Source organism: Methylomonas sp. LW13, from assembly GCF_016865255.1.
Taxonomy (GTDB): domain Bacteria; phylum Pseudomonadota; class Gammaproteobacteria; order Methylococcales; family Methylomonadaceae; genus Methylomonas.
Map to the genome: position 1 here is coordinate 4840981 of NZ_CP033381.1, position 57671 is coordinate 4898651.

General features: G+C 49.7%; 59 protein-coding genes (2 of these 59 only partly in view). 10 read left to right on the forward strand and 49 right to left on the reverse strand.

Going from position 1 to position 57671, the window contains the following annotated elements; genetic code table 11:
• The 4 genes from JL719_RS22030 to JL719_RS22045 all read right to left on the reverse strand — a co-directional run.
• On the reverse strand, nt 1-320 hold the 5' portion of the coding sequence (locus tag JL719_RS22030; protein WP_033159182.1) for a ComEA family DNA-binding protein. It extends 7 nt beyond the left edge of the window; only the first 320 of its 327 coding nucleotides appear in the window; it begins with the start codon at nt 318-320; its stop codon lies off the left edge, out of view.
• A gap of 127 nt (nt 321-447) precedes the next feature.
• Complete coding sequence (gene cmoB, locus JL719_RS22035) at nt 448-1419, reverse strand: tRNA 5-methoxyuridine(34)/uridine 5-oxyacetic acid(34) synthase CmoB (protein ID WP_033159183.1); 972 nt, start codon at nt 1417-1419, stop codon at nt 448-450.
• Complete coding sequence (cmoA, locus tag JL719_RS22040; protein WP_033159230.1) at nt 1416-2147, reverse strand: carboxy-S-adenosyl-L-methionine synthase CmoA; 732 nt, start codon at nt 2145-2147, stop codon at nt 1416-1418. The genes cmoB and cmoA overlap by 4 nt, the downstream gene beginning before the upstream one ends.
• 63 nt (nt 2148-2210) lie before the next feature.
• Entirely contained in the window at nt 2211-2858 is a 648-nt protein-coding gene (locus JL719_RS22045; RefSeq protein ID WP_225892924.1) for an MlaC/ttg2D family ABC transporter substrate-binding protein, read from the reverse strand.
• A gap of 139 nt (nt 2859-2997) precedes the next feature.
• Between JL719_RS22045 and hemB the strand changes: the two genes are divergently transcribed.
• The 8 genes from hemB to JL719_RS22085 all read left to right on the forward strand — a co-directional run bounded on the left by hemB (nt 2998) and on the right by JL719_RS22085 (nt 11883).
• Complete coding sequence (gene hemB / locus JL719_RS22050) at nt 2998-4014, forward strand: porphobilinogen synthase (protein WP_033159184.1); 1017 nt, start codon at nt 2998-3000, stop codon at nt 4012-4014.
• 22 nt (nt 4015-4036) lie between these two features.
• The gene (locus JL719_RS22055) at nt 4037-4612 is read left to right on the forward strand and encodes a hypothetical protein (protein ID WP_033159185.1); all 576 of its coding nucleotides are present in this window, start codon (nt 4037-4039) and stop codon (nt 4610-4612) included.
• Nucleotides 4599-5447 carry a shikimate dehydrogenase gene (aroE, locus tag JL719_RS22060; RefSeq protein WP_033159186.1) on the forward strand — a complete coding sequence of 283 codons (849 nt, stop codon included), beginning with the start codon at nt 4599-4601 and terminating at the stop codon, nt 5445-5447. Before JL719_RS22055 ends, aroE begins: the two co-directional genes overlap by 14 nt.
• Nucleotides 5448-5520: 73 nt before the next feature.
• Entirely contained in the window at nt 5521-6801 is a 1281-nt protein-coding gene (locus JL719_RS22065; RefSeq protein WP_033159187.1) for an HDOD domain-containing protein, read from the forward strand.
• A 4-nt stretch (nt 6802-6805) separates the two neighbouring features.
• Nucleotides 6806-8095 carry an HDOD domain-containing protein gene (locus JL719_RS22070; RefSeq protein ID WP_033159188.1) on the forward strand — a complete coding sequence of 430 codons (1290 nt, stop codon included), beginning with the start codon at nt 6806-6808 and terminating at the stop codon, nt 8093-8095.
• A gap of 1 nt (nt 8096) precedes the next feature.
• Nucleotides 8097-9461, forward strand: a complete 1365-nt coding sequence (locus tag JL719_RS22075; RefSeq protein WP_033159189.1) for an HDOD domain-containing protein — start codon at nt 8097-8099, stop codon at nt 9459-9461.
• 34 nt (nt 9462-9495) lie between these two features.
• Nucleotides 9496-11535 carry an oligopeptidase A gene (gene prlC, locus JL719_RS22080; RefSeq protein ID WP_033159190.1) on the forward strand — a complete coding sequence of 680 codons (2040 nt, stop codon included), beginning with the start codon at nt 9496-9498 and terminating at the stop codon, nt 11533-11535.
• Between the two features lie 60 nt (nt 11536-11595).
• A complete protein-coding gene (locus tag JL719_RS22085; protein ID WP_033159191.1) occupies nt 11596-11883 on the forward strand; it encodes a hypothetical protein in 288 nt (95 codons plus the stop codon).
• Between the two features lie 58 nt (nt 11884-11941).
• Here the strand turns inward: JL719_RS22085 and tssJ are convergent, their stop codons facing one another.
• From tssJ to JL719_RS22150, 13 genes are all read right to left on the reverse strand, one after another.
• Nucleotides 11942-12448: a type VI secretion system lipoprotein TssJ gene (gene tssJ / locus JL719_RS22090; RefSeq protein ID WP_033159192.1), complete on the reverse strand. Its 507-nt coding sequence runs from the start codon at nt 12446-12448 to the stop codon at nt 11942-11944.
• Nucleotides 12449-12767: 319 nt separating this feature from the next.
• Nucleotides 12768-13319: a DUF8309 domain-containing protein gene (locus JL719_RS22095; protein WP_033159194.1), complete on the reverse strand. Its 552-nt coding sequence runs from the start codon at nt 13317-13319 to the stop codon at nt 12768-12770.
• Nucleotides 13320-13476: 157 nt separating this feature from the next.
• Nucleotides 13477-13914, reverse strand: a complete 438-nt coding sequence (locus tag JL719_RS22100; protein WP_129871446.1) for a hypothetical protein — start codon at nt 13912-13914, stop codon at nt 13477-13479.
• A gap of 427 nt (nt 13915-14341) precedes the next feature.
• A complete protein-coding gene (locus JL719_RS22105; RefSeq protein WP_133120680.1) occupies nt 14342-14749 on the reverse strand; it encodes a hypothetical protein in 408 nt (135 codons plus the stop codon).
• Nucleotides 14750-14911: 162 nt separating this feature from the next.
• Complete coding sequence (locus tag JL719_RS22110; protein ID WP_051670480.1) at nt 14912-15433, reverse strand: SMI1/KNR4 family protein; 522 nt, start codon at nt 15431-15433, stop codon at nt 14912-14914.
• Nucleotides 15434-15495: 62 nt separating this feature from the next.
• Complete coding sequence (locus JL719_RS22115) at nt 15496-15966, reverse strand: SMI1/KNR4 family protein (protein ID WP_033159197.1); 471 nt, start codon at nt 15964-15966, stop codon at nt 15496-15498.
• 21 nt (nt 15967-15987) lie between these two features.
• Nucleotides 15988-16467, reverse strand: coding sequence for an Imm26 family immunity protein (locus JL719_RS22120; protein WP_033159198.1), 480 nt, complete (start codon nt 16465-16467; stop codon nt 15988-15990).
• 233 nt (nt 16468-16700) lie between these two features.
• Entirely contained in the window at nt 16701-17015 is a 315-nt protein-coding gene (locus JL719_RS22125) for a DUF7716 domain-containing protein (RefSeq protein ID WP_033159199.1), read from the reverse strand.
• Between the two features lie 45 nt (nt 17016-17060).
• On the reverse strand, nt 17061-17249 hold the full coding sequence (locus JL719_RS24205; RefSeq protein WP_225892925.1) for an RHS domain-containing protein: 189 nt from the start codon (nt 17247-17249) through the stop codon (nt 17061-17063).
• Nucleotides 17250-17519: 270 nt separating this feature from the next.
• A complete protein-coding gene (locus JL719_RS22135) occupies nt 17520-18035 on the reverse strand; it encodes an SMI1/KNR4 family protein (protein ID WP_084153519.1) in 516 nt (171 codons plus the stop codon).
• 320 nt (nt 18036-18355) lie between these two features.
• Nucleotides 18356-19057, reverse strand: a complete 702-nt coding sequence (locus JL719_RS22140; protein ID WP_129871447.1) for a leucine-rich repeat domain-containing protein — start codon at nt 19055-19057, stop codon at nt 18356-18358.
• Nucleotides 19058-19069: 12 nt separating this feature from the next.
• Nucleotides 19070-19411: a hypothetical protein gene (locus JL719_RS22145; protein ID WP_133120676.1), complete on the reverse strand. Its 342-nt coding sequence runs from the start codon at nt 19409-19411 to the stop codon at nt 19070-19072.
• A 46-nt stretch (nt 19412-19457) separates the two neighbouring features.
• A complete protein-coding gene (locus JL719_RS22150) occupies nt 19458-19937 on the reverse strand; it encodes an Imm26 family immunity protein (RefSeq protein WP_033159201.1) in 480 nt (159 codons plus the stop codon).
• A 301-nt stretch (nt 19938-20238) separates the two neighbouring features.
• Between JL719_RS22150 and JL719_RS22155 the strand changes: the two genes are divergently transcribed.
• Nucleotides 20239-20862: a hypothetical protein gene (locus JL719_RS22155; RefSeq protein ID WP_033159202.1), complete on the forward strand. Its 624-nt coding sequence runs from the start codon at nt 20239-20241 to the stop codon at nt 20860-20862.
• A gap of 252 nt (nt 20863-21114) precedes the next feature.
• On the opposite strand, the gene JL719_RS22160 is transcribed toward JL719_RS22155, so the two are convergent.
• The 7 genes from JL719_RS22160 to JL719_RS24210 form a co-directional block, all read right to left on the reverse strand.
• Nucleotides 21115-21642: a hypothetical protein gene (locus JL719_RS22160; RefSeq protein ID WP_033159203.1), complete on the reverse strand. Its 528-nt coding sequence runs from the start codon at nt 21640-21642 to the stop codon at nt 21115-21117.
• Between the two features lie 350 nt (nt 21643-21992).
• Entirely contained in the window at nt 21993-22409 is a 417-nt protein-coding gene (locus tag JL719_RS22165) for an NTF2 fold immunity protein (protein WP_033159204.1), read from the reverse strand.
• Between the two features lie 116 nt (nt 22410-22525).
• Nucleotides 22526-22954 carry a hypothetical protein gene (locus JL719_RS22170; RefSeq protein ID WP_033159205.1) on the reverse strand — a complete coding sequence of 143 codons (429 nt, stop codon included), beginning with the start codon at nt 22952-22954 and terminating at the stop codon, nt 22526-22528.
• 15 nt (nt 22955-22969) lie between these two features.
• On the reverse strand, nt 22970-23206 hold the full coding sequence (locus JL719_RS22175; RefSeq protein WP_308441646.1) for an RHS domain-containing protein: 237 nt from the start codon (nt 23204-23206) through the stop codon (nt 22970-22972).
• Nucleotides 23164-23832 (reverse strand): hypothetical protein, encoded by a 669-nt coding sequence (locus JL719_RS22180; RefSeq protein ID WP_033159206.1) that lies wholly within the window; start codon nt 23830-23832, stop codon nt 23164-23166. Before JL719_RS22180 ends, JL719_RS22175 begins: the two co-directional genes overlap by 43 nt.
• A gap of 242 nt (nt 23833-24074) precedes the next feature.
• Nucleotides 24075-24626 carry a DUF8309 domain-containing protein gene (locus tag JL719_RS22185; protein ID WP_033159207.1) on the reverse strand — a complete coding sequence of 184 codons (552 nt, stop codon included), beginning with the start codon at nt 24624-24626 and terminating at the stop codon, nt 24075-24077.
• Nucleotides 24627-24667: 41 nt separating this feature from the next.
• On the reverse strand, nt 24668-25567 hold the full coding sequence (locus JL719_RS24210; RefSeq protein WP_101053088.1) for an RHS repeat-associated core domain-containing protein: 900 nt from the start codon (nt 25565-25567) through the stop codon (nt 24668-24670).
• On the opposite strand from JL719_RS24210, the gene JL719_RS24215 reads away from it, so the two are divergent.
• Complete coding sequence (locus JL719_RS24215; RefSeq protein ID WP_033159208.1) at nt 25466-25708, forward strand: hypothetical protein; 243 nt, start codon at nt 25466-25468, stop codon at nt 25706-25708. The two genes, JL719_RS24210 and JL719_RS24215, sit on opposite strands and share 102 nt — an antisense overlap.
• 32 nt (nt 25709-25740) lie before the next feature.
• Here the strand turns inward: JL719_RS24215 and JL719_RS22195 are convergent, their stop codons facing one another.
• From JL719_RS22195 to tagH, 25 genes are all read right to left on the reverse strand, one after another.
• Nucleotides 25741-26214, reverse strand: a complete 474-nt coding sequence (locus JL719_RS22195) for an SMI1/KNR4 family protein (protein WP_203531401.1) — start codon at nt 26212-26214, stop codon at nt 25741-25743.
• Between the two features lie 19 nt (nt 26215-26233).
• On the reverse strand, nt 26234-30649 hold the full coding sequence (locus JL719_RS22200) for an RHS repeat-associated core domain-containing protein (protein WP_084153528.1): 4416 nt from the start codon (nt 30647-30649) through the stop codon (nt 26234-26236).
• 151 nt (nt 30650-30800) lie between these two features.
• On the reverse strand, nt 30801-32753 hold the full coding sequence (locus JL719_RS22205) for a type VI secretion system Vgr family protein (protein WP_033159209.1): 1953 nt from the start codon (nt 32751-32753) through the stop codon (nt 30801-30803).
• 46 nt (nt 32754-32799) lie between these two features.
• Complete coding sequence (locus JL719_RS22210; protein WP_033159210.1) at nt 32800-33093, reverse strand: PAAR domain-containing contractile injection system baseplate protein; 294 nt, start codon at nt 33091-33093, stop codon at nt 32800-32802.
• 10 nt (nt 33094-33103) lie between these two features.
• Nucleotides 33104-33685, reverse strand: a complete 582-nt coding sequence (locus JL719_RS22215) for a DUF6931 family protein (RefSeq protein WP_225892927.1) — start codon at nt 33683-33685, stop codon at nt 33104-33106.
• Nucleotides 33686-33767: 82 nt separating this feature from the next.
• Nucleotides 33768-34076: a hypothetical protein gene (locus JL719_RS22220; protein WP_033159212.1), complete on the reverse strand. Its 309-nt coding sequence runs from the start codon at nt 34074-34076 to the stop codon at nt 33768-33770.
• A complete protein-coding gene (locus JL719_RS22225) occupies nt 34073-34210 on the reverse strand; it encodes a hypothetical protein (RefSeq protein ID WP_165385995.1) in 138 nt (45 codons plus the stop codon). Before JL719_RS22225 ends, JL719_RS22220 begins: the two co-directional genes overlap by 4 nt.
• Before the next feature lie 261 nt (nt 34211-34471).
• Entirely contained in the window at nt 34472-34714 is a 243-nt protein-coding gene (locus JL719_RS22230; protein ID WP_033159238.1) for a hypothetical protein, read from the reverse strand.
• Nucleotides 34715-34914: 200 nt separating this feature from the next.
• Complete coding sequence (locus JL719_RS22235) at nt 34915-35616, reverse strand: Tle-like phospholipase domain-containing protein (protein WP_033159213.1); 702 nt, start codon at nt 35614-35616, stop codon at nt 34915-34917.
• Nucleotides 35617-35793: 177 nt separating this feature from the next.
• Nucleotides 35794-36021, reverse strand: a complete 228-nt coding sequence (locus JL719_RS22240; RefSeq protein ID WP_051670487.1) for a hypothetical protein — start codon at nt 36019-36021, stop codon at nt 35794-35796.
• Between the two features lie 163 nt (nt 36022-36184).
• Nucleotides 36185-37147, reverse strand: coding sequence for a CFI-box extended C-terminal domain-containing protein (locus tag JL719_RS22245; RefSeq protein WP_051670489.1), 963 nt, complete (start codon nt 37145-37147; stop codon nt 36185-36187).
• 50 nt (nt 37148-37197) lie between these two features.
• A complete protein-coding gene (gene tssH / locus JL719_RS22250; RefSeq protein ID WP_033159215.1) occupies nt 37198-39891 on the reverse strand; it encodes a type VI secretion system ATPase TssH in 2694 nt (897 codons plus the stop codon).
• Nucleotides 39892-39924: 33 nt separating this feature from the next.
• Entirely contained in the window at nt 39925-40980 is a 1056-nt protein-coding gene (tssG, locus tag JL719_RS22255; RefSeq protein ID WP_033159216.1) for a type VI secretion system baseplate subunit TssG, read from the reverse strand.
• A complete protein-coding gene (tssF, locus tag JL719_RS22260; protein ID WP_033159217.1) occupies nt 40962-42848 on the reverse strand; it encodes a type VI secretion system baseplate subunit TssF in 1887 nt (628 codons plus the stop codon). Before tssF ends, tssG begins: the two co-directional genes overlap by 19 nt.
• 2 nt (nt 42849-42850) lie before the next feature.
• The gene (gene tssE, locus JL719_RS22265) at nt 42851-43354 is read right to left on the reverse strand and encodes a type VI secretion system baseplate subunit TssE (protein WP_033159218.1); all 504 of its coding nucleotides are present in this window, start codon (nt 43352-43354) and stop codon (nt 42851-42853) included.
• Nucleotides 43354-44160, reverse strand: coding sequence for a type VI secretion system accessory protein TagJ (locus tag JL719_RS22270; protein ID WP_033159219.1), 807 nt, complete (start codon nt 44158-44160; stop codon nt 43354-43356). The genes tssE and JL719_RS22270 overlap by 1 nt, the downstream gene beginning before the upstream one ends.
• Before the next feature lie 60 nt (nt 44161-44220).
• Nucleotides 44221-44703: an Hcp family type VI secretion system effector gene (locus JL719_RS22275; protein WP_033159220.1), complete on the reverse strand. Its 483-nt coding sequence runs from the start codon at nt 44701-44703 to the stop codon at nt 44221-44223.
• A gap of 166 nt (nt 44704-44869) precedes the next feature.
• A complete protein-coding gene (gene tssC / locus JL719_RS22280) occupies nt 44870-46357 on the reverse strand; it encodes a type VI secretion system contractile sheath large subunit (RefSeq protein ID WP_026603012.1) in 1488 nt (495 codons plus the stop codon).
• A gap of 3 nt (nt 46358-46360) precedes the next feature.
• Nucleotides 46361-46891: a type VI secretion system contractile sheath small subunit gene (gene tssB, locus JL719_RS22285; RefSeq protein ID WP_033159221.1), complete on the reverse strand. Its 531-nt coding sequence runs from the start codon at nt 46889-46891 to the stop codon at nt 46361-46363.
• A gap of 45 nt (nt 46892-46936) precedes the next feature.
• Nucleotides 46937-47968 (reverse strand): type VI secretion system protein TssA, encoded by a 1032-nt coding sequence (gene tssA / locus JL719_RS22290; RefSeq protein WP_033159222.1) that lies wholly within the window; start codon nt 47966-47968, stop codon nt 46937-46939.
• A 720-nt stretch (nt 47969-48688) separates the two neighbouring features.
• Complete coding sequence (tagF, locus tag JL719_RS22295; RefSeq protein WP_084153530.1) at nt 48689-50236, reverse strand: type VI secretion system-associated protein TagF; 1548 nt, start codon at nt 50234-50236, stop codon at nt 48689-48691.
• A complete protein-coding gene (gene tssM, locus JL719_RS22300; RefSeq protein WP_225892928.1) occupies nt 50233-53745 on the reverse strand; it encodes a type VI secretion system membrane subunit TssM in 3513 nt (1170 codons plus the stop codon). The genes tagF and tssM overlap by 4 nt, the downstream gene beginning before the upstream one ends.
• Nucleotides 53746-53790: 45 nt before the next feature.
• The gene (gene icmH / locus JL719_RS22305) at nt 53791-55101 is read right to left on the reverse strand and encodes a type IVB secretion system protein IcmH/DotU (protein WP_033159224.1); all 1311 of its coding nucleotides are present in this window, start codon (nt 55099-55101) and stop codon (nt 53791-53793) included.
• 4 nt (nt 55102-55105) lie between these two features.
• Complete coding sequence (tssK, locus tag JL719_RS22310) at nt 55106-56446, reverse strand: type VI secretion system baseplate subunit TssK (RefSeq protein WP_033159225.1); 1341 nt, start codon at nt 56444-56446, stop codon at nt 55106-55108.
• A gap of 79 nt (nt 56447-56525) precedes the next feature.
• Nucleotides 56526-57671 carry the 3' portion of a type VI secretion system-associated FHA domain protein TagH gene (gene tagH, locus JL719_RS22315; protein ID WP_033159242.1) on the reverse strand. It continues 222 nt past the right edge of the window, so only the last 1146 of its 1368 coding nucleotides appear in the window; its start codon lies off the right edge, out of view; its stop codon occupies nt 56526-56528.

The following is a 57671-nucleotide window of genomic DNA, read 5'->3' on the forward strand; positions in this document are numbered from 1 at the left end:
GATTTTTTAGGTTCTTGGGGCTTTTCCGGTTTCTCTGGCTTAGCAATTTTTTCAGCAGCAGCGGGAGCAGAATCCCCAAACAGAATATTCTTCTCATTCTGTTGGACGGTTTTCTCTCCAATTCCAGACACATTTTCCAGATCTTTCAATGTCTTAAAATCGCCATGCTCCTTACGGTATTGAACCACCGCCTCGGCCTTCTTCGGACCTATCCCGGTCAAAGCTTTGGAAATGGTTTCGGCATCGGCTTGGTTGATATTGATTGGCTCAGCAAATACGGCAAAAGAATACAGCATAAAAAGTACAAATAACTTTTTCATGGATTTTCTCCGATTGGATTTTAGGGCTGCCTGGACTAATCAGCACACACTAATCGGCTGACTTTTCAAGCTAGCCAATCTTAGCCTGTTCTTTAAATTTTACAATTCAAAAACAAAAATCCACTGATTAATCGGCGCTAGCCACAATCACAGCCCGAACCGGCGCCGGCAAGCCTTCACAAGTTAAATCCGGAGAATGCGGATCCAAAAATTCCGCCAAAGAATGAAACCGCATCCATTCGGTACTGCGCTGCTCCTCGACAGAAGTTTTGGAAACATCCGCTAGGCGAATATTTTTAAACCCGCAGCGGCGCATCCATAACATCAAAGCTGCGCAGCTCGGTAAAAACCACACATTGCGCATTTGCGCATAACGCCCCTCAGGCACCAAGACATGCTGCGCGTCCCCTTCAACAACCAGAGTCTCCAAAATCAATTCACCGCCAGCCCGCAAACAGCCCCTTAATTCCAGCAAATGATCGATGGGTGAGCGGCGGTGATACAACACCCCCATCGAAAACACCGTATCGAATAGCCCCATGTTGGGCGGCACATCTTCTATCCCCAGCGGCAACAGATAAATCGGCGCCTCACCGTGCAGCTTTCGGATAGCCTGGAACTGCATTACGCTGAGCAATGTCGGATCAATGCCAACCACCAATCGCGCTCCCGCACCGAGCATGCGCCAACAATGATAGCCGTTGCCGCAACCAACATCCAAAACCAAGCGATTTCGTAGCGGTGCGATCTGGTCTTTCACCCTGTCCCATTTCCAATCCGAACGCCATTCGGTATCGATGTCAATGTCGAAGATCCGATAAGGTCCTTTTCGCCAAGGATGCAACTGCATCAACTGTTCGCGCAAACCGGCCCGCATCTCATCGGAAATATCCTCTGCCTGACCTACTCTGACACTCTCCAACAAATCGACACTCGACGGCATCAAATCCGGCAAATCCTCTACCACCTGTTGCCAGCGCTTCAGATCGCCATGCGACGAATCCGCAAAAGCCGCCGCCAATTGCTCAGGCAAACGGTTTACCCAAACTTCGTCGCCGGCCGCCGCCAATGCTTGATAAAGACCTTGGTATAGCTTCATTTCAATGCAATCATCGAAGCGAAGTTGAAATACTGAAACCAAACTTCCGCGCTGGCGAAACCCGCCAACTTCAAGCGCTGTTGATGCGCGATAAAGGTTTCCGGAATCAGCACATTCTCCAAAGCGCTGCGCTTTTGGCTGATTTCCAGTTCGCTATAGCCTTGGGCTTTTTTAAATAAATGATGCATATCAATCTGCAAAGCCTGCTGTCTAACATCATCGAACGCCAGCTTTTCGGACAAAATCAAAATCCCGCCCGGTAACAAACCTTGATAGATCGTGGTCAAAAAAGCCTGCCGATCAGCCAGCGGAATAAACTGCAGCGTAAAATTCAGCACCACTACAGAGGCATTACTAATCGCAATATCGCGAACATCGGCACATAAAATTTCTATCTCGGCCCCACCGGATGCAACGGCCAGATTTTGCCGGCATTGCTCGACCATTGCAGCCGAACAATCCACGGCAACGATTCGGCAATTGTTAGTCGTGATTTGCTGATGCATAGCCAAGGTCGCCGCCCCCAACGAGCAGCCCAAGTCGTAGCAAACGCTATCTTGCTTGGCAAAACGCGCCGCCAATAGACCGATAGCCGAGATAATCGTGCTGTACCCGGGCACTGAGCGCTGGATCATGTCGGGAAAGACTTTGACGACAGTTTCGTCGAAAGCAAATGCGTTGATTTCGCCTAGCGGACTGGCGTACAGAGAGTCTTTAGCGGATTGCATACTGATGGTCATTCCCGGCTGCCCCTAAACGGCACACCCGGGAACACTAAGAGAGGGAAAAGCTTATGAATTATTTTTGCTGTTTAATGCTTCGGTATTGCGTTTAGCCAATTGGTTGATGACCTCTTGCAACGAACCGGTGCGCTCCACTTCGTTTTTGAAGCTAGTACGATAGTTGGTCACCAAACTGACGCCTTCGATCATGATGTCGTAAGCTTTCCATTGGCCTTTGACGTTCAGCATCCGATAGTTAACAGCGATAGGCTGCAAACCGGGTTGCAGCACTTCGGTTTTAATCAGGACTTTTCTTTCGTCTTCTTCCGGGGTGATCGGCAAAAACCGTACAGACCAGTCTTTAAACTCAAAGAAGGCTCGAGAGTAGGTTCTGATCAACAACACTTGAAACTCCTTTTTAAAGCTCTCCTTTTCCGCCGGCGAAGCATCTTTCCACATTTTTCCCAGCACCAGCGACGAAATCAGATCGAAATCCACATTCGGATAGATCACTTCCTGGACAAAGGCATTGATTTTTTGGAAATCATGCGGAAAGGCAGGATCCTGTAAGCGTTGCTTCAACTTGTTGGACGCATCCTCAATGGTGCGTTGCGGCTCGCTCAAATCGGCCGCGCTAGCGGGCAAGGACAAAAACATGCCGGCGAACAAGCTAAAAACCACAACAAATATAAAATGCATATGACGTTTGATATTCATAAAAACCATCTCAAAAAGGTATCGCCGGCTAATTTCAACCGCCTTCATTCGATACACTGCTAAAATAAAGGCCGAAGCGCTAACCCGGCTCCAGATTCCAGCCAGCCCATCGGGCCAGCGAGTACCCTATTATATTACTATGGAAGAGATGTCACACCCTAACGACTTTTTCCCGGCCACCCGGATGCGTCGCATGCGTTATCAGGCCTTTTCAAGGCGGCTGATGCGGGAAAATCGCTTAAGCAGCGACGACTTAATCTGCCCGCTATTTGTTATCGAGGGCAATAACAAACAAGAAGCCGTCACTTCCATGCCGGGCGTCAACCGATTATCCATCGACCTGGTGCTGCGCGAAGCCGAAACCTTATTAAATCTGGGCGTACCCGCCATTGCCCTATTCCCGGTAACGGATCCGAACAAAAAATCGTTAAGTGCGGAAGAAGCTTACAACCCTGACGGCTTGGCACAACGCTGCGTTCGGGCCTTGAAAGGCGCCCTACCGGAGCTCGGGATCATCACCGACGTCGCCTTAGACCCTTTTACCTCGCACGGTCAGGATGGATTGCTGAATGATCAAGGTTATGTCGTCAACGACGAAACCGTCGAAGTCCTTTGCAAACAGGCCTTGTCGCATGCCGAAGCCGGCGCCGACATCGTCGCCCCTTCCGACATGATGGACGGCCGCATCGGTGCGATCAGAGCCGTGTTGGAATCTCATGGCCATACCAACACCCGAATATTGGCCTATTCCGCCAAATACGCCTCCAGTTTCTACGGCCCGTTCCGCGATGCGGTCGGCTCGGCCGGTAATCTGGGCGGCGGGAATAAATACAGTTATCAAATGGACCCGGCCAATTCCGATGAAGCCTTGCGGGAAATTGCGCTGGATTTACGCGAAGGCGCCGATATGATCATGGTCAAACCCGGCATGCCCTATCTGGACATCATCCGCCGCGCCAAGGACCAATTCGGTGTACCGACCTTTGCTTATCAGGTCAGCGGCGAATATGCGATGCTGAAAGCCGCGTCGCAAAACGGCTGGCTGGACGAACAACAGGTGGTGATGGAATCCCTACTGGCATTTAAGAGAGCCGGCTGCGACGCGATACTGACTTATTACGCTAAATCCGCTGCCCAGTGGCTAAAACAACCATAACAACCAGACAAACGGACCCGGCATGAACGAAGACTTTGATTTTGATGACAGTCATTCGACTGACGATCCGCCCCAACAGCGCCGACGTTACTTCGGCCTGGAACAGGCGGTATTTATTCTGCTGGTCGTTTTATCGCTGACCGGCATCGCTATTACCGAATTCAACCCGCACGACGGCTATGGTTATTGGCTATTCATGGTGATCGTGTTTGGCATGCTGTCGATTTTCGTCTCCTGGCTACAAACCCGAACCAACGACAACGACTTTGGCGACATCGTCAAGGCCCAAGGGCTGCATTGGCTGCATACGCTGGTTGTGGTGATAGCCGCCGCATTGCTTAACAAATCCGAGCAGTTATCCGACAGAAGCGCCAGCCTGGTTATCTTGCTGATCCTGGCCTTAGCCACCCTGCTGGATGGCATCCGCATCGGCTGGCAATACAGCCTACTCGGTTTTTTCCTGGCAACCTGCGCGCTGATCGTGGCTTATTTCGAGAACTTTATGCCCATCAGTATAGGGCTGGGAGTGCTGGTGATAGCCTGCACTTTCCTCTGGGAATATTGGCGCAGCAAATACAGTACCGATGATGAAAATTGATAATTACGCGGTATTCGGCCAACCGATCAGCCACAGTAAATCACCGCGTATCCATAAATTATTTGCCGAACAAACCGGTCAACTGATGGACTATAGGGCCCAAGAGGTGCCTGCGGAAACTTTTGCCGCGGCTACCAGCCGTTTTTTTGCCGATGGCGGCAAAGGCCTGAATTGCACCGTCCCGCTCAAGGAACTGGCCTGGCAATATGCCGACCAACTGACGGAACGCGCTCGTCAAGCAAAAGCCGTCAACACCTTATTCCGCCAAGCGGACGACATCATTTTGGGCGACAACACCGACGGCATCGGCTTGCTTAACGACTTAACCATAAACCATGGCATCACACTGAAGGATGCCGAGATTTTGATTCTAGGGGCTGGAGGAGCCACACGCGGCATCGTCCCTCCCCTACTGGAACAGCAGCCGTCGGGATTGGTCATCGTCAATCGCAATGTGAGCAAAGCCCACGCAATTGCCGAGGATTTCGCGGCACTAGGCGCGGTGCATGCTTGCGATTACGCTAATCTTAAAGATCGCCAATTTGATTTGATCATCAACGCCACGTCGGCCAGCCTCAGCGGCGATTTACCACCTTTGCCGGCCGCACTATTGAAAGCCGGCGGCAGTTGCTACGACTTGGCTTACGCCAACCAAGCCACCGCATTTGTGACATGGGGCTTGGCGAATAAGGCCGCGCACAGCCTGGACGGCTTGGGCATGTTGGTAGAGCAGGCCGCCGAAGCGTTCTTTATTTGGCGAGGCGTGCGTCCACAAACCTCGCAGGTGATTGGCCTGCTAAACGCCGAAAGAGCATTAAACAACACGAACGGATGAAATTATTGACCGGGGCGATGTCCATGGTAACAATCTCCCCAAACCGCCCGCCATTAACGTTTACTGGAATACTATGAGTGGAATTAGAGCTTTTTTTGAAAAATCCCATGCTAAAGGCAAACCGCAGCGCGGAGGGCAACGCATTACGCCGGAAACTCTAAAACAGTTATTCCCCATCAGGAATTTAAGCGACGAGATATTACAAACTTTCGCCACTGAAAATCACGTCGAAACCCTGGCAGCCGGCAACACCTTGTTCAGCGTCAATCAACAGGCGACTTGCGCAATGTATTTGTTGCGCGGCACGGTGATTTTGGCCGATCACAACGGCAAAAGCTATGAAATATCGGCAGGCAGCGCACAAGCGAAATTCCCGATATGCAGCGGTATTAAGCACACCGCCACCGCCACCGCAAAAACCGAGATAGACCTGTTGCGGGTATCCCTGAAAATCATGCTGACGCCCAGCCGCCAAGACCACGGCAAATTATCTATTCCGGAAGAATTGCATCACAACCGGCTATTGAGCTTATTCGTCGAACATTTCGAAAATAACGACCACGAGATAGAAATCCCCTCATTACCCGAAGTGGCGATCAATTTGCGCAAAGCCATCCAAAGAGATGTCAACATCGACGAAGCCGTCAAGATTATCCAGCTTGACCCTGCCATCTCCGCAAAATTGATCGAAGTCGCCAATTGCCCGTTATACCTAACCAACGTGCCCGCGAAAAACTGCAAAGACGCGGTGGTGCGTATCGGCTTAAACGCCACACGCAACCTGGTAACGGCGCTGAGTATGAAGCAGATTTTCAAAAGCAAATCGCCGCTGATTAAAAATCATTTGGAAGATCTGTGGAAGCAAAGCCTTTATCTGTCCGGCCTCTGCCATGTACTGGCCAGCCACAGCATGCAGCAAAATCCGGAAAATGCCTTACTGGCCGGACTGGTCTGCGACATCGGCGTAATTCCCTTTCTAAGTTTTACCGCCAACTTACCACCCGAATACCATAATGACGCCGAAATCCTGGAAGCCATGCCCATCATCAAAGGCCCGGTCGGCGCCGTAGTGTTGAAGGAATGGGATTTTGCCGAAGAGTTCATCGACGTAGCCAAATCGTCCAGCGACTGGTTTCAAAACAGCGGCGATACCTTGACGGTGACCGATATAGTGGTCCTGTCCAGACTCCATGCCCTGATCGGCAAAACAGCGACCGCCGATTTGCCGGCGATTACCGCCATTCCGGCGGCGGCCAAATTGAAAAACTTCTCTTTGTCTCCGGAAAATACGCTGGCCATCCTGCACGATGCCAAAACTAAAATTCACGAAGCTTTGAGCATCTTTTCCTCCTAGCCGCATGATCTGGAAATTTTTAAAAAAATCCCCGGACAAAACGCCGACAGAGAGCAACCCCACTCCAGCAGCCGTCAACCAACTGCCCTTGAGCTATCTGCAAAAGCTCATCCCGCTGGGGGACTTACCGGCGGCGGACTTGCTGGCGATACCGGTGACCATGCGAAACTTTAACCCCGGCGACATCATATTTAACCGCGGCGCCGAGGCGGAACAATTAAGCTATCTCTACACTGGCAACGTCTATCTGGAAGCGAATAATGGCGCCGGTTATACGGTCGAAGCCGACACCTTTAAAGCCTGTTATCCTCTGGCAACATCCGGCGAACACGCCTTCAGCGCGATAGCCAAATCGCCTACCCAAGTCATCTACATGCCGCTGTCCAACTTGCAGCACAGCAGCAAACCCGTCAACAATCCGCTGATCAACCCGAAGAGCATTCCGCCCCAGCTGCGAAACAGCTTTTTTTTCGATAGCTTTTGCGATGCGTTCAGAGCCGACAACCTGCATGTTCCCAGCCTGCCGGATGTTGCCTTGCGCTTGCGTAGCGCCTTGCAAAAGGACATCAGCATCGCCGATGCGGTGAAGATTTTAAACCTGGACCCGGTTATATCCTCCAAACTGATTCAAGTCGCAAATAGCCCGATCTACCGCGGCAGCAACCCCATCACCAGCAGCCATGATGCCGTGAATCGGCTAGGATTTAAAACCACGCAAAACCTGGTTACCAGCATCAGCCTGCACCAGCTGTTCAGAAGCCGCAACCGGCAACTGAACAACATTATTCAGACACTTTGGAAACAAAGCATCCAGATTGCCAGCCTCAGCCACACGCTGGCCGGACTGACCCGAAAAGTAAACGCCGACGAAGCTTTACTAGCCGGGCTCATTCACAACATCGGCGCCTTACCGATTGTCACCTTTGCCGAAAGCATGGACATGTCGCGCTATACCGAAGAAGAATTACAGGCTAGCATCGCCTGCCTGCAAGGTTTGTTGGGCACCCATATTTTGAAAAAATGGCATTTCCCCGATAGTTTCCAGCAAATTCCCGTCAATACCACAAATTGGTACTTTGACGACGGCCAGGGCCTGCAACTCTATGACGTTGTGCTGTTAGCTAAATTTCACAGCCAACTCGGCGGCACCAATACCCAGAAACTGCCGCCACTCAACACCTTGCCTGCCTTTCAAAAACTGGACGATAGCGCACTGACGCCGGATATGTCTCTGAAGGCATTACAGGATGCAAAACAACAAATTGCCGAGGCCATCAACTTTTTCAGGACATAAGATGAATTGGTTTTCCAAGCTACTGGAAAAAAACACCACCGCCAACAAACCAAGCCGGAAAGCCTTGCCGTCTGGCGCAGAACCCCGGAGTAGCCTACCAACCGACAACTCAGTATCCAAACCCAGCAGCACTCATCAGCAAGCGCTTAGCGTCGCACAGCTGAAAAAATTCGCACCCTTACGCGATCTTGATGACGCCGCCTTAAGCTCATTACCGCATCTCAGCTTGGCCTACGCCAAAGGGGCAATTCTTTTTACCCTGGGGCAACCGACCAACAGCGTACTGTATTTGTTGGCAGGACAACTATCGATGCAACCGGATAGCGATAGCCGTTATCAAATCGACGCCGATTCCACGCTAGCCAATCTGCCGCTGAACAGCGGTAGCCGTTGCGGCGCTACCGCCACGGCGCTCAGCGATGTGCGTATTTTGGAAATCCCTATCCAACTCAACCGTTTATGGACAGATAAAAGTCAGGAAAGCGCCAATTGCGTGGAACTGCTCGATATTCAACTGCCGGAGCCGATCAACGGCAGCCGCTTTTTCAACAGCTTCGCCCAAGCCTATCGGGAAAACAAACTGCGCCTGCCTTCCTTACCGGATGTCGCCCTGAAACTAAAAGATGCGGTGCAAAAAGACATCGGCATCCGCGGGGCCGCAGAGATTATTCAGCTGGACCCGCCTATCGTGGCGAAATTAATCCAGGTGGCGAACAGCCCCTTATATGCCACGGAAATACCGATCAACAATTGCCATGACGCGGTAGCTCGCATCGGCCTGAATGCGACGCGGAATTTGGTGATGGGCATCAGCATGAAACAATTATTCAGTTGCACCGACCCGGAACTCATGAAAGGCATGCAGGCCTTATGGAAAAACAGCCTGTATGTCTCAAGTTTAAGCTTTGTCTTAGCCCAGGAGTGCAGCAACATCAACCCGGAAGACGCCCTGCTGGGCGGTTTGATTGCCGACATCGGCGCGATTCCCTTACTGCATTTTGCTGAACAATTTCCCGACGGCGGCCCCAGCTTTCAGGAACTAAAAACCGCGCTGCCCTATTTACGCGGCCCGGTCGGTGTGCTGATGCTGCACACGTTGGGTTTTCCCGAACAACTGGGCAACATTCCGCATCAAGCAGAAAACTGGCTGTACGACAGCGGCCCTGAACTAACGATGACCGACATCGTCATCCTCGCCAAATTGCACAGCTATTTCGGTTCCGGCAATGCCCGAGATCTGCCTTATATCAACTCGATTCCGTCTTACAGCAAACTAAATCACGGTAAACTCAACCCTGATTTTTCCTTGATGGTGTTGAAAAAAGCCCAAAATCGGGTCAACGCCGCCATGCATTTATTATCCTAATTTTCCCGATATTCATATCAGACTGGCTACCGACATGACCAATCCTTTGCTCGAAAACACCGAACTACCGCAATTTTCTAAAATCCTGCCCGAACACGTGGAGCCGGCCATCAGCCAGCTACTCACCGAAGCCCGGCAAACCATAGACCGGCAACTGCAAGCCGGCGGACCTTACACCTGGCAAAATCTGATCGAACCGATCGAAGCCGCCGAAGACCGCTTGAACAAGGCTTGGTCGCCGGTCAGCCACATGAATTCGGTAGTCAACAGTGAAGCGATGCGTGATGCCTACAATGCCTGCCTCGGCAAACTCAGCGAATACGCCACAGAAACCGGCCAAAACCGCGCCTTGTACGAGGCCTACCAAGCCATACGCGACAGCGCGGACTTTGCCAAGCTCGACCGCGCCCAACAAAAAATCGTCAACAACGCCCTGCGCGACTTTCATTTGTCCGGCGTGGATTTACCGCCCGAACAACAGGCGCGTTATAAAGAGATCAACCAGCAATTATCGAAACTAGCCAGTCAATACGAAGAACATTTACTGGACGCCACCAACGCCTGGCACAAACAGATTACCCATCTCGACGATTTGGCCGGCCTGCCGGAATCGGCTCTGGCCCAAGCCAAACAAGCCGCCGAAGCGGAAGGCAAGGATGGCTGGTTGATCAACCTGCAATTCCCGTCGTATCTGGCGGTGATGACCTACGCCGACAACCGCGAACTGCGCCGCGAACATTATGAGGCATTCTGCACCCGAGCCTCCGATCAAGGCCCGCATGCCGGGCAATGGGACAATTCCGAATTGATGGAACAAATCCTGGCGTTGCGCCACGAGAAAGCCCAATTGCTGGGCTTTAACAACTACGCCGAATATTCGCTGGCTACTAAAATGGCCAAATCCACCGACGACGTGGTGAAGTTTCTGGAAGATTTGGCCGACAAATCCTGGCGCCAAGCCCGCCGGGATTTGACTGAATTGAAAGAGTTTGCTGCCGCCGAGCACGGCCTAAACGACTTGCAAGCCTGGGACATCGGTTATTACTCGGAAAAAATGCGCCAGCACTTCTACCAATTGTCGCAAGAAGAAGTGAAAGCCTATTTCCCCGACAACAAAGTTGTGCCCGGCCTGTTTGCCATCGTCGAGAAACTCTATGGCCTGCAAATCAGCGAAATCAAAGACTTCGACACCTGGCACCCCGACGCCCGCTTTTATCAAATCCTGGATAAACACGGCCAATTGCGCGGCCGCTTCTTCCTGGACTTATACGCCCGCGCCAAAAAGCGCGGCGGCGCCTGGATGGACGACTGCGTCTGCCGTAAAAAAGTCGGCGATGCACTACAAACACCGGTGGCGTATTTAACCTGCAACTTTACCCCGCCGACTGGCAACGACCCGGCCTTGCTGACCCACGACGAAGTGGAAACGCTGTTTCACGAATTCGGCCACGGTCTGCATCACATGTTGACCCAGATCGATCACCTCGGTGTCTCGGGCATCAACGGCGTCGAGTGGGATGCGGTAGAACTGCCCAGCCAATTCATGGAAAACTGGTGCTGGGAAAAAGAAGCGCTGGGCTTAATCTCCGGTCATTATCAAACCGGTGAACCGCTGCCCGATACGTTGTACGACAAAATGTTGGCGGCAAAAAACTTCCAAGCCGGCATGATGATGGTGCGGCAACTGGAATTCAGTCTATTCGATTTCAAGATGCATCGGGATTACGCTCCGGCCAAGGGCGGACAAATTTATACCATCCTCAAACAGGTGCGTGACCAGGTAGCCGTGGTCAAGGTACCGGAATTCAACCGTTTCGCCCATAGCTTCTCGCATATTTTCGCTGGTGGTTACGCCGCCGGTTATTACAGTTACAAATGGGCGGAAGTGTTGTCGGCGGACGCATTTTCCTTGTTCGAAGAGAAAGGCATTTTCGACCGCGATACAGGTGAGTCTTTCCTGCACAACATCCTGGAGCAAGGCGGCAGCAGCGATGCGATGACCTTATTCAAAAACTTCCGCGGCCGAGAACCCAATATCGACGCCCTGCTCAGACATAACGGTATCGCCGCGTAAATGTTTCCTGGATTGCCTTGATGCTCGTCATCAAGGCAATCGAGTTTTTCAGGAGCGAAAATGAAAAACTGCCCGCAATGCGGCCAGCCCAGGTTGGGCGAGGCATTTAAATGTCCGAGTTGCGACGTGTTTTATTCCCAGCTCGACGAATTGCTGTACGCAGAACAGCAAAAGCAGGAAAGCCTGACGCTAAAAGGTACGCTTAAACGCATTCGCGCCGCCGAAGACCGCCCACAAGCCCTGAGAGCTGCGTTGAAAACCCTGTGGTTCAACACGCCCTTAAAAACCAAGATCGTGATTTGGACCTTAATCGCGTTCGTGTTTGTGCTGGTGGTGCCGGTTTTTTAATTGCTTAAACCGCTCAGGGACTAAAAGCTAACCCATAGCCCCTATCGTTATTCCCCACTTAATCTTCTTTAGGTGCTGCGGGTGCGGGTTCCGTTGGCGTATTGGTCACGGTTAGACTATTGGCATCCAGCTTCAGTAACACCGCATTGTTCTGATGAGCCTTCAACTCGGTCAAAGTGCGCCAGCCGGCATTATCCAATTTACGAAAAGCCGCAAAAAACCCTAATACCCGGGTATCCGCAGCCGGCTCGATCCGCAAGGATTTGTTCTCGCCGGGCTTTATCACCAACTCTTGTTTGCGTACCAGATCGGAGGCCAAAGTAGCCTGCTCTTTATCGAATATGGCAAAAAAATCGGCACCGTTAAAACCACTTTTCTCCCGCAATTCGTAAATTCTTAACACCACCGGCGAGGCTTTACCGTCGGCGTCGGGGTTAATTGAGGCGGTGCTGTTTAGCGTTAGCTCAACGACTGTTGGCGGTGGCGGAGCCGGTTGCTCAGGCACCTCTGCGCACGCAGCCAACAACGAGGCAAAAAAAACTGGCAGTAATCTGGCTAACAACATACGACTATCCCTTTAAAAATTAGTTAACGCCATTCTGCCATAGGCACACAGTCACAGTACAAGGATTCATTTCCGGTAATTACTCGCCCGGCGTCGGCTAGTTTTTCAACTTGGTTAGATGCGGTTGCGCTGGCTCAAGGGCGCCGTAGCGGTATTGCGTCGTGCCATTCGGCGTTTGGGCGCGAATCAGGCGGTTGTCGCTATCGTATTGGTAGCGGCTGACGCGCTATTCTTCGATCAGGTTGTCGGCCGTAGCGGGAGAAGCGTTTTGATTCAACACTTGGCAACACGTCACCGCGTAGGATTACGCTAACAGTATCTACACTGGATGTTCTGTCCCGTACCCAGGAAATACTTTTTTCTTTAAAAAATCGTCGTCCTTGCCGGTATCAAAAAAATGAAGCAGGCGATCTCTAACATCTACATCACCCCACATATTCGTCAATTGATATGTCTCTATAATTTCCTTATCGGCTGGAAGTGATAGGTCTTCTTGCACCACTCGCCCCGCCGTTGTGCTGATATTTCCTGCCGTACCAATATCGATAAGGTTCCCTCCCTTGAAGGGGTAACCTCCATCAAAATTAAGCTTGGGCTTTATCCAGTATGGTTCACAGGACGCGGCGCTCGGCTTAACATCTTTATCGGAAACTTTTTTGTCAACCAAATTATGTAACACGATATTTCCAATAAATAGCGTAAATATTGGATCGACTTCGTTTAAATCAATATTATGCCAATTGCCATCGCCACTAGTAATATTGAAAAACCGCATGGCAGCTCGACCCAACATTTGCCCCAACGTGTAAAGGTCCTCGCGAAGCTTAAGACTGACAACATTATTATGTTTCCACACGATTCTTTTAGCCATTTCTCGATCTCATTGTTTCCGGGTTGGGTGACGATGTGGCCGGCCTTAGCGCGTTTTTCTTCGCTCAGGTTGCCGCAAGGCTTTGCTGATTCAGAATTTCGTTATGAATCAGCTTCCCTGCATAGGATTACACTAAAACTAATAGAGCCTAAGCGGGCTAAGATTTTCGCAGAAATGTCTCTGGCTCATCTCTTACTGCCACAATAACGTTCCGCACAACATCTTCAACGCCAGAACTATCCGTTTTATATTTATTAATTACAAAAACCACACCTTTAGCAACGTATGGCAGCACATACGACACTTTATCTACAAAATCTACAATTTCTTTATATGGAATATAAATAACAAATTCAGCCGCCGGCTTTTTTCGCACCAAAGTCGGCCCTTTTACATTAAGCTCATCGGTCTTACGAGTTGCGGAAATAATAAATACTAATTTGAAATCAGAATTCTTAAATACTGTATTAAAGTGTAAAATTTCCTTTCCAAGAGTATCTAGTTCTTCTCGCAATCTTTTAAGCAACAAGCTCGGCAAATCAAAGTCCGCATTTAATTCCACATATATTTGACCAAACTCAATATTCATCATCACCCGCAATCTCCTTTGGGTTTAAAGCTTCTTTGATTACCTTTCGGCACCGAGCCGTATTTTCCAAGTGCTCTTCTAATTTTGCCGTCTCAGCCGCTTTTGATTCTGACGTTGAAGCATCCCCCTTCTCAATCACCTTGCTTTTCAGGTTTTCCCTTCCAAACTGATCGGCAAGTTTTCGGTCTTGCTGGTATAGGCGTATGGGCAAGCCACTGGATTATGTAACCTTATTAAAATCAGCTTTTTCTTACCAGAAAACTCTACTTTGAAATCCTACTTTTTTTCAGGGCTACTACCATACCTTACCGCGTTTTCTTCGATCAGGTAGCCGGCCATAAGCGAGCGAAGCTTTTTGATCCAGGATTTGGCGATATTTCCTGTGTACGATTACGCTAATTATACCTACCCGGGCTATTCGGGATATTCCGATTTACGGATACGGCGCCATTTCCAATATACGCTGCAAGACTTCATTTATACCAGAGCTATCCTCACTATATTTATCAAAAATACTTACTAATCCACATTGAAGGTTTTCGACAATATAAGAAAACTCATCATAAGAACTATCGAATTTTTTATAAGGAATATGTAATACAAAATCAACGCGCTTATATCGATTAAAAAATGTAGGCCCCATGACTAAAGGCTTATATTTTTCGCGCGTTGCCGAAATAACAATACCAAGCTCAAAATCTTGTCCTTTGAACTTTTCCTTAAAATAAGTTATTTCCTTATCCAACGAGTTTAATCCTTTACGCAACTCTTTCATAACAAAACCGGGTATTTTATAACTGACATCAACTTCAGGATAAACTTGACATGTAGATATATTCATTTCGTCAACAACCCTTGTTTTTTTTGGCTTAAAGCTTTTTATTACCTTCCGGTGCATTACCAGTCTGATCAAAATACTCTTGTAATTTCTTAGCCTCCACGGCTTTCGCCTCTTTTGTCGTAGACATACCTTTGTCAACACCCCTAACAGTATCTGCGCGCACTACAAACCCTTATCAAAAGACATATTATGCGCTTTTGCATAACCATATATTATCTTAAAAAAGGAATCAAAACTATCAGCTACCCTGTATAAGTTGCCACACTCGCTTACCTCTTCAAAAAAATAATTTTGTTTACTATCATCGCTATGCAAATGAGTTCTATCCCAATAATATACACCCGAAAATTCACCACAAACCACTAACACATAAAAGTTATCACCAGGATCGACCCCGATAATAATACTGTTTTTAATAAAAAATATTTCATCCAAAAAATTATCATTCTGCCCTTTGAGATCAAATATTTTGTTTTCAATCATGTAACCAAATAGAGCGTTAAACGCGACACTATCATCATCAACACCATGATATTCAATATTACAATAGTCTGGATATTTAATTAAAAAACCGTTGTAATCCGACAAAAATTTTTTGTAATCTACTGGTAACTTAATATCAAAATAATCTTCCAGACTGGCGATTTCAATATCGCTTAGCCCGGCACCATACAGTATAGGCATTTATTTACCTCTCTTTACACCCACTTTTACTCATAGATACACTGCCTCTATGAGTAAAACTCCTATGTATAATCTTCATATTCATCAGATTCGACAAGCTGGTTTACAAACCATTGAAAAGATACGCCTAACTTGTTTTTTGCCTTCTCATGATTTTGTTCGTTATTCAGCGCTTCATCCCATCCGTCAACCGCATAAAAGTAAACTTCGCCAGATGTATCGATGCAAAAGTAATTTCCCCCATGATCAATGGCAAACGGCATCAATCCATTGGGCATTACATTCTTTGCAACCATCAGTAAATAACTATCTTCCAAAGTCCGCTCGGTTCCAACCGGGAATTTTATAGGCAAAAATTTTTTAACCCATAAAGAACAGCCATCCTCCAAAATCCAAAAACTATTTGAAGGTATACCGCCATTATGTATTAAATAATGATTGACCAATTCTTCCGGCAAAACGAGATCCAACTGTTGCTGAATATCTCCAATATCTTCCAGAGATAAATTCGCTCCACAATTCGAAAAAATCATTCTTAGCACCCCCAATAATTCTCAAAATGCGATTCTGAGCATTTCTTTTACATCGCGATCTCCCTTAGGACTGTATTTTGGTAATTTATTGGCCTCATTCTCAGTGATCGATTCTTCATTACCAAAAACATCAATCTTTTTCCATGAATTAGTAGCGCCATAACAAAAATAGGCATTGTCAGACTTAGGCATCTGGAATCCATCTTGTTGAGCAACAATACGCCAGTCCCCCTCTAACTTCTTATCGAACAAACCATACGAATCAAGAATAATAGGTGAATTAACCCGCTTCAAGTGCCTAATTATTTCCTCGCTCAATTCTGTTGAATGCAGAATTTCATCAAAAACCTCCGCTAAATGACCAAAGTCTATCTTTATTAAAATCCGCCCAATCCCATACCGATTATCATCAACCTGAAACATAAATATGTCGCCAGACTTAATATATCGAAGCATCGTTCTTGGCTTCGCCCCCCACCCCCTAATTTTTATTTCGCTCACCTGCAATCTCCTTTCAGTGTTTTCATTTCTGCTTGATAATTGATTGTCGAGTTGCGATCACGACTAATTCTGTTATGGTCAAATGACTTTACTTTCTCCCCATATTCGTCGACGATGCCGGCCGTAAGTGGGCGAGACTTTTTGATTCAAGATTTGGTGACACGTTCAAGCATACGCTTAGGCTAACATACCTAAGCTCCCCGCCTTCGGCGTTCATTCCTGATTAAATACATTCAAAACTCTTTGAAAGCATCATTGTTAAAATAAAAAGTGAACGCTTCCACCAACTCATCTATCCTTGGCATTTCTATTTGTTGTGCAGCATTAAACACAATATCTTCTATCGTTGTTATATCCAACGTTTCGCACCACTCTTTGTCTTCAATCCGTGCGTGGATGAGCTCATCGCTTGGCTCCGCGTCTTTATCGAAAACAATCAAAACTCCCCGGCTTTTCGCTGTCCACGGCACTGGCTCTAGAAAAAGCCAACCTTTGAACCTACCTGGATCGGTCAACACTTCTTCAAGCGATACTGTTTCAACTTTCATATGGATTCTCCTTTACCATTTATTTTTAAGCCTTTTAAATCCATCTTATTGATTCGGGCTATTGATGGCTTCGACATCGGCCTGGGCCAGATTTCCGTAAGCGCGGTAGCGGGCGGACCAGCCGATTCTGCCATCAGTATCGGTCTGCTCCCTGGGCGTGCCGAGATGGTCCAGGTGGTAGGTGGTGCTGGGTTTGGGTGTTGTCTTGTTCCTGCGGAGCCAAGAGCCGGACACTGCCGGGTTCGAATAGATAGATGCGACTGCGCGGCTGTCGGTTTCCGTCAGCAGGCGCGGGCTGTCGTAGAGGTATTCGCTGATTCTTTGCGGCGTTTCGGCGCGAACCAGACCGTTGTCGCTATCTCATTAGTAGCGGGTGACAATGTGGCCGGCCTTGCCACGTTTTTCTTCGTTCCGCTTGCCTCTCAGGCGAGGAAGAAACTATCTGATTTAAGATTAGACGCTTCCCAGCGAACGATGACACTGACACTATCGTACCTACGCGAGCTACACTGTGTCGAATTTCGGCGATTCTCCAGAAAATACAGCGCAAACCAATCTGCCTGAAAGTAATTCAAATAAAAACTCACCGAATGTCAACGCAAACTCCTGCCATTCTGGTGATCGCGCATCGTTTATCACTATACCCCACTGCTCAGGATTAGCACCGGTGCGCCAAAATAATACATCTCCATTATCAGTCATCGCAAATGGGAATATTCCCCCATCCTCGGGAAACAGTTTATATGGCAAAACCTCTCCAAAAGATTCAAGATCAGAAAATACATCTCGCTGCCTATCGAGTTGAGCTACCAAGTTTAAATTTTCATTTCTTGAAAACGGATTAAAAATCCATAAAAAATTCGCGATCCTGCCTGTTCCATACTGCTTTATAAACGCCTTGTAATCACTCGGCAGTAAAGTTCCAATTCTAGCTTCAATCTCTCCCCAAACTTCGTTTTTAGGGACATCGGTAGGCCTTGAAGGCGGAGAAAGTATCGACTTAACTCTTTCAATTGTCATACTTAGGAACCAATTGGATTTAAAATGGAAACACCTAGACCATACCCTCCACAGCCTTTTCCGATTAGAGTGACAGTTTTAGGGATCAAATTATTGCCGTTATAGATTGGCGTTGCCAAATAACCAACTACTCGGTCACCTTCGACGCCGCTCTTACTTGCCCTTCAAATTCACGCATCGCTGGAGTATTGGTCCAATTCTGCTGCAATGTAACCAAATTTTTCGTTATATCACCAGAGCATCCTATGCTTGCCTAGCAAATATCCGCAAGCCTCATTAACAGCAGCTCCATTAATCATACATACTCAGGCTAAATCGCGTTAACCTATCAATGACTTTATCTCGGCTTTAGTATGACTGTAATGTTTTTTATCTGGATAGAAATCTACGCTTATCAAAGACTTCGTTTTTAGAACAGGGCTAATATCACCGTCCTTCAAATTCCAAAATCGTAGCGACTTGATCCGTTCCATACTTGCAACGAATGAAATAGAATCCAGGTCCGATAAAAATAAATTTTCAATAGATTTATTATTTGATAGAAAAGAAAAGTCATTCAAAAGCTTGCATTTTTCCACATGCAGTGTCGCCAAACTGTTTAATTTGCCCAAGGAGGAAATATCATTCAACTTGGAACAATGATCAATTTTCACATCAACTAGACTTGTAAGCTTCTCAATACCAGACATCGACTCGACGCTTCCTCCGCTTAATCGCAATTCTTTCAAAGAATCAAGCCCTTCGAGAAAAGAGCAATACTTGGCACTCAACGAGGTTATCAGCAGGTGTATTAAGTTCTTTAGGGAAGAAAATCCGGAAAGGTCCGCGTTATATTTCATGTACAGCACTATCAACTGGGATAATCTTGAGAAATCCGGCTTTATTTTCTTATCCTGAAACGACAACTTGCTCAAATTTTCCATAGTGTATATCGCATCAATATTCGCCTTTAAAACCTTAAAATTATCTGCTATCGATAATGAATATATGGATTTATTTCCTAAAAGTGGTGTTAAATCCAAATCGCAACCACCTCAATTTTGCTCGTTTAACTCCAGTATTCTAATGGCCGTGTAATTATTCTGCTCCGCAAAAGACACCCCTTCACTAATATATCGGGGATCAATTTCCAATTCATTTATGTTCTCGTTGAAACAAAACTTCTTCGCATTCATTATTAACAGTCTCCGGATTTTTTGTACTTGCACTCTAATGCATCTGCAGGCGCGAGCTGTCGTATTGAAAGCGGGTTTCGCCTTGATCGGTGTGCTTGGCGATGCGCCGCCCCAGGGCGTCGTGCGATATTCGCTGACGCCGTTTGGCGTTTCGGCGCGGACTAGGCGGTTGTCGCTATTTGCCGACTCGCGTTCATGCATACGATTACACTAACAGTATCTACGCGGGTTAATCACACCTTCATCGCTAGATTGCCTTTTCGAACATCTCTTTGACCTCGCCATCTCCTCTTGGACTGTATTTAGGTAATAAAGCCGCTTCCAAATCAGCCATAGACTCCTTGTTTCCAAAAACATCGACCCTTATCCATGAATTTGGATGCCCATATACAAAATATACGTTATCTGTATCATCCATGCAGAATTCACTATCATGGGCAACAATCTGCCAATCTCCTTCTAAGCGCTTATCGAATAAACTGTAAGTATCCAATACTACTGGAGTTCCCAGCCGACTGACGCTGCTAAGTAACTCGGGCGTAACGGTTGGTGACGTTAAAATAGAATCAAATATCTCCGCAACGTGCCCAAGACTTACCTTTGTCAAAATTCTACCAAACCCAAAATACTCATCATTAAGCTTAAAAACAAATATATCGCCTGGCTTAATAAAACGAAGCATAGTGCGTGGCTTTGAGTCCCAAGGCTTTATATTAACTATACTCATCAAAAATCTCCTACCTGCATAGCGAGATACTCGGCCTGTGTCTAGCAGTTATCGAGGCTCCCCCATAGATTTAAGCGGCATTACCCAGCCGCAACACGCTGATACTAATCGTACGTACTTAGGCTGAGCGCGTTGCCGAGCTTTTCTTCGATCCGCCTGCCCCTTGTGCGATGACTAATTCTTCTGAATTACGGCATTGCTCGCCACTAGTCAACACTTCCATTTATCATGAAAAATAAGGACAATATAAAGTTAGAAAAACGCCCAACAATACACTAAACCATTACCAAAACATACAATCATGGAATATGTTAACGACTTAACATCTGGCTCATCACCTAAAATAAAAAAAGCCGCACAAAATATAATAAAAAAAAGATTAACTGGGTACTGCTCCTATTTATTAGAAGCCCTAACCAAAGAAATTGAAAAACCAAAAGCGTGGCAAACGCAATGCCACCTGATCAGAGCCATTGGAATAGGTAGCTGTAGTGAAGCACTGCCTTTTCTTAAGGAACTAATAGAAAGGAATTATGAAAACACGATCCTATATCGCGATTTAGCGTTTTCTATATTTCTGTTAGAAAACACTCATTTGGACAAATTAGATTTGAGCTTTCTTTTTGAATCTATCGAGAAAGGAAATGATTTGCAAATAGGCGGCGCCTGCTCAGCCATTTTGTACAAGAAAATAGTTCCAAAAGAAACCGATATTCAAAATATCATTTCAGGAATTTCAAAATTTACGGAAGATGAAGGCAAAAAAATCACACCTCGCTGTTATATTGCGGCGATTGCGCATCTTTGGCCAAAAAATGAGGTTAAAGACTTTTTAGAGTCTTGCAAAGAATCAAATTGGCCTGGACTGGTCGAAATTGCTCAAGATGCATTAGAAGGAAAAGAGCCTAGAATACAGCTTGTTTGAGCAACCTATTAATTTTATCCAAATTTATCATCTAATCAGTAATTTGGATTAAATTGCTCTACCACCAATCCTTTCGGTAACTTTATCCACAAAAACGCTATACCCTAAAAATCAAGGGCAATCACCTCAAAAAATCACCTATCAATGCCGGATAGTGAAATCAGTTTTTAGCGATAGAAATTTTGAAAAAAATCTTTTATACAATCCTCGTATCGAGACGTTGTGAATCCTACTATATTAGGATTATTCAGACTATTTAGCGTTTCCAAGTTGAATACGAACAATACCGCCTACAGGTAACATATCAACACCTGATTGGAATAATCTCAGCGCGCCATCTGTATATCGATGACTATTCATTACCGACTTTTCTCCGCTTTGTGGATTTATTGCGACGGCACCACACTTGGTTTTTTTCTTAATGATTGTGGCAAATTCTTTCCATTTCGATAACGAATCTTCGTCGTCAGTTTTGCATGACAACCATGATCGTTTGAGCCCGTCTTTCGTCAACTGTCCAACATCGAGAACTAACGCATTTGGGTTCTGGATTAAAAAGTCGTAGCGACTTACACAATTTAAGTCGACTGGATAATGTGTAAAACCCAAGCTGATTTCGCCTGCATTTTCAAATGCGAGACTTCTACCATCCCAAGCGTCGACGCGAAAAGGCGTTCCCCCCATTGACGTTATATTTAAACCTTCCATAGACCTTATTGCCATAACCATGTCGTTAACTTCTTCCGGTAACGCATGGAACTGTATTGATAAGCTTCCCATATGCCACCTAATCGTATGGAACAAAATTGGTTGGAATCCCTGCTTTATCGGTTAAATCTTTCATCGCGTCTATCTTTCGAGAAACGAGGCTAACGCTACTCGCTGATACCTTGCTGCGTTTCGGCGCGAATCAGACAGGTGTCGCTATCGTATCGGTAGCGTGCGACAATTTAGCCGGCCTTACCGCGCTTTTCTTCGATCAGGTTGCCGGGCCAGAAGCAGGATACGCTTTTTGACTTAAAACTTGGCGACGAATCAAAAAACTTCCCTATGTATAATTACGCTGGCGCTAGCAGTATCTCCCCCGACTGGGGTCCATGCCGATTTATGCAACAAAACTGCCGGCACAGCTAAAAAAGCTCATTAACCCATTTTTTCTCGTGTGCAGAAAATATTTCTTTCTTGTCTATACGCCACTCTCCCCTTATCACTTTTATTCGGTAGCGACAATCAAATTTAAACCCAGCACCTTGTTTTGTATATATAAGAATGGTTTTATTATCAACGACATTGCATTTAATAATAGATTCAGTACTGGGATCGAACACAGGCGGACTTGAGGCATTAACTGCTGCTTCCCGGCCATACTTACGTTCTTTTTTAATTAAAAAAATGTCATAAATATGAGTTAAATCTTGTTTCGCTAAATACTTATGCTTTTCAAAATCTTGAGTCAATAATTCGTAATATTTTATATCCCAGCCACACATGGCTTCCATGAAATTAATTAAATGCTTAACCGCTTGTACACACAAATCATCATTCATTTCGTGCTTACCTATTATTTTATTACCACCAGAATAAAATATCTTACAGCCAATACGTGCTGACGCTGCCCCACTATTCGCATATCTATGCGCCCCAGAAAATGTCTACTGATTCCTTAAAGAAAAAACCACTCTAAAAAATCATTAAAATCTTTCCATTGAGGCATTAATTTACCTACTAAAAAATCCTCAATTTTTTTACCGAGCTCTAAATACAAAACCTCCCTTGTATTTCTATTATAAAAAAAACCACCTCCCCCTTCAAAACTATCTAGAGGTATATATTCCATCGGCAAACCAAGAGCATTGTGAGTTCTTTGTAAGCATATATCGTAACTTGAATTTGTTACGAACCAGCATATTTGATAAATTTCTCCATATTTTCTACTGAAAGTTGGCCCGTCCTCCACATGAAGATAAAATTCTGCAAACTCACTATCAAGATCAATGTCTAGTTCAATTAATGCCAACGAATATTCTTCAGCGATATCCTCATACCACCAGCCATTAGCTTTAAAATAATTTATTACTTTATTCGACAACATATTATCCACAGCGATTTAACATTTTTCTTCGCTCCCGCTCGGTTTTAGCTCTCTCGCGCCAAAAGGTTTGTCGATAGCGTCGACATCGGCCAGTGCCAGATTGCCATAGGGGTGGTAGCGGGCGGAACAGAGGATTCTGCCATCGGTATCGATCAGCTCCCTGGGCATGCCGAGATGATCCAGATGATAGTGACAGGTGCTACGGCTATTTAGCCAGCGGGAATCATTGTTCGAAATAAAACTCTTTCGGATTCAGAGTTCATACGAGTGATAACCACAATATTGTCATTTTCAATTAGCACATCTTTAAATTTGTATTGAAAGGCAATTTCATCAGGCGGAGTAGTCAAAATTAATTCACTGAAAAGCTCAATACCTTTTTTTGAAACATTAAGCCTCAATGTGAATTCATCCAGAGTTAAAGCGCAATCAAGACGACACTTTATATCATGATCTTTAAATGTTTTTTCCTTAAATATCCATTCGTTACGATAGCCGTCTTGCTTCATTTCTTCAAGCCAGGACAATAACGCATCAATTGGTATTTCGTATTTAGCGGCACATTTTTTCAAACCCTCTTTCAATAACTTACTGTAATAATCTCCCAATTCACTTCGTTTTATTGATCTACACTCATCCATATTGAAAGGAATATAAACTGCCAATACAGATGAAGAATTGATGTACATTTCTTGAGATTGGGATTTGCCAATTACACAAATTCTATTGAAAGCATCAACGTGAAATTTAAGCACAGCTAATCGTCGATCAAGATAATTACAAATGTGCCTGGTCTGATCTTTAACTATCAGCAAATCTTGCTCTCTGTTAGCAAACTCTACTAAATCAGGGTAAAGAAATATATTTTTTAAAATCATGGTATTTGGAAACTTTACGGATCAATTGCTCCACAATGGCTATGGGGCGTCGTAACGATATTGCGTCGTGCCATTCGGCATTTCGGCGCGGATCAAGCGGTTGTCGCTATCATTTGGTAGCGAGTGGCATTTGGTGGGCCTTGCCGCGCTTTTCTTCGATCAGGTTGCCGGCCGTAAGCGGGAGAAGCGTTTTGATTCAACACTTGGCAACACGTCACCGCGTAGGATTACGCTAACAGTATCTACACTGGATGTTCTGTCCCGTACCCAGGAAATACTTTTTTCTTTAAAAAATCGTCGTCCTTGCCGGTATCAAAAAAATGAAGCAGGCGATCTCTAACATGTACATCACCCCACATATTCGTCAATTGATATGTCTCTATAATTTCCTTATCGGCTGGAAGTGATAGGTCTTCTTGCACCACTCGCCCCTCAGTGGTGCAGATATTCCCTTCCGTACCAATATCGATAAGCTTCCCTCCCTTGAAGGGGTAACCTCCATCAAAATTAAGCTTGGCATCAATCCAGTAGGGTTCACAGGGTGCGACGCTCGGCTTTACATCTTTATCGGAAACTTTTTTGTCAGCCAAATTATGTAACACGATATTTCCAATAAATAGCGTAAATATTGGATCGACTTCGTTTAAATCAATATTATGCCAATTGCCATCGCCGCTAGTAATATTGAAAAACCGCATGGTAGCTCGACCCAACATTTGCCCCAACGAGTAAAGGTCCTCGCGAAGCTTAAGGCTGACCACATTATTGTGCTTCCACACTATTCTTTTAGCCATTTCTTGATCTTATTGTGTTTAATTCAGTTTAAAAGAGTTATTTATCCACAACTTCCGGCTTTGCTCGTGGTCGGATTGAGATGTTTATCTGCGGCATTTAGATATTCTCCTCGCCTAGGGTTATTAACACCGACAGGGTTTTGTGCATTAGCTGTACCGTCAAAGCCACCAAATTTTTCGAAATAGTGCTGCTCCAACCCTCTAGCAGTCGCCTTATCGCCGTAGGCCTCGAATACCACATCAGGTTTACTCGAAAACCGGCCAAAATCGTTTCCGTAACGATACTGAAGTACTTCCTCGCCTGCGTGTTGCCCCTGCATACTCGCGTAACCGACGTAAGGTTTACGGGTTGCCGCGTCTACGCCGACATACGTAATGTGTGTCGCCGTTGCAGGATCGCCGACCAACCCAAGCGGATCAACCCAGTTGAGCGGATTTTCGAGATACCGATATAGATTGTCACCCCCTCTCAACCCTATCGAATCCTGATGAATAAACCGCCCTGCATTAGGATCGTAATACCGGTTCAAGTTGTAGTGCAAACCGGTTTCGGCATCGTAATACTGGCCTTGAAAACGTAGCGGGTTGTCGATTTCCTCGACATCAGCCAGGGCCAGGTTGCCGTAGGCGCGGTAGCGGGCGGACCAGACGATTCTGCCATCGGTATCGGTCAACTCCCTGGGCGTGCCGAGATGATCCAGGTGGTAGTGGTAGACGGCGCCGCCGGCTTGGGTGTGGTCTTGTTCGTGCAGCACCAAGGGCCGGAAGCTGCCGGGTTCGAATAAGTAGGTACGGCTACGCTGGCTATCGGTTTCCGCCAACAGGCGTGGGCCGTCGTATTGAAAGCGGGTTTCGCCTTGCGCGGTGTGTTTGGCGATGCGCCGGCCCAGGGCGTCGTAGCGGTATTGGGCGGTGCCATTCGGCGTTTCGGCGCGAATCAGGCGGTTGTCGCTATCGTATTGGTAGCGGGTGACGATGTGACCGGCCTTGCCGCATTTTTCTTCGATCAGGTTGCCGGCCCAACGAGGACAAAGCTTTCTGATTCTGGACTTGGCGACGAATCAGTACGTCTCCCTGGATAAGACTAATATACGGCTAATTTTGCCTAAGCGGCCTAATCTTCAAATTCGTCAGTTTCGACAAGCTGGTTTACAAACAATTGAAAAGACACGCCTAACTTCTTTTTTGCCTTCTCATGATTTTGTTCGTCACTCAACGCTTCATCCCATCTGTCAACCGCATAAAAGTAAACTTCGCCAGATGTATCGATGCAAAAGTAATTTCCCCCATGATCAATGGCAAACGGGATCAATCCTTTGGGCATTACATTCTTTGCAACCATCAGTAAATAACTATCTTCCAAAGTCCGCTCGGTTCCAACCGGGAATTTCATAGGCAAAAATTTTTTAACCCATAGAGAACAGCCATCCTCCAAAATCCAAAAACTATTTGAAGGTATACCGCCATTATGTATTAAATAATGATTGACCAATTCTTCCGGCAAAACGAGATTCAAATGTTGCTGAATATCTCCAATATCTTCTGAAGATAAATTTACTCCCCCCTTTGAGAAAAGTATTCTTGACACCATATTCTGCACCTCCGATTTAACCACATTTAGGTTTGCGGCCCTTCAACCAGCCGTTTTTGTTGGCTATATCGACTGACTCTTTACTGTCATACTCAACACCATATTGCTTCTCAAACTGAGACACCGAGCCTCTATGCGGAAAACTAGCCTCGTGAGCCTCAGTTTTCACCAACTGCATAGTGGTTTTCCCTGTAGACGGATTAAAATCATCAACGTGATGCCAAGTATACCCTTCGGCATCTACAGGGCTTATTCCCGCAGCCTTATAGGCCTGGACAAAGTCTCTTGATCTCGAACCCTGCATCGTTATTTCCACAATGCTTTGCTGCCCAGTTCCCGATGGGAACAAATCCGGGCTACCGGAAAAATCTACACCGGTAAGCGGCGCTAATCCGAGAGGGTCCACTGACATTATCGGATTCACAAGATAACAATATATGTTTATCCCCCCTTTGATGCCAATCGGATCCTGATGAATAAACCGCCCTGCATTAGGATCGTAATATCGATTCAGGTTGTAGTGCAAACCAGTTTCTTGGTCGTAATACTGGCCTTGGAAACGCAGCGGGTTGTCGATGGCTTCGACGTCGGCGAGGGCCAGGTTGCCGTAGGCGCGGTAGCGGGCGGACCAGACGATTCTGCCATCGGTATCGGTCAGCTCCCTGGGCGTGCCGAGATGGTCCAGGTGGTAGTGGTAGGTGCTGCCACCGGCTTGGGTGTTGTGTTGTTCGTGCAGCGCCAAGGGCCGGAAGCTGCCGGGTTCGAACAGGTAGGTGCGGCTGCGCAGGCTATCGGTTTCCGCCAGCAGGCGCGGGCCATCGTATTGAAAACGGGTTTCGCCTTGCGCGGTGTGTTTGGCGATGCGCCGGCCCAGGGCGTCGTAGCGGTATTCGCTGATTCCTTGCGGCGTTTCGGCGCGGACCAGGCGGTTGTCGCTATCGTACTGGTAGCAGGTGACGATGTGGCCGGCCTTGCCGCGCTTTTCTTCGGTCAGGTTGCCGGCGGCGTCGTAGTTGTAGTGGCGGTCGCCCATCATCAGCAAGCGGTCGCCTTCGACGCGGCCGGTTTCGGCGCTGGCGCCCAGCAGGTTGCCGGCCGGATCGTGGACGAAGCTTTCCGGGCTAAGGCCTTCGCTACGGATCAGGCGGGCGGCGGGGTCGTAGTTGTATTGGCTGCGGCCCTGGCGCAGGTCGTCCAGTTCGCGGAGTTTTCCGGCCGTATCGTAGCTGTACTGGCGACCGATCAGCGGCGCCTGGCCTTTGCCGGCGACACGTTGCCGCAACAGGCGGCCCAGCGGATCGTAGTCGTAGTCGGTGTTGAGTGGGCCTTGGCTGCGGCCGATTTCCCGGCCCAGATCGTCGTAGCGGTGGCTGGTAAGGGTTTGGCCGTCGAATTCGATGCTGTCCAGGTAGCGCTCGCCGAAACGGTAGTCGATGCGGTGCCGGTCCGGGGTTTCGGTGTGGATGCGCCGGCCCAGCAGGTCGTATTTGTGGCGGACGATGGCGCCGTTCTGGTTTTCCTGGTTGATCTGGCCCAGGGCGTTGTAGCCGAGCAGCACCAAGCTGTCGGCATTTTTGGCTAGTTGCAAGCGGCCCAACGGATCGTAGCCGTATTGGCTCAGGCTGCCGTCGGCGGCGTGTTTTTTCAGCAAGCGGCCGAGACGGTCGCGTTCGAAGCGGGTGACACTCCAATCGCCGTCGGCGGCGGGTTGCAGGTAGGCTTCCAGCACGCCGGCGGCATTGTAGCGGTAGCGTTGGATGCGGCCGTCGAAGCCGATTTCTTCGATGAGGTTTTCGTCGCGGTCGTAGTTAAGACTGTAGGTTTCGCCTTTGGGGTTGATCAGGCCGATCAGGTTGCGTTCGCTGTCGTAGCGATAACGCATTTCGTGGCCCAGCGGATCGATGCGGGCGGTGGGTTGGGACAGGCCGTCGTCGTAGCGGTATTCGGTGGTGTGGCCCAGGCCATCGATGTAATGGGTCAATAAACCGGCGGCGTTGTAGCGCAGTTGCACGGTGTTGCCGTCCGCGTGTTGCACTGCGATAACGCGGCCGGCCACGTCGTAGCCGTAACGGGTGGTGCGTTTGTCTTGATCGACGATGGCGACGATACGATCATCATCGTCGTATTGGTAGCGGGTCTTGATGCCCTCAAAGCCGATCTCGCCGACCAGGCGCAACTGTTCGTCCCACAACAGCGAGCGGGTGCGGCCCAGTGCATCGGTGATACGCACCGGCACGCCTTGGGCGTTGTATTGATACTGGGTGACCGCGCCGTTGGCGGCGACGGTTTCTTCCAGACGACCGTTGGCGTCGTAGCGGCGCAGCCAGCGCTGATCCAGGGCATCGATCAGTTCGACCGGACGGCCTTGTTTGTCGTACTTGACGCGCTGACTAAAACCCAGCGCATCGGAGACGCCGATCAGGCGGCCTTCGCTATCGTAGTTAAAGCGGGTGACGCCGCCATCCGGTGCTACGGTTTGCGCCAGTTGATTGTCGGCGTTGTAGCTGTGGCGGGTTTCCCGGCCTTCCGGGCTGCGCTCCAGGAGCAACAAACCTTGCGGATCGTGATGATACACCGCGACGCCGCCGCGCGAATCGATGGCATGGCTGACGCCGTCCGGCAACCATTCGAAGCGGTAGTCGTAAACACCGTTATCACCCCAGTTGTGCAGGCATTTGCCTTGCGGCGTGTCTTGATCCCATTCGAAGTAAAAGTTAAAGCCGCTGGGCAGGGTGCGGCGGGCGATGACATGGTTGCGATAAGCATAGCTTTCGCCTTGCTCAAGCCGGTCGCGAGCACCGATTAAATCGCCTTCTTCGCTATAAAGATAATTTACCAGCGGCTCGCCGGCCGCTTCGAATCCGCTTCCGACACGTTTGCCGGGACGAATCGCGACGATGCGCCGGCCTTGGCGGTCCAACAGTAAATGCTTGTTCCAGCTGGCGGAGATGCGCTCGACGTCGCCGTTGGCGTCGCGGTGAAAATACAGGCTTTGGCCCTGGCTGTTGTGCCAGGCCCGTAGAGGGCAACGGCCAGACCGACCGGTGAAGGTTTTCGCCAAACCGGTAGGATCGACGATGCGATACTGGCCGTTTTCCCGGTACAAGCGAACCTGTTCCGGCAGATTAATGCTATGGGCTCCGGGCTTGGGCAAGGGCAAATCGATACGCTGACCATCGGCATTGCAAAACGTCACGCGCTCGCCGATTTCCAGCCACTCGTCCAACGGCGTCAGCCAGCCGTAGCCCAATTGATGATCGACATCGGATTGGCTGCTACGGTAATAACGCCGCCAAGCCAAGGGCAATGGGCCATCCCAAGTAAAGTCGATTTTTTCCAGCATTTCCTCGCCGGTGAGCATGCTGATCGGCTCGCCGGCGGTTTTGCAATCCTTACCCGGACATGCGGTTTGTTTAGAGGTGGAGGCCCCGCCGGCGGCTTCCCCCTCCGCCGCCGCACCCACGCGAGCCGGCGCTTTACCGGATGCCGATTTGCCGGTTGCTTGCGATGGCGTTACTGCTTCCGAGGCGGCTCCCGATTCGCGGGCCAAGCCTTTTTTTCCGCGTAAAGAACGCACTTTTGCCAACAGCGCGACAAAGGCCGCAACACCGATCACCGCGATGGCTTCCGCCAGATGCGTGGCAGCTTCGTCTAGATCTTGTTCGCTTCCGGCAGTGGCGGTGATCGCCAAAAATTCGCCCAGGTCGCGGGCGACGCCGAATACCGCGAGCCCGAACATCAGGATGCCGCCGACCAGCATCAGAATATCGACGATTTCGCCAACGCCAAACACGTGGGCGCCCGCCCAAATAACCAATGTTGCGGCCATGATCGCCAAGCTTTCCGGACTGAGCAGCGCTTCAAACTCGCGGCGCATACTGCCGGGCAGTTTGGGTGCGGTTAAACGCAAGGCTTCGGAGAATTTGCGCTCCAGCGTCCAGCTCCCCACCGTTTCCACCGGTATCGGCATATTAGGTGCGGGAGCCGATTGGACCGCGCTACTACTGGCAGTTGCGGGTGGCGGTGGAGGCATCGGCGCTACGACTTTCGCTTTATCCCCCTTCAGCAGATAAAACCAGGTGTCTTTACCGACGATACCGTCAGCGTTAATACCGACGCTTTGTTGATACTGGCGCACGGCATTCGCGGTAGCCTGAGCAAACCGCCCATCAAGGACCAAGTTTGGCGATGGACTAAGACAGGCGTTAAGTAAGCCTTGCAACTGCCGAACCTCAGCACCTTGCGAGCCCGGCTTTAATGTCGGTAAACCGCTACGAGTCGGTACTATGCGCGGCGCGGCCTTGGCCGGTTGGCCGGGTAATACGCCTATGGGCGTCGGCCGTGGCGTAGCATCGCGGATCGTTGTGCCGGCGTCGATGTTGCGCGGCCGGATCTCGGAGCCCGTTGGCCTGGGATCTTTCCATCCGGCCATCTATACCTCCATCCAGGCACACGCTGTAGTCTGGATGGACGCATTGTCGTCGCGACCCAGCTCGACGCCGGCCCGGCGTCCCTTATCCCTGTAGTATTCCAGCATTATCCTTACTCTATCCGGTTGGTTTCGCGCGGCGGAAAAATGATCATCAGTTGATCATCACCATCCCGCCTTTAAGGGTCAGCATGCCATCACCACTCACCGTGGTCTGCAAGCCCTTCAATTCGGCCTGGGTGTCTGCCTGGATTTTAACGGTCATGCCTTTGATCGTGACGCCACTATTGTCGATTTTGATGCTGTTGGAGCCCACTTTAAGCTCTATGGACTGCCCGGCTTCTTCGGAAATGCTGCCGGCGTTGACTTTGACGGTCCGGTTCCCTTGGGTGACGGTCAAACTGTCGTTGCCTTTGTCGATTTCCACGGTGTGATTGCCGGTCTTGACCGTCAATTTGTCGTTGCCTTGATCCAGCGTGATGGTGCGGTGATTGTAGATGTCCACGGTTTGGTCGCCGGCATCTTTTTTCTCGAAACCGATTTTTTGCACGTCGTTGTTTTCAACAATGCGCGTAAAGTTTTTCTCGGCGTGCATGTAGAGCTCTTCGTTACCTTTCTTGTCTTCGAAGCGAATTTCGTTGAAATTTTCAGCCGCCCCATTAGGCGTGCTGCGGGTTTTGATCCCGCTTTGGGTTTTGTTGGCATCCAAGCTATAAGGCGGCATTTGTTGGGCGTTATAGACCCGCCCGGTGATGATGGGGTTATCCGGATTGCCTTCCAGAAAATCGACAATCACTTCCTGGCCGACGCGCGGAATAAACATCGATCCCCAGTTATTGCCGGCCCAAATCTGCGCAACCCGCACCCAAAATGAGCTATTTTCATTTTTTGTGCCGAGCCGATCCCAGTGAAACTGCACCTTAACCCGGCCATATTGATCGGTCAGGATTTCGTCGCCGCTGCCGCCAACGACTATGGCGGTTTGCACACCCTGCACTACCGGCACTCGGGTACGCCGCGGCGGACGGTAGGCGTATTCGGTACTGATAACGGAATAGGTACATTGAAACTCGTCCATGCCGCCCGCTTCGGCGATACCGTAGTCGTTGTTTTGGATCTGGAATTGAGTGGATACCGTCAGATATTCACGGTTTTGATCGGCGCGCGGAAATTCCGACAAGGTGAATTTTTGCCCTACCGCCAGCGTGCGCAAATTGCCGAGCGCAACGGTTTGCTCGTGCTCCGCGCGTAGCTCTTCCATGCGCAGGCGCGAGTATCGCTCACCCTCGCTGTCTACTTTGAACTCCCCCGGATAGTCGTAGACGGTTTTGCTGGCTTGAGCATGTTCGCCAGGCAAATCTTTGACTTTGTCCAAAGGCGCGGTTGTCGCCTCGAAATCGAAATCCTTTAAGCGGTAACTGCCGGAACGAATTTGCCGTCCAAGCCGCCATTCATAAAAATGCTCCTCGTCGCGCCCGCCCTGGTTTGCGGCAGGGTAGTATTTGACCGTGGCCGGTGTCGCTGCCGCCAACTTGGTAATGTCGTCGCACAACACCAGCGAATGAATGCTGTCGGTATGCGTGAAGTAATAGTAGATACCTTCTTCTTCGAGCAGCCGACTAATAAAATTGAAGTCGGTCTCCCGGTACTGCACGCAAAAATCGCGGGGCTGGTAGGTGGTGGAAAACTTTGTCGTTACGTCGGTATAACCATGCTCGGCGAGGACAGCCTTGACCATGTCCGGTACATTTTTGGTCGCCGGCGCCGGGGATAAAACGCGACAGTTACTGGCTTGCGTCAGTAACCACACTTTCGGATGCACAATAGCTCGGTAGAAATACAGGTCGCCGAGCATACCGAATTGGTTAATCTGCGTGACAATGCCGTTGAACGGGCGTAGCGCACCGTTATCCAGTTGCAATTTGACGGTAATGCTGGTGCCCAACACCGTTTGCAGATCAATATCGCCGTTCTCGCTCAGCAATTCCAACTCGTACTCGAACAAACTGCTCAATTGTTCTTTACCAGTCATCCGATACAGCACAAAGGTATCCGCACCGGCGGCTGTCACCACCGAAGCGGTGCGAGATTCTTGAGAAAGTGGCATGGTGAAATCCTAACGCTAAAACGATAATTTTGAGATAAAGCCGGCGTCAGCCACCGATCAGTACCGTAGGGTAACCGAGGATAATGGTGCCGCCATGGGCGCACATATCACCCATCCTGGCGGCCGGCATGTTGGCTATCATCACGGTTGTCGACCCTTTTGCGATGGTATCTGGCGGCCCGACGCATGTCGCCATGTCGGTAGCGCGTGCGGCCGGCATTTTGCCTATCATTACCGTCGGCGCACCAGGAGGCAAAATCGGGCCACCGACATGCGGGACCGGTCCCGTAAACATTGGACAAACATGCATGTCAGTTATACGTGCAGCCGGCTGTCCCATCGTAATCTCCTTAAGCCGCCTGCCAAAGTCGGCCGTTACCGCCGTTGGCAATATCAATAGCCTGATCGATAAAAAATTGGTATTTCTCATAGGCCTTTTCCGGCTGAGTCAATACCGCCGCCAACATTACCGCACCGGCCACCGCCTTGGCCGTCAGATTATCCGCCGGCGGAACCGATGGTGCGTCTTCCGGCGCCATACTGCCATCACTCCAAAACGCGGCCATGGCTGCCCATGCGGCAGGGTTTTCGAAGGATGCGCTGTGAGCGGCAGCATTGGCGGCCCGGCGATTAGGCTCGGTTGGCTTAAATACCCACAACTCCGCGGCATCGAGCGCTTTAACGACTTCGGGGGGTGTTTGCGGGCTCACCACACTGCGCGCAGAAAGGCAGGCCCACCAGGTCGCTTCGCGCTTGGGTAACGCTCTGGCCATAAAACGCACGGCATCGGGATAAAGTTGCTGTTCGAGCAATTTATTCAAAAAATCAACCGGCGCAGGGTCGGCAAGTAGGCCTGCAGTTGCCTGCTGATCCAGTTGAATATCCTGGCAAATCGCCGAGGCTTTAGGTATCGATACTTTAGTTAATGACACTGCGCCAGCCATGTATTCCCCACTTTCCGTTCACCTTTCAAATATAAATCGAAAAACCGTTCAGCTTATTATGCCGTCTATCTCACTGCGCAGACTCATCTTCGTCACTCCATTCTTTTTCATATCCGGCGTTAAGCAGATAAGATCTTAGTGTGTTCATGATGTACTCATCATAGGCTTGAAGATCGCGATGACCCGCGGCATCCACACCTTGCTCAGCATCTTTAACCGACTCGTCGACCATCTGCCAGAAAAAAGCCGTCAGCAGTTTGGCCTCGTTGGCGTTTTTTACATATCCTTTGTCAATAATCTCGATGATGCCATTTGCTTGTAGTTTATGAGCATAGTGCATGAGTATTTCTTTTTCCTCAGGATACTTGTAGGCAATCATTTCAAGAACCTTTCCACATGCGGATATACTGCCATTCTATCGGCAATCATCAATAATTTTGCCACTAAGGCATCAATGGTCATGCGCTCGGTAACTGTTAGCAAATAGTGCTGACTATCTCGAGTATCTTGCACAAATTTTAACCCAGCCGGCAATTCAAAGCTCGCCAATAACCAGTTAATATCAATCGACTTATCTTTATTCCATTTACGCTTTAATTTGATCTGATCTTTTAACAGGCTGTTGAAATTTAAAAATCCTCTCCACTTTTGTCCCTAAAAACGCATTTCTGGCAAAATTGAAATTTGTAAGTCATTGATTGTTCGTTGCGACCAAATGACTTTTAACAGCAAATTGGAGAATTTTGAGGAATTTTTTCCACCGATTTTCTTTTTTCAACAACCTGTTAAATGATTCCATTCAGCCGAAAATAAAAGCCCCATTTGTTCATGCGGCTCCACCCAGTTTTTACAAGGCGAAAACAAATAATCCTTTTCCCGCATACCTTTAATCATAGCTCCTTGACTTTGACCCAAATACAAAGTCGGATGCTGCCCGGCAACAATAGGCCGAGCCCGAAACTCCCCCAGCCCTTTAATATATTCCCGCAAATCATTGACTGAATTTAATTGAGTCATCTTTATTCACAGGGAATATGCATAGGGAACTAATTGGCGTTTATCGCCAGGTTTTCAACGATACGACGCACCCACTCAAAATTCAATAAATCTAACCTTCGGTATTGCTAACTTGGCTACCCACCCAACTCCTAATAGCATTAGTGTATTCGGAAGAATGTAGACTTTAAATTAGTCCGAATACGTTTCACTATTCGGACCTACAGCCCTTCGAAAGGATCGATATTCGCCCAATCGGTCTGCAAGACCGCCTGCCAACAATTGGTTTTGCCGTGAGCACCGCCGCCGGTGGCATTGGGCAAATCGACCACCATGCCGACATGGTCGCCAGCCAAGCCTTCCACGCTAACCGGATCGCCGGCGATTCGAAAATTGACGCCGGGGCAATCAGAAGCGCTTTTCGATTGCCAAGTCCGAATCATCATTTGCGGTTTCAGAATATTCACATGCGCGGCCTTGATCGCGTGCGCCATCGCCGGCGCATTGAACGTCACGAACGGTACGCCTTCCCAGACGCCGACCACTTGCGCCAAACCGCCGCCCAACGAATGCCCGGTCAACGAGAGCCGCCGACCGTTGGCGAGTTGTTTGGCGGCCTTCAGCATCTGCCGCGCCGACGAACATTGGTTGGGCAGAATACGCAAACCGATTCTCAGATCCGCCCCTATATCCGAGAATAGTTTTCCCTTCTGCCCCGGATTGGTACCGCAACAACCCACCACGACATCCGTACTGCTACACCAGATGCCGCCTTGAAAGCCGTCTCCGTACCAAGTGCCGGACTCCCATTTCTGCACCTGCCAATCGTCCACCATATGACCTGGAGGCTCTGCGTAATATTGGTTAGCGCTTTTATAATAAGAGGCAATTGCGATTTTTGCGTAGTCAAGGCAGGTAGCCATTTAATCTCGTCTCGCTATCAATTGTTAAATTTAACCCTACGTTATTCATTAAAATACAACCAATCAGAATCAATGAACGAACTAAAGATATCAGTTGATCAATCGTCTTTTTGCACATGAACACCGCCGAAAGTTCGAGTAAAATTTACTAGATTGTCGGCAAACGAATTATATTAATCATGGCCAATCAATACCCATCTGTTCAGCAGCATCGGCAAGAGCTTGAGTTTGGGCTAGTGTAATATTCGCGCCCCATTCACCCTGCGCTTCACGGAGGAGAGATCTTCCATGACCTTCGGGACTACCCTTTCCTTGCGTGTGTTTATTGTGCGATTTAGCGGCAGTCACGCTCCCATTTGCCACTAATTTAGCTTTTGCCAAATTGTAATCTCTATCTTTAATCATAATATTTATCCTTTGCTAAAAAACAAATCAAATCACCTTGTAACGCGGGTATACCACTATTATTTTTAAACCAACCTAAAACAGTCTTGGCGGGTTTACAAACCCCGGCCCGCACCGGGTATGCCGTTTACTCCAAATGTTGAATTCATATATAAATTCGTTATTAAATATGATCTCGCGCAGCAAGCGTATCCACCATACTTTCCGTTGATCCAAAGTGAGACCCACGCCGACGACACTGCTCGCCTAGCATACGTTTGAAAATGGCGTTTGCACCCTCGTAATCCTGGTGTCGTATGGCTTCCACGGCAGGCTGGACCACTTGGCGAAAAATTCCCAGGTAAATGTCCGATGAATTCGTGCGCCGATTAATCTCGGCAACGATACTTGGCGCATCGCGATAATATGCTTCCACATCCTGCGTACCATCGACAGTCTTGAGCAAAACGTTGTCGCGAAACCATCGCAACGTCTTCAACTCTTCGCAATCGTCCGGTAATCCCAATGCCAAGCAGGTTGCGGTTGCGATGTAACATTTGCAGCAACTACTACCGTTTTGTTGCGCCAATGCGGTTGGAGGCTGATCGTTGGGTAAGACCCCAACCAGCCCGGTTGGCGAAATTGCTAGACTGGCATGTGGGCCGTATACCACAAAGATATTATTAGGCGGAATTTGGGCTTTCCCCGGCAAAGCGTCGATATATCTACCCACGTGTCGCTCCATGTCGTCGCCAAAATGGGTTCCGCTGTTGACTACAAATATCACATAGACGTTAGCCCAGTTTGTCGCTCCCTGAGTCAGGGTATCCGGTCGATTACTGCCAGTACAATGGGTTAACGAAATCCAGCGGACATTACGAGGAGGCCCCGGATCGACTTCCGCCGCCGCTACAGGTACGCAACCGCCAGTCGCCAAGTACGTCCAAAGTGCTCGGCCTGAGGTATCCGGAGAGCCCTTCCACACGTCATCGCCCTCCCCACTTTTCTTCAACTCCATCATTTTTTTTTCATGCCGTGGCCACGCGGTGGGTGATAGGTCCAAAACAGGGAAGCTATTTATGGTAGGCAGTTGATCGATGTAAACACCCGATTGCGCTACTAGCTCGCTGGTATAGATGATTCTCATAGACGTATTCCGAATTAGATTAGAGCAAGATAGATGACGACAATCTGCCTTTATTCAAACCCATACCCAAACTCGCCATCCTCGACCTTGACATGGACCCGCTCAATCGGCGTGCCCTCCATCATCCGAGTCAAAAACTCCTCGCTAATCTTCGGCAACACGGTATTGGTCAAGATCGCGTCTATCATCCGCCCGCCGCTTTCCAATTCAGTACAACGGCTGGCAATCAGTTTGATGACTTCGTCGTCGTAACTGAACGGGACTTTGTGCGATTCTTCGACGCGCTTTTTGATTCGGCCCAATTGCAACCGGGCGATTGCGCCTATCATTTCGTCGTTGAGAGGGTAGTAAGGAATAACGACTAAACGTCCAAGCAAGGCTGGCGGAAATACTTTTAACAACGGTTCCCGCAAAGCTTTGGCAATGCCTTCCGGCTCCGGCATTAAATCCGGGTCTTTGCACAAGTTGGCAATCAGGTCTGTGCCGGCGTTGGTGGTCAACAAAATCAAGGTATTTTTGAAATCGATAACCCGGCCTTCGCCGTCTTCCATCCAGCCTTTGTCGAACACCTGGAAGAATATCTCGTGCACATCGGGGTGGGCTTTTTCCACTTCGTCCAGCAATACCACGCTGTAGGGGCGGCGCCTTACCGCTTCAGTCAACACGCCGCCTTCGCCGTAACCGACATAGCCCGGAGGCGCGCCTTTCAGGGTGGAAACGGTATGCGCTTCCTGGTATTCGCTCATGTTGATGGTGATGACGTTTTGCTCGCCGCCATATAAGGTTTCGGCTAGCGCCAACGCGGTTTCTGTCTTACCCACACCGGAAGTACCGGCCAGCATGAATACGCCGATGGGCTTGTTCGGATTATCCAGGCCTGCGCGCGAGGTCTGGATGCGCTTGGCTATCATCTCCAGTGCGTGGCGTTGGCCGATGATGCGCTGCTCCAGCAAATCCGGCAGCTTCAGTACCGTTTCGATTTCATTTTTGACCATCCGGCCAACCGGAATGCCGGTCCAATCTTGCACAACAGCGCCTACAGCCTGCTGATCGACGGTTGGCAAAATTAGCGGCGACTCGCCTTGTTGTGCGTGGAGTTGAGCCTGCAAGGCTTTCAATTCGGTCAGCCAGGCGTCGCGATCGTTGGCTTCGCTACCAGTATCGCCTTCCGCCGGTTCGGCTGTATCGACAGCGTGTCCAGCCGATCTGAGTTTGCCGCGCAATTCCAAAATCTTGCCGACCAATTCCTTCTCGGCATTCCAACGCTCTTCCAAACCAGCCAGCCGCTCCTGTTCGGCAGCCAATTTTTCGTTAGCTACTTGCTCCCGCGCAGCCACTTCGACACCGACGGCTTTTTCCCGGCCGATAATCGCCAACTCAGTTTCCAAGGCTTCTATGCGTTTACGGCAGTCGTCCACTTCGGCGGGCACCGCGTGTTGGCTGATGCCGACCCGGGCACAGGCGGTGTCTAATAAGCTGACAGCCTTATCTGGTAATTGCCGGGCCGGGATATAGCGATGGGATAATTTGACGGCCGCTTCCAGCGCTTCATCCAGAATCAACACCTGGTGATGTTTTTCCTGCACCGAGACCACGCCGCGCATCATGCTGATCGCTTTGGCTTCACTAGGCTCCAACACTTGCACGACCTGAAAACGTCGGGTCAAAGCCGGGTCTTTTTCGATATGTTTTTTGTATTCCGCCCAGGTAGTGGCTGCCACGGTACGCAATTGCCCACGCGCCAGCGCCGGTTTTAACAAGTTGGCGGCGTCGCCGGTGCCGGCTGCACCACCGGCGCCGACCAAGGTATGGGCTTCGTCGATAAACAGAATGATGGGTTTTGGCGAGGCTTGCACTTCTTCGATGACTTGCCGCAGGCGGTTTTCGAATTCGCCTTTCATACTGGCACCGGCCTGTAACAAGCCAACATCCAAGGTCCGCAAGCTCACATCGCGTAATGAAGGGGGCACGTCGCCGGCGACAATTTTCAAAGCAAAACCCTCAACTACCGCCGTTTTGCCGACACCGGCCTCGCCGGTCAGAATCGGATTGTTCTGCCGGCGGCGCATCAGAATATCGATGACCTGCCGAATCTCTTCCTCACGGCCCACGATAGGATCTATTTTGCCGTTACGCGCCTGCTCGGTCAGGTCAACGGTAAATTGTTTCAGCGCCTCCTGCTTGCCCATCGCTGCCGGTGCAATCGCACCGCTGGCTTCGCCGGGCGTAGCGCCAACCAGCGAACCATCATTGGCAACCAATCCGTCTTCCGGTGAACCGGACACAATCTTCGGCAACTCGTCGGAAACCGTATCCGGTTTGAGTTTTTCGAACTCTTTGGAAATTCCCAGCAACTCGTTGCGCAAGGATTTGGTTTTCAACATACCGACCAATAAATGGCCGCTGCGCACCTGAGACTCACCGAACAACAATGTGCCGAAGACCCAGCCGCGTTCGACACTATCCTCGATATGCGGCGAAAAATCGGAAATAGCCGTAGAACCGCGCGGCAAGCGGTCCAGCGCGTTAGTCACGTCCTTGGCAATCACCGAGGCATCCAAACCGTAATGCTTCACCAAGCGGTGCAAATCGGAGTCTTGCAGTTGTAGCAGTTGGCTTAACCAATGCACCAACTCGACATAGGGGTTGCCTCTTAGTTTGCAAAACACCGTCGCACCCTCGACGGCTTTGTAACAAACCTTGTTCAATTTCCCAAACAACTTGACTCGGCTAATTTCCGCCATGGTGTTTATTCCTCGCTAAAGTTTAAGTGTGGTTCAGCAGGCAGCATCAGCCTGTATAAACGGATTAAGCGTTAAATCATCGGCATCGCCTGCACCGCGGCGCGGTCCCAACCAAGTACTCCAACCCAATTGCGCATCGCCGTTCATACTATTCGCGCCGGTCGTTTCGGGTTTTCCTAAGGCCAGCTCTTCCGGTACTTCGGCTTTTTCCAAAATCAATTGTGCGTCCCAGACCATTTCGTCGCCGACATAATTGCGGACGATGGCCACCAACTTGGGCAATAACGCCCCGCCCGGCAGCAAGGCCAAATATAGGCTACGGCGCAACGGCCCGATAACGACACGAAACTTATGTTGGCAACCCCAAACGCTAGCGCCGATCACAACAGAGCTCCCCAGAGAACAGGTGTCTTTGCTCCAGCCCAAACGAGTTTGCTCACGGGGTTGAATGTCCATCCATTCGCCAACAAATTCGGCGACGCGGACCGGCACTTTAAAAATATCCGAGACAATGGCCTGTAAACCCCCTGGATGTTTGGTCTGCGCGGCAAAATGCCCGGCATAAAACAATTTGCCTCGGTCGGTCAGTGCGTCCCGGTTCTGAAACGGCGCCCCGGAAATACCCAGCATGGCTCCCACGTAAAAACCAAAGCGGTCTGTATCCGGCCGGTCGTAATGCACTTCCGGGCGGGCATTGGCCCAGGCCCGGTAAAACAAACTAATCATGCGATGATGAAAAACATCGGCAAAACGAGCAAAGGTCGGATCGTGATGGTGGCGCTGCCGCTCTCGGGCATACTCGGTCAAATGCAGCGGCAGCGGGCCGTTGGGACCGAACAAACCCATAAAATTCACCGCCAATCTCGGTTTACCCAGCCCCGTCCCGCCCGGCGAATAGTAATCGACAGCGGTAGCAGGAAATTCCAGTTCCGGCTCCTGGGAAAAACGCACCGCATCGTCGGCCGCTTTTACACTGGTACCGAAACGCGGCTTATCGCTATTCAGGCATTCGATTAACCGCACCGCCTCGAAAAAATCGAAGCGCGACGCATCCTTCGTCAATTCACCGATTAAATCGTGTGCCGACATCCCATCCTCGCAGGCCAACGGGCCACTTCACCACGATCAGTAGTGCGTATTACGGTTTCTACGAAAGAATTGATCGATACATACCGAGCGAAAAACCGCTCCAATACCGTTGCCAGCAGAAAATAGCCGCCACCTTCAAACGCCGACTCGTCCAGCATGACGGTAATTTCCAAGCCGCGCCCAAACACCATCGGCCCCTTTGCATCGATGCGTCTGACCACATTTTTTGAAGCCACGGAAAGCACGCCCTCAACCTGTTTCTTGATGGCCGGTTCGCGCTGGTCGGCATACAGGCCCAACAATTCACGCAATGCCGCCGCACCGCTCTTGGCATCGGTATCCAGCAGCGACAGATAGTTCAGCGACAAATGATTGATCAGGCGCCACACGGTATCGGCCTCATACGCAGCCGGCAGCGGCCGGGTCGGGCCGGCGATACAACGCACCGATTTCACCGGCGCACTAACTTGCAAGGTAAAATCGGTATCACCTTGGCCTACCGGCATCACCAGCGGCAAATCACGATTGGTACATAAGGTATCCAGCCCCAATTGCGCCAACTTGCCGGAATACGGCGCCTGGGCCGCATCGACCAAGGACACAAAAACTTCGCTGCCGATATAACTGGAACGCACTCCCTTGCGACGTTGATTTGACGACAGCACGCGATTCACTCGCCGTAAGCTGAAAAACGCAGTTTCCCCGGCGTGCTGGTAGGACGCTTTAGAGCCGTAAAAAGGCAGAAAGGCCTGTTCGCTCTCCTGATCGGCACCGAAACCGGTGGCTTCATTGACGCTATGCACTTCATAATCCATTGGCCTACTGCGATCCACCACGATGTGATATTCAGACTGCCGCTGGTCGATATGGATCCGGTCGGCACGTTTAGGGAACAAATTGATAGCCGGCACGCAGAACAAGGCCAAATTGTTCTGATCCAACACATTAATCAGTTGCGGTTCGCTGCGGTCGAACAGCACGAACAACTCAATCTGTTCACTGTCACAGTTACTTGCTAGCTCTCCCAGTCCACCGAGTTCGACAAACAGGTAACGGTCCGGGAAGGCGAAATATTCCTGCAATATTCGATAACCGTCGAACGAGCGCGGCGTCTGTCTGAGTAAAGCCTCGTCCGGTTCGAACCCCAGACCGCGTACCCCCCCAGCAGACAGCGTGCGAATTTCCGTCGAGACCCCGTTATGGAAACTGCCGACAATGCCGCTTACATTTGCCAACAGTTGTTCGTACAAGCGATACGGGATATTGCCGACACCGCGCAGAAACAACGGCAGCCGGTCCAGGGCAATTTCGTTGAACTTTAAACCGCCCACACTATTCAAGACGATACGTAAGGCCGCTTTGACCGGTCCGCGAAAATGTTTGGCCGTCAAGCCGCGACTGGACACGGCAGCCAGACTCGGTAGATATTCAATTTGGCCTATCTGCAACGGTAACAGTTGCAAGTCTTGCGCAGTACGGTACTCGCAGGCCGTTTGTTCGCCTCTGGCGATCTGGCTGCGCAACACCGTATCCTTGGCTATCGTGATCCCGTCTGCCAGAGCCGCTTCGGCAAAATCGGGTTTCATCTCCACCACCGTCATTGATGGCGTAGCCGACAAATAGTGCGGATAGATAATCTGCAATAATTGCTGGGTAAAGTTGGGAAACTCGGAGTCGACTTTCAGTTGCACCCGAGCCGCCATAAAAGCGAAGCCTTCGAATAAGCGCTCTACATACGGGTCGGAACATTCGAAAGTATCCAAGCCCAAGCGATTGGCTATTTTCGGAAACTCTGCGGCAAACTCCGCGCCTACTTCACGGACGTATTGCAACTCGCGGTTATAGTATTTAAGCAGCCGGGGATCCATGGTTAACCGTCCAGTTCCTTGACGCTGATTTCGCCGGTTTCCAGATCCAGGTCGCTGCGAATGTATAAATGTATCGGCAGCGGCTGCGCCCACAAATCGCCTTCGATACGAAACGACAACGCCTTGTGATTCATTTGATCATCGGCTTTTGCCAATTCTACCGACAGCGAGTCCGCCAAGATTCTCGGCTCGAAATCGTTAATTGCCTGCCGGACTTTACGTTCGATCTTTTTAACGTCAATCCCGGTCAGCGATACGCCGGACAAGACCGGTGTCCCGTAATTCAATACGGAACGAGCCACAAACGGATAGTCGGTCAAATTGACCATGCTCTCGAACGCTGCGGTATTCAGAAGCCAGCTTAAATCGCGCAATACGCTTTGCCGCAACTGGCGCAGAGACATGACACGTTGCTCGCGGGTTTCCGCGCGTTTGTCGGGAGCTTCGTCGGTCAACCGATCCAGCAAGGACGGTTGGAGACGTTCCGCGTGCAGTAAATCGGCCATTATTCCAGCCCTGCCGGCGCATTGAATTCAATAGTACGGACATCTAACAGCGCGTAATCGTCGACGTCGGTAGCCAATAGGCGCTGTCCCTTGCCATGCATTAAACCGTCTGCGACTTCATTCCATTCGGTTAAACGGGACAGGCGGATGCGAGCGTCCGAGTCGGCTTCCGAACCCGGATAACGGCAAGGTATCAAGCCGCTGGCTTCGCCACCATTGATCCAGGTAAATTGCGCCGGTATCCATACCAAATCGCGTAAATCGGTGGGTTTTTCCAGCTGTATCTTGCTGATCTGCATAAACGGCACCCAGTAGTAGCGACCATTGACGACAGCCTCCAACACCGGTCCCAAACGGCTATCAGCGTCTGCTAACCATTCAAACGGTGTACCGTCCAACGCTCCAGCGGTAGCCGGCGCCTGCTGTAAGGCCTCAGTTCGTAATGCCACGGCCTGCTGAAAATCGCCGCTGTTTTCCCGTATTAGCGCTTCTAACAGTAAAGCCAGCCATGCTGGCGGCTCGCCAAAAATCAGCGGCGTTTTGCGTGCGGCAAACACGTCCTTACGTAAGGCTTCACAGAGTAAAACTTGTTCGTAGGTACTAACCATCAACAAGGTGGAGGCATCCAAGTCGCGCAACACATTAAGTTGATTTAGCGCCTTATCCCACAGGCCCTGCACGCAATACAGCTGAAACAGCAGGATCCGCGATTTAGGATCGGCCGGATTTTGCCTGATGTACTGCTGGGTTTGCTGCAATGCCGCATCCAGCTCGCCTTCGGCGATAAGACGTGAAACGTCCTGCATACGATTCTCCGATGAGTGCAAAAATAACCCCAGTGGTGTTGGTTCCACCGGGGTCGGCGATTACACGGTTTCGTTTTTCATCAAGTTCCAACCTTTGAATGCGCCGGCGGCTGGTGCTTCGCCTTCGCCGAAAGTGTTGTACTTCATTTTAACTTCGTTGAAGTTGATGGATATGCTCTCGTGAGGGCGGTCACCGCCGCTGGATTGGCTGTAGCCGCTGATGATAGCGTCGGCCAGTTCGATTTCCAGATACACTTGACCCTTGGCATCCGCGCCGCCGGTTTGGATGAAATGGAATGTTGCTGTACCCAAGCTTTTGCCGCAGATGGACTGCATCCACAGGTCGACGGACGCGATGTCCATGCTTTTAGTCAGGGTGACTTCGGAAAACGAAGGATTGCTGGTATCGCGGTCTTTGCCGACGCCGCTGGTCGAAATGGCACGACCTACGCCCATTTGCAAACTGTCTACGGTAATCCAGTCCGTATGGCTGGCTACGGTGCTATCGCCTTTAATTTCGGTCGCGAATTTTAATAAGATCATAGTGCTCTCCTTTCGAAGTTAGTGATAAAAATACAAACGGGCATCCACCCACAGATTTACAGCTCCGGCAAGCCGGGATATAAAACGACTAACCGCCACTGCCGGGAATTTCGTATTGCTGCCCCGGCAAATAGCGTACTTCCTAGCCTTATTCAACGAATAGGACTTAACCTTTTTGCGACGGTAATTTAGATGTCAGTCGCAAGGAAACCGTCAACCCTTCCAACTGATAGTGCGGTCTAAGGAAAAACTTAGATTGATAATATCCAGGATTACCCTCGACTTCCTCGACCACCACTTCCGCACCGGCCAATGGCCGACGCGCTTTGTCTTTTTCGGTGGCCACTGCTGGATTGGTCAACACGTATTGGCTGATCCAGGTGTTCAACCACGCCTGCATGTCTTGGCGCTCCTTGAACGATCCGATTTTGTCTCGAACGATGCATTTCAGATAGTGCGCAAACCGGCAGGTAGCAAACAAATACGGCAGGCGCGCAGCCAAGTTGGCGTTGGCGGTGGCATCCGGATCGGTGTATTCCGCAGGTTTTTGCAGCGATTGCGCGCCGATGAATGCGGCGAAATCGGTATTTTTTTTGTGCAACAAGGGCATGAAACCGCTTTTGGCCAATTCCGCTTCACGGCGGTCGGTAATGGCGATCTCGGTCGGGCACTTCATGTCGACGCCGCCTTCGTCGGTCGGAAACGAATGCACCGGTAATCCTTCCACTGCGCCACCGGATTCAATACCGCGAATCTGCGAACACCAACCGTAATATTTGAACGAGCGATTGATGTTGACTGCCATCGCGTAAGCAGCGTTAGACCACGTATATTTACTGCTATCAGCGCCCGAGGTGTCTTCCTCGAAATCAAACTCTTCGACCGGATCGGTTTTCGAGCCATAAGGTAAACGGCTCAGGAAGCGCGGCATAGCCAAACCGAGGTAACGGGAATCTTCGGACTCGCGCAACGAGCGCCAAGCCGCGTATTCCGGCGTTTGAAAAATTTTGGTCAAATCACGCGGATTGGCCAATTCGGACCAACTTTCCATTTGCAGCACCGATGGCGCCACGCCGGAAATGAACGGGGTATGCGCGGAGGCACTGATTTTTGCCATCTCGCCCAACAATTCCACATCTTGCGGACTGTGATCGAAATGGTAGTCGCCCACCAAGCAACCGAAGGGTTCGCCGCCAAAGGTGCCGTATTCTTCTTCGTACAGTTTTTTGAACAGCGGGCTTTGGTCCCAGGCGGTACCTTTGAATTTTTTCAGGGTTTTACCCAACTCGTTTTTGGTGATATTCAACACCCGAATTTTCAACATTTCGTCGGTTTCGGTGTTGTTGACCAAGTAATGCAAGCCGCGCCAGGCACCTTCCAGTTTTTGAAAATCGGGATGGTGTATGACGAGATTCAATTGTTCGGTGATTTTCTGATCCAGGCTGGCGATAATCGACTGGATCGTTTTTATGGCATCGTCGGATACTTTGGAAACATCCTGCAACGCATATTGCGCCAGCGTTGTTACTGCGGTATTGACCTGATTGGCTGCCTCGGTGCCTGGTTTGAACTCCTTGGACAATAATGCGGAAAAATCGTCCAACTCCAGGGTTTGGGTTGCGCCTTGTCCGCCTTGGGTTTCTAATTCGGCCATGGCTTACTCCCCTTTTCCTTCAGCGGCATCACCGCCTGCTTCCGCCGGTTTCGCTGACGCCGCCAAGGTTTGTAGCAACGCGGGGTCGTTAACTAACTTCGCGATTAATTCCTCCGCGCCGGTTTTACCGTCCATATAGGTAATCAAGTTGGACAACTGGGTTCTGGCTTCCAAGACTTTATCCAAGCCCGCCACTTTTTTGGCAACCGCTGCGGGAGAAAAGTCATCCATACTTTCAAAGGTGATATCGACATTCAAATTACCTTCGCCGGTCAAGGTATTGGGAACTTGGAATGCGACCCGTGGTTTCATCGATTTCAATCGATCATTGAAATTATCGACATCGATTTCCAACAATTTGCGATCCGCCACTGGTGCTAAAGGTTCGGCTGGCTTACCCGACAAATCTGACATGACGCCCATCACGAACGGCAACTGCACCTTTTTTTCGGAACCGTAGAGTTCAACATCGTATTCAATCTGTACCCGGGGTGCCCGGTTTCGTTGTATAAACTTCTGACTACTTTCAGCCATTGTATTCTCCGCTTGACATTAAGAAGGACTACCAAAAATCAGTTTCTAACTTGGGTCGGGACCCTTTATCGCACTTATTTGGGAAAGCGCATCCGGCATTAAGTTTTGGACGATTTCCAAGAAATCTGCAGTTGCCAGATGCTTGGCCCGACGCAACAAAATGGGCACGGGGCTAGACGGCTCGTAGTCCGCATAATATTTACAAAGCGCATCCAACGTTCTCACCACATCTTGGCGCGACTCAATGGCGCCGCTCACCGCTTTGGATTTAACGGGCTTTACCTCATCACCCGCCTCAGCGCTGCTGCCATCGTCGCTTGCCTCAGTCTCGGCGTCGTTGGACAACCGCGACCCCGCGTAATGATCGAAATCATCCCTGACTTCCTTCAGTAAAGCTTTCAACGGCGTCAATACCGCGCCTTGGCTGGCTCCGACTTTTTCGTTGACGAAAGCATCGATCCGCTCGACGATCTTGATACTGTCGACCAATGCCTGATAATTATCAGCTAACGCCGCGTCATCCATATCCAGAAAAGCCGCGTTGATAGCGCCGTTGTCTGGCTTTGTCATGCCCTTGGGCACTTCCAGCCGGTCGGTTGCGTACTGAATGTCACGCAAACAAAACCTGCCGATGGCTTTCGACTCGACCAGCACCGCCAAACTTAGAGGCCTGATTATCAGGTCGAAGCTGGCAAGCTCTTCCAAAATATTGATTCGCGACGTCGGATCCATGCCGTCGTCGGGATCGAGTTGAGGGTGTATGGAATCCCAATAACGGGTCAAGGACTCTTCCAGAAAGCTCAGTCCATCGCGAAAACCTCTCCAACCTTCAACATTGATCAGTGTCCGGATCAAGTACAAAATGACTTGCAAATCCTTGGAACGCTGCAATAACGCCAAAGCCTCCTTGTAGACCTCGCGCCAGTTAGGCGGCAACGCCTTCTCGCCAGAAAACTGATTTTCCGGGGTCCCTAAGATATTGGTGTCCAATGCCACCCTGGCATTGTCATACTCAAGGTTATCACCACAAGGCTGCTCCGCCGAAACGGGTTCTAGTAATCCGGACAAATCCGCCATTTTTAAGCCTCTATGGTAATCCAATTGTTAACATCAACCGATTGAAAAGCGGTAACGAAACCTTGTGCCTTGCGCCCCGTTTCTTACAATCGACCCAATTCTATAGTGCCCCGGACTTGTTACGCCTGTATTAAGCCCAAAACCAATTCGCATTAGTCTAGTCGGTTTTTCATGTCACGCTTTAAACTAAAAAACCCTAAATGTCGCGGAATCTTATACCTATCAAGTTGCATTTGCTCATCAATAGATAAGGCATCGGGATCATTTAACATGCCAACTCATGAACCCTACGCCTACAAAACCGTAAGACATTGATATAACATGATTTAAAATTCAACCGGCGTGCTAAATCACAACATGCACACACCATTGCAGCGCCAAATCGGCACGATATTTCGTAACGGATACGATATTCGGTACTTGCGGTGCCTGGCTACCGCGAGGGGAAATACCGTTTTCCATTGAAAAAATCCGTCCATTGTTTCGTGGTGCAAAAGCCTCTCGCGCTCTAGCGTCGCCGAATGCTCACATCGGCTGCTTCACATCTTGGGTCTATCTATACTAAGCTAAGCGCACGTTGACAGCCATTCCCCAAAGACACTACCAACCACAACCGTCCATCTGAGAATCTACGCGCTTATAAGATTGTTGAAGCGTATTTCTTCCTAAAGATACCGAGACCTAAGAATCCGGACGTAAGGGCAGCATCCTGATTTCGGCTTAACCACTAAATTCGGCGATTAATACGGTAATATTATCTCGACCGCTTCTGCTCAAAGCTTGGTTAATCAGGGCTTCGGCGGCCGACTGGCAACTGCCTGAGCCCATCAATTCCGCAATTTCGGCTTCCGATAATTCTTTATCCAAGCCGTCGCTACAGAGCAGATAACGATCACCGCCGGCAGCCTGAAAGCGCAGCACATCCAACGCCAGCGTCAATTGCCCACCCACCGCGCGGGTAATCACATTCGCTCCCACTTGCTGGGCCGCCACTTCCCGGGTCATAACACCAGAATCCATCAATTCGTCGATCAAGGTATGGTCGCGGGTAATCTGCGTAAACTCGCCTTGGCGTAATTGGTATAAACGGCTATCTCCCGCCCAAATGGCGGCGCACTGGTCACCCTTGGCCAGCAAGGCGACTACCGTGGTTCCGACAATACTGCCTTGCTGAATGCCCGAAGCAAAACGGCATAAATCGTCGTTAATCTTATGTAATTTGCGGGAAACGGCTTCGACCTGATTATCCAGGTTTTCGGTAAATTCCAACGTCGATAAAGAATCCACCACCAAGCGGCTGGCAACATCGCCGGATTGATGCCCCCCCATGCCATCAGCAACCACCCACAGCCCCAGTGACGGGCAATCGAGCAAAGCATCCTCATTGTGCTTACGCTTATTGCCGACCACCGTAACCCCGTAGGAAGCCCACTTTGTCGAGTTCGGAAGCGTTATGTCCTGGCTCGCCGTTGCGCCTACCGCAGAGGCGCTCGGCTCTCTCTCGATTTTTTTGACGCTTTGGTCTTGGCGATAGCTCTGCACATGCCAAGATCTACCAGCCTGCGGCATACCCTGCAAAAAACTCGCGTAAGCATCGATAGGCGGCAAGCCTTCGCAAATCAGCAGATTGGGGCGATTCGACTGGCCACCTTCACTTGCCCAAATACTGTAACCCGGCATAAAGCGATCCAACAAACGCTGACTCAAGTGCGGAAACACTACATCCGTCTGATCCTGCCCCTCCAAATCGAAACGAAATGCGAGCTTGCCGTTAGATACCCCGAATCCGCCGCTAGAATCAGCTTGAAAATACTGCGGTGTCAGGCTGTCAGCCGAACCGATTTCCATCAGCCCCTTATCAAACTGGTCCAGATCACAGGAGTCATTCAACACTGATAGCGCAGCGTCTTCCAATTGTGCAAACCATGCCGATTCCGGCGAAAACAATGACAACAAAGACTCCGCACTGACGGCTTGCGCCAACGTCAACGGATAATAGCGACCGACCCTATCCACACTGGGCATCATGACACCGGCCCAAGCACTCCCACCGCACACGCCAGGTCTCAAAGCAAAGCGCCAAAGCGGGCTAACCAAAAACAAGGATAACCAACTCTCTCCTAATGTTTCCTGACTGGAACGCATCGACGCCTGTAACCACTGGTCCCATGGCTCGATAAAGTGCCTGGGCAGCCGCCGACTGACAAAATCGCCAAGGCCCGGCACTTTTCCGAAAAAGCCGACGCTCAACCCATCCATAGAACTCATAGTGACTCCGGACAACGAAAGCTTTGATATTCGCTGATGCCAAATGGATTATTGACACTGGCCGCGCGCAACTCAAATTTCGCGGTATAACCTTCAAGTTGTACGGTCAAATTAAAGCGGTCCGGCAGGCCAGTGGGTTGGATGTTGAATTCGTCGAACATCCTGAACAATGCCCAGGCCCCTTCCTTAGATTTGCTGACTTGTTTGCCGTCCAAACCTTCGAACACCACTCTGACCCCGGCACTATTATTGGTGCCGGGCCACTGAAACTTGGTGAGTTGCTCAGGACCGTGGCGGTAAACCAACTCCTGGCCTTCGACATTTAATCTGAAGGTGCTGACTTTGTCGTCCAAGGCCAAGGGTTTTAACTCGAATTGCACTTGCGGCACCGCGCCGCCGCCGGGAAAAAATGCGTCACGAATTTTCGATGCAATCTGAAACTGGCGAATACTGGCTGCCGATAAGCCTAAAGCCTTATCAGAACTAAGCTCCTGCCACTGCACCGCTGCGGTATCGACAAATGCCTTGAGGTTAGCGTTAAAAAACTGATCGACAATCCCGTTAGCGGCAAACACTTTGCCGAAATCAGCCATCAACACGTCCTGCTGAGTATTTTTCGCAAACGGATAACGGCCAGCCAAAGCACTTTTGCAGGGCATCGTCACCGCTGTTTTCAACATTTCGTTGAGTTGCCCTTTCGCGCCGGTTTTGATTTGTTGCCCGCCCGTGCTGGTCAACGCATTCAGCGAGGCTGCAACCGGACCGGGCAAACGGGCAAATTCCATTTTGGCTGCTTGCAGAGGGTCAACACCGCCGCCGGCAAATCGCGCCGCTTCGGTAGACAAGGCTTGACCGCCACTATTAGGTGCCGACCCAATCTGCATCAGATAATCGTGCAGATTTTTGATACTCGCCATCGTCGCATTGATCGGAGCAGGCCTGTCGGCAGCGCCCCGCACTTGCATATTGTAAGGTTCGAAGTAAGTTTCCAATGCATTGACCGGATCGACGCCACCGTCGCTTTGTTTTGCCATCGCCAGCAGTTTTTGGGTAGCAGCCTCCGGAACCGCCAAGGCTCCGCCGGTGGATTTTGCCAACGCATCGGCCAATTCGGACGAGAGCTTGCTTAACGCGGTATTTTTTTCGACCAACTCCAACAAAAGCTTCAATGGCGAATCGGGGCGCGACAGCAGATCCAGCGTATCTACCAGCTGATTATTGCTGGGCTGCGGGCGGAACTTAACCGCCGTCAGCACGCTATCCCAGGTCTTTTGGTAATCTCCCAAATACAGGCGTTTGAAATCGCTATATAAACGATCAATTTCGATAGGGGTACTTGCGCCGTTTACGCCAAGTACCCAATTTTGTTCGCTGGCTTCCTTGACGTAAACCATGCCTTTTTTCAGAAATAGCTCCGTATAACCGTAACTGCTAAACAAACCGGGTACCACCAACGTATCCAATTCCTTGCCGTTCGCGGTAAACACTCGGCCGCCGTTCGGCGCTAATTGTCCGGCAACCGAAATGTCGTGACTGCGATCAAACAGCGCCTCACTTTTAAAACGGCTATAAAGTTGATTGACCAGAGGAATTTGCGTCAATTTATTACGCACTGCGTCGACAAAACTGTTATCGATAGCAGCTGGATCCAAATTCAAAGCCAACAAATTATCCAGATGTAACTGTAATTTGGCTTGGGTCTCCGGGTCGGTGGCGAACATTTGCTCCCAATCCAATTTCACCCAAGGCTGTGCAACCTTTGCGTCCATCCGTTGCGGCTCGCCGAACATCAGATAAACACGCAATAATTGGTAAAGTACATCCAGATTTTTGCCTTCATCGCTTTGCATACGCTCTTTCAAGCGTAGCGTAATCAAGGCTTGAAAATTTTCACGAAGCAAGCGCTGATAGGCAATATCGATGGCTGAATCGATTTTGTCGCCTTGGTATAAACCAAAACCGCTGCTCCAGCCGGTTTGTGCATACACGTCTTTGGCGGCTTGTAAGGCATTAAGCTTGGGCAACAAGGCCAAAAAACCGGAGCGCGAATCGGTGGGAACAAGATTACTGGCTCGGTAAATTTCTACCTGTTTTTCGACATCGGCAATCGCCGACTTATTCGTGGCAAAACTGACCATCCACACCACTACCGCTATCGCCACAAGCGCAAAGGTGGCGGCGAAGCCGGCGAGGTTCATCAAACGAAAACGCCGCTCGACCTTTGGATCCACGCCAACCAATTCGGCTTCGGGAAACACGACTTGCTTCAGAAGCTTAGTCAGAAAATAGCTTTTACCGCGCCCGGTCATTAACGGTGTTGCTTGCCTTTCCAATCTAAAGCTTGAGGCCAACGCCGCCATCACTCTATCTATCGGCGTACCCTCTTGGGTGCCGCTGCTGAAATAAACGCCGCGCAACAAGAAAGGCTCTTCGTAGCGATTGGTGGCAAATGCGGCATCCAGAAACCCGGTTGCCACCGATTTGAACAGCATCATTTGTTGCGGAAAATCGAAAATAGCCGTACGCCGCTGCACATCGCGCTCTTCCTGGATACGCTTCAAACGGCGTTGTACCAACCTCTCGGTCAATTCGTCATAGGCCTTTTCGAATTGCACCAAGTGAGCGGCCAGATCTTCTTTATCGTTGTCGGCACGAATAAACGTCTCACCCCACACCTGGCTACGCTCGTCTTCGGTTAAATTGGCGAAAAAATCGCTAAATCCCGCCACGAGGTCCACTTTCGTGAACAGCACGTAGACAGGCAATTGCACACCCAGTTGCGCATTAAGCTCCGTAATCCGCCGCCTGATTGCTGCGGCATGTTGGCGTAATTCTTCCTCGGTCTGCTGAATTAAATCACTGACACTCACCGCCACAAATACCCCGTTCAGAGGGCGGCGTGGTCGATATTTTTTTAACAGCTGCAAGAAACCGTGCCAGGCGGTAGCATCCACTTCTTGATGGCTATCTTGGGTGGTGTAGCGACCGGCAGTATCCAATAACACCGCTTCGTCGGCGAACCACCAATCACAATCTCGCGTGCCACTAACGCCTTTTACCGAATGCTTGCCCAAGCGTTCGGCCAAAGGAAAATGTAATCCGGAATTGATTAATGCTGTGGTTTTGCCGGAGCCCGGCGCACCGATAATGGCGTACCAAGGCAATTCGTAAAGATACTGCTTCCGACCGTGTTGTTTCGCACTGGTAGTTTTCAGTAAAGCCAAAGCCTCATCGAAACCGCGATTCAGCACATCCAGCTCGGCCGCCGAGGCCGATTGCGCATCGTTTGCATCATTGCCGCCAGCCAAATCGGCCATCAAACGTTGCTCGCGTTTGCGCGATAACAGCCACGCGACCAAGCGGTAAAGCAACCAACATCCGACTATGACGCTTATCGTTATAACCCGGCTTAAATCGGTCTCCAACGGCACACTGCCGGCAATTGCGATTAAAGGCCCGATAAACCAAATCAGTACCGACAAAATCACGATACCGATCAGTTCAAGCACCCACTTTGTTTTAAAAAAACTGATTATCCGTTCCACGCGGTATTCTCACTTAATCAAGATGTCGACGCGCCGATTTAGGGCTCGATGTTCAGGCGTATCATTGGGTTCCAAAGGCTCGCCGTCAGCCCGGCCTTCCGCTCTGGCCGAGCCTTTTAGTTGAGCGGATGCGGTCAAAATTGCCAGGACGTTTTTAGCGCGTGCCGCAGACAAATGCCAATTGGACGGAAAGCGGGCCGACACAATGGGCTTGTCGTCGGTATGCCCGGTTACCAAAATCGAGTCTTGTTCATTCTCGAGTTCTTTGGCGATTTTTTTCAACATCGGTAAAAACTCCGGTTTAACTTGATCGCTACCGGAGGGGAAGGAATTACGAACGCGAATGATGCTATCGTCGACCACTTCGACCATATTCTGGGCAATTTCATCGCGTAATAACGGTTTAAAGCGTTCCAATCTGTTGGCGATAACCGGTGCAGACGGAGTGATCGTAGCGGCCGTTGCCATTTGTACCGGCTCCTTGGCCAATTTCAGTAACTCCCGATAGGCAGGATCGGATGCCGAATTAATAAAAAACGCAAACCCCAGATAACAAAGCAGCAACAGGCCACCTGCTACGCTGGCGAACACCCATAAGGGCACTTGCGTTATCAACGAGCTATTTCCGCTTTTTTGCCCTTGCCAGCGTAGCGACAGCTCCGTTGGAAAATCCCCTCTTACTCGCTGGATTAATTGGTACAACTCAAGCCGTTGTTTTTCCAATTCGTTGGCGCCATTGGCCATGACCCGATATTTACCTTCGAATCCAAAACTTAACAACACATAGCAAAGCTCGATGAGCGGCAAATTTTGCGCGGGCTGTTTCACCAGATGTTCGAGTATTTGGAAGAAGCGTTCACCGCCCCAGGCTTCTTTATGAAATAGGATAAGCAGGCTTTGATGCCCCCAATTACTTTGTGAGCCCCAAGGCGTGTTTTGGATAATTTCATCCAGAAAAGTACACAAATCGTAGCTCGCCATACGCATGGTTTCTTGCTGAAACCCTGCATTCAAGCCACGGTTCTCGAATTCTCTGACTTCTTTAGCCAACTTTTGCTTTAGTTCATCAACTCCAGAATAGCTAACGGTTGTTCTGAGCCTAGCCGCCAAGGACAGAATGCCGGCTGATAAAGTCAATAATGAACCGCTATCCGCTCCGGAAAGCACACTGAGCGACGGAATGTTGATATTTGAGGTCTGCTGCTGGGGCGGCGGAGATGGCGGTATTTGTGTCACTGATGGCTGCTGCGGCATTCGTCCACCTGGCGAAGGCCGCAACACTGTTTTGTCGTCATCGCCGAAAGGTCCTTGTTGCACCATGTCATCACCCTTTTTTTATTGCCCAGAATTCCAACTCCAATCCCGGAAAATTACCACCAATATGAAAGGCAAAACCGCCGGAATCCATCATCTTCTTCCAGTATGGGCTTTGCTTATCCAATTCGAAATAAGAACATCCGGCGTGATACGGCAATTGCCTTGGGGCAACGGGCAAAGGATGAATTGAAATACCGGGCAGGGCAGCAGTGACCAATTGCGTGATCTCTTCCACCGGGCCAATTTTCACCTGCGGAGGGAAATGCGTGCGCAACATCTCCGAAGATACTTGCGCACTGGCAGCCAATACGTAGATTGCCTGCTCCAATAATTTCACATCGGGGCGACCCGAGTAATAAACCGACTGGCTATGTTTGGTTAACGGAATTTGAATCGCATTTTGTTCAAGCACCATGCTTAACAGGCGCCGTAGCTCATCAATTAACGGGATAAAGCAAATACGCAAGTCGTCATGCCTATATTCGGGCAACACTGCGGGTCGCTTATTTTGACGGTAGAAGGTTGCTAGATCTCCCATCAACTGCAGGCCCAAGGAAAACAAAGTTTCCGGATGTAGCAGCGCATCCCCCGCCAAATGTGCCAGCAAGGGTTCGTAACGATTGATGGTTTGCAGCAACATAAAGTCTGCAACCTCTGCGACGCCTGCACCTTGAGACGTTCCCGCCACGCGGGCTGCCAACGCCTCCCCTCTGGTATGCAGCAGACCTTGCAACTCCCGGACGAAGCCGTTCAAAATACTACTGGCTGAAGACTGCAGCACCACGGGAATGTATTTCTCATCCAGTACGACTGTTTTGTCGGCGCGCACCTCAACGATATTGGCGACCCCTAAGCACAGATAGCCTGATCTTTCTTGGTTGCCAAGCATAAGTCTCGGACGAATACTGCCTATTTGCACGGGATAACGAGCGTCGTACCCTGCATTGTTGTCTCTGACATCCCTATGAGTGATGCGGTATCTCGCCAATCCATCGGGGTTATTGTCGCTATCAACTTCAACAGAGTCAGGACGACTCAGCGGCAATGCTAAATACACTACTTCATTTGCAACGTCTTCAGAGACATCAAGTGGTAGCGGTAGTTCGTCCTCGTTTGGCAAATGGAATGGGGTACCATCCTGGAAAATCCCTCTAGCAGCTGCCAGAGTGATTTTTCCTATCGCCAATTGTCCTGCATCTAGTTTTAGCGACGAAAATCCCCAATCATAAGCCCTGATTCCATAGCAACGACCATCAATACGACTTTCAAGATAACGATCATGTTGTTGAAAGTGCTGAGGTCTAAGGAACATGCCTTCTGACCAAACAATCCGGTTATTGATTGACATACTCTATTCGGTACCGTTTATTATTTATTAACAATGACTTATGAAATTTTCGCTACCAATTCAATTGAGTTGCAAACTTTCACCGCCTCGCAAATAGACGCATCTGCTTTTCATAAGCTTCAGCGAACTCTTCCCCAAAAAATCCTTCAATTGCTTGTGTTTTCAGTTCCGGATATTTTTCGCAAAAAAGCTCCCAACACTTGGCTTTTCGCTGAAAAACAATCCCTTCGCCCAACACCTTTTCGAAGGTGTCTGGGTCGAAACGATGCAAAATCTCCCCTAGTGCAGCCTGAATACCTGCCGTCATCGCCAATTGATGAAACTTAACATCCCTGAACGCTTCAGTTACCGCATCATTTGAATTTATAAACGCGGGATTATTCGGTGCGAGCATCAGCTTCAGTACGCTTTCCACATCTGGGTTGAATTTTAGCGGGTTATTGTCAAATGAGCGGATTGTGGTGACGGAAACTCGAAATTCACTTTTCATTTCCGCGCGTGCGCGTAGAACGTCCATCAAGCCTTCGATCAAATTTCGGAATAACACACCAGTCGCTTTCATCGCCTCCGGCCACTGCTCTTCCGTCAAAAACGATTGATCTTTTATTCCCGCACCATCCAGAAACATCTTCATGAGCGTCGCATCACCCGATTTGGACCCAATAAATGGTTCCGTATTGGGTGCTAGCGTAATCTCTACACTGGCTCGCGAAGCCGCCTGCCCATCTTCACGCTCAATATTAGGCGTATTTTGGAATACGTCTTTAGAATCTAACGCTATGCTCGAAGGGATAGGCTCGGATAAATTTATTGCTTCCAAACTCGGGAACTCTAACCCGGAAGACTCGCCGAGGGGTGCATCCAACGCACCTAAGGAATCTAAGCCTTTTAAGAATTCGGCAATATCTTTACCATCTCTCTGGGGAGGTAGCACCTCGGGCGCGGTAAAGCTATCGTGAAAAGGGGAAGCAGGAGGACGCTCTCCAAAGGGAGAACTCGCTACGTTGTGCGGAATCGAGAAATTCAGAGGTTCGTTGACTATTGACTGTTGATCATTTTGAAACGATTGGGCAAATGGTGAAGGCGAAATACTCTCGACGCTAATGGGTGAAGCTGGTGATATTTCGGCAGATGGCAGTTCTACAATAATCTCATATTCTCCGATCCGCAAAATTTCACTATCTAATAACCTTGCTTGTGCATCGTTTATATTTAGTCCGGCATT

Bases quoted from the DNA above. Each gene is read 5' to 3' on its own strand.
- cmoB (WP_033159183.1), bottom strand. From the start codon at position 1,419: ATGAAGCTATACCAAGGTCTTTATCAAGCATTGGCGGCGGCCGGCGAC.
- cmoA (WP_033159230.1), bottom strand. From the start codon at position 2,147: ATGCAATCCGCTAAAGACTCTCTGTACGCCAGTCCGCTAGGCGAAATC.
- JL719_RS22045 (WP_225892924.1), bottom strand. From the start codon at position 2,858: ATGAATATCAAACGTCATATGCATTTTATATTTGTTGTGGTTTTTAGC.
- hemB (WP_033159184.1), top strand. From the start codon at position 2,998: ATGGAAGAGATGTCACACCCTAACGACTTTTTCCCGGCCACCCGGATG.
- JL719_RS22055 (WP_033159185.1), top strand. From the start codon at position 4,037: ATGAACGAAGACTTTGATTTTGATGACAGTCATTCGACTGACGATCCG.
- aroE (WP_033159186.1), top strand. From the start codon at position 4,599: ATGATGAAAATTGATAATTACGCGGTATTCGGCCAACCGATCAGCCAC.
- JL719_RS22065 (WP_033159187.1), top strand. From the start codon at position 5,521: ATGAGTGGAATTAGAGCTTTTTTTGAAAAATCCCATGCTAAAGGCAAA.
- JL719_RS22070 (WP_033159188.1), top strand. From the start codon at position 6,806: ATGATCTGGAAATTTTTAAAAAAATCCCCGGACAAAACGCCGACAGAG.
- JL719_RS22075 (WP_033159189.1), top strand. From the start codon at position 8,097: ATGAATTGGTTTTCCAAGCTACTGGAAAAAAACACCACCGCCAACAAA.
- prlC (WP_033159190.1), top strand. From the start codon at position 9,496: ATGACCAATCCTTTGCTCGAAAACACCGAACTACCGCAATTTTCTAAA.
- JL719_RS22085 (WP_033159191.1), top strand. From the start codon at position 11,596: ATGAAAAACTGCCCGCAATGCGGCCAGCCCAGGTTGGGCGAGGCATTT.
- tssJ (WP_033159192.1), bottom strand. From the start codon at position 12,448: ATGTTGTTAGCCAGATTACTGCCAGTTTTTTTTGCCTCGTTGTTGGCT.
- JL719_RS22095 (WP_033159194.1), bottom strand. From the start codon at position 13,319: ATGGCTAAAAGAATCGTGTGGAAACATAATAATGTTGTCAGTCTTAAG.
- JL719_RS22105 (WP_133120680.1), bottom strand. From the start codon at position 14,749: ATGAATATATCTACATGTCAAGTTTATCCTGAAGTTGATGTCAGTTAT.
- JL719_RS22110 (WP_051670480.1), bottom strand. From the start codon at position 15,433: ATGCCTATACTGTATGGTGCCGGGCTAAGCGATATTGAAATCGCCAGT.
- JL719_RS22115 (WP_033159197.1), bottom strand. From the start codon at position 15,966: ATGATTTTTTCGAATTGTGGAGCGAATTTATCTCTGGAAGATATTGGA.
- JL719_RS22125 (WP_033159199.1), bottom strand. From the start codon at position 17,015: ATGAAAGTTGAAACAGTATCGCTTGAAGAAGTGTTGACCGATCCAGGT.
- JL719_RS22135 (WP_084153519.1), bottom strand. From the start codon at position 18,035: ATGACAATTGAAAGAGTTAAGTCGATACTTTCTCCGCCTTCAAGGCCT.
- JL719_RS22145 (WP_133120676.1), bottom strand. From the start codon at position 19,411: ATGCATGAACGCGAGTCGGCAAATAGCGACAACCGCCTAGTCCGCGCC.
- JL719_RS22150 (WP_033159201.1), bottom strand. From the start codon at position 19,937: ATGAGTATAGTTAATATAAAGCCTTGGGACTCAAAGCCACGCACTATG.
- JL719_RS22155 (WP_033159202.1), top strand. From the start codon at position 20,239: ATGGAATATGTTAACGACTTAACATCTGGCTCATCACCTAAAATAAAA.
- JL719_RS22160 (WP_033159203.1), bottom strand. From the start codon at position 21,642: ATGGGAAGCTTATCAATACAGTTCCATGCGTTACCGGAAGAAGTTAAC.
- JL719_RS22165 (WP_033159204.1), bottom strand. From the start codon at position 22,409: ATGAATGATGATTTGTGTGTACAAGCGGTTAAGCATTTAATTAATTTC.
- JL719_RS22170 (WP_033159205.1), bottom strand. From the start codon at position 22,954: ATGTTGTCGAATAAAGTAATAAATTATTTTAAAGCTAATGGCTGGTGG.
- JL719_RS22180 (WP_033159206.1), bottom strand. From the start codon at position 23,832: ATGATTTTAAAAAATATATTTCTTTACCCTGATTTAGTAGAGTTTGCT.
- JL719_RS22185 (WP_033159207.1), bottom strand. From the start codon at position 24,626: ATGGCTAAAAGAATAGTGTGGAAGCACAATAATGTGGTCAGCCTTAAG.
- JL719_RS22200 (WP_084153528.1), bottom strand. From the start codon at position 30,649: ATGGCCGGATGGAAAGATCCCAGGCCAACGGGCTCCGAGATCCGGCCG.
- JL719_RS22205 (WP_033159209.1), bottom strand. From the start codon at position 32,753: ATGCCACTTTCTCAAGAATCTCGCACCGCTTCGGTGGTGACAGCCGCC.
- JL719_RS22210 (WP_033159210.1), bottom strand. From the start codon at position 33,093: ATGGGACAGCCGGCTGCACGTATAACTGACATGCATGTTTGTCCAATG.
- JL719_RS22220 (WP_033159212.1), bottom strand. From the start codon at position 34,076: ATGATTGCCTACAAGTATCCTGAGGAAAAAGAAATACTCATGCACTAT.
- JL719_RS22230 (WP_033159238.1), bottom strand. From the start codon at position 34,714: ATGACTCAATTAAATTCAGTCAATGATTTGCGGGAATATATTAAAGGG.
- JL719_RS22235 (WP_033159213.1), bottom strand. From the start codon at position 35,616: ATGGCTACCTGCCTTGACTACGCAAAAATCGCAATTGCCTCTTATTAT.
- JL719_RS22240 (WP_051670487.1), bottom strand. From the start codon at position 36,021: ATGATTAAAGATAGAGATTACAATTTGGCAAAAGCTAAATTAGTGGCA.
- JL719_RS22245 (WP_051670489.1), bottom strand. From the start codon at position 37,147: ATGAGAATCATCTATACCAGCGAGCTAGTAGCGCAATCGGGTGTTTAC.
- tssH (WP_033159215.1), bottom strand. From the start codon at position 39,891: ATGGCGGAAATTAGCCGAGTCAAGTTGTTTGGGAAATTGAACAAGGTT.
- tssG (WP_033159216.1), bottom strand. From the start codon at position 40,980: ATGTCGGCACACGATTTAATCGGTGAATTGACGAAGGATGCGTCGCGC.
- tssF (WP_033159217.1), bottom strand. From the start codon at position 42,848: ATGGATCCCCGGCTGCTTAAATACTATAACCGCGAGTTGCAATACGTC.
- tssE (WP_033159218.1), bottom strand. From the start codon at position 43,354: ATGGCCGATTTACTGCACGCGGAACGTCTCCAACCGTCCTTGCTGGAT.
- JL719_RS22270 (WP_033159219.1), bottom strand. From the start codon at position 44,160: ATGCAGGACGTTTCACGTCTTATCGCCGAAGGCGAGCTGGATGCGGCA.
- JL719_RS22275 (WP_033159220.1), bottom strand. From the start codon at position 44,703: ATGATCTTATTAAAATTCGCGACCGAAATTAAAGGCGATAGCACCGTA.
- tssC (WP_026603012.1), bottom strand. From the start codon at position 46,357: ATGGCCGAATTAGAAACCCAAGGCGGACAAGGCGCAACCCAAACCCTG.
- tssB (WP_033159221.1), bottom strand. From the start codon at position 46,891: ATGGCTGAAAGTAGTCAGAAGTTTATACAACGAAACCGGGCACCCCGG.
- tssA (WP_033159222.1), bottom strand. From the start codon at position 47,968: ATGGCGGATTTGTCCGGATTACTAGAACCCGTTTCGGCGGAGCAGCCT.
- tagF (WP_084153530.1), bottom strand. From the start codon at position 50,236: ATGAGTTCTATGGATGGGTTGAGCGTCGGCTTTTTCGGAAAAGTGCCG.
- icmH (WP_033159224.1), bottom strand. From the start codon at position 55,101: ATGGTGCAACAAGGACCTTTCGGCGATGACGACAAAACAGTGTTGCGG.
- tssK (WP_033159225.1), bottom strand. From the start codon at position 56,446: ATGTCAATCAATAACCGGATTGTTTGGTCAGAAGGCATGTTCCTTAGA.